The 56,881-nt window shown below is 74.4% G+C and carries 52 protein-coding genes and 1 tRNA gene (1 of these 53 cut by a window edge); 36 read left to right on the top strand and 17 right to left on the bottom strand.

The features are described from left to right. A protein-coding gene (locus OP18_RS05000) for a M48 family metalloprotease (protein WP_052386241.1) crosses the window boundary here: on the top strand, positions 1-783 show its 3' portion. It extends 345 nt beyond the left edge of the window; only the last 783 of its 1,128 coding nucleotides appear in the window; the start codon falls outside the window, past its left edge; its stop codon occupies positions 781-783. A gap of 70 nt (positions 784-853) precedes the next feature. Here OP18_RS05000 and greA read toward each other — a convergent pair whose 3' ends face one another. Continuing rightward, positions 854-1,354 carry a transcription elongation factor GreA gene (gene greA, locus OP18_RS04995; protein WP_033357547.1) on the bottom strand — a complete coding sequence of 167 codons (501 nt, stop codon included), beginning with the start codon at positions 1,352-1,354 and terminating at the stop codon, positions 854-856. Positions 1,355-1,438: 84 nt separating this feature from the next. Next, entirely contained in the window at positions 1,439-1,855 is a 417-nt protein-coding gene (locus tag OP18_RS04990) for a DUF4307 domain-containing protein (protein WP_033357546.1), read from the bottom strand. A 102-nt stretch (positions 1,856-1,957) separates the two neighbouring features. On the opposite strand from OP18_RS04990, the gene mca reads away from it, so the two are divergent. From mca to OP18_RS04975, 3 genes are all read left to right on the top strand, one after another. After that, on the top strand, positions 1,958-2,821 hold the full coding sequence (gene mca, locus OP18_RS04985) for a mycothiol conjugate amidase Mca (protein ID WP_033357545.1): 864 nt from the start codon (positions 1,958-1,960) through the stop codon (positions 2,819-2,821). 4 nt (positions 2,822-2,825) lie between these two features. Then, positions 2,826-3,065, top strand: coding sequence for a hypothetical protein (locus OP18_RS04980; protein WP_033357544.1), 240 nt, complete (start codon positions 2,826-2,828; stop codon positions 3,063-3,065). Positions 3,066-3,251: 186 nt separating this feature from the next. Beyond that, positions 3,252-5,684, top strand: a complete 2,433-nt coding sequence (locus OP18_RS04975) for a putative bifunctional diguanylate cyclase/phosphodiesterase (protein WP_052386240.1) — start codon at positions 3,252-3,254, stop codon at positions 5,682-5,684. A 27-nt stretch (positions 5,685-5,711) separates the two neighbouring features. Here OP18_RS04975 and OP18_RS60320 read toward each other — a convergent pair whose 3' ends face one another. After that, positions 5,712-5,972, bottom strand: coding sequence for a hypothetical protein (locus OP18_RS60320; RefSeq protein WP_245635273.1), 261 nt, complete (start codon positions 5,970-5,972; stop codon positions 5,712-5,714). Between OP18_RS60320 and OP18_RS54800 the strand changes: the two genes are divergently transcribed. The 4 genes from OP18_RS54800 (at position 5,868) to OP18_RS04960 (ending at position 7,727) form a co-directional block, all read left to right on the top strand. Further along, a complete protein-coding gene (locus OP18_RS54800) occupies positions 5,868-6,170 on the top strand; it encodes an ATP-binding cassette domain-containing protein (RefSeq protein WP_245635269.1) in 303 nt (100 codons plus the stop codon). The genes OP18_RS60320 and OP18_RS54800 overlap by 105 nt on opposite strands. Continuing rightward, positions 6,065-6,343: an ABC-2 transporter permease gene (locus OP18_RS58550; protein WP_245635268.1), complete on the top strand. Its 279-nt coding sequence runs from the start codon at positions 6,065-6,067 to the stop codon at positions 6,341-6,343. Before OP18_RS54800 ends, OP18_RS58550 begins: the two co-directional genes overlap by 106 nt. An 85-nt stretch (positions 6,344-6,428) precedes the next feature. Then, positions 6,429-7,007, top strand: coding sequence for a TIGR03086 family metal-binding protein (locus OP18_RS04965; RefSeq protein WP_033357543.1), 579 nt, complete (start codon positions 6,429-6,431; stop codon positions 7,005-7,007). Between the two features lie 57 nt (positions 7,008-7,064). Beyond that, positions 7,065-7,727, top strand: coding sequence for an ABC transporter permease (locus OP18_RS04960; RefSeq protein ID WP_156089304.1), 663 nt, complete (start codon positions 7,065-7,067; stop codon positions 7,725-7,727). A 28-nt stretch (positions 7,728-7,755) separates the two neighbouring features. Here the strand turns inward: OP18_RS04960 and OP18_RS04955 are convergent, their stop codons facing one another. Genes OP18_RS04955 through trpB form a run of 4 tightly spaced genes read right to left on the bottom strand, consistent with a single transcriptional unit; the run spans position 7,756 to position 10,820 of the window. Then, positions 7,756-8,172, bottom strand: coding sequence for a hypothetical protein (locus OP18_RS04955; protein ID WP_033357541.1), 417 nt, complete (start codon positions 8,170-8,172; stop codon positions 7,756-7,758). A 20-nt stretch (positions 8,173-8,192) separates the two neighbouring features. Further along, the gene (locus tag OP18_RS04950) at positions 8,193-8,897 is read right to left on the bottom strand and encodes a GntR family transcriptional regulator (RefSeq protein ID WP_342668870.1); all 705 of its coding nucleotides are present in this window, start codon (positions 8,895-8,897) and stop codon (positions 8,193-8,195) included. Positions 8,898-8,928: 31 nt separating this feature from the next. Next, on the bottom strand, positions 8,929-9,666 hold the full coding sequence (trpA, locus tag OP18_RS04945; protein ID WP_245635260.1) for a tryptophan synthase subunit alpha: 738 nt from the start codon (positions 9,664-9,666) through the stop codon (positions 8,929-8,931). Next, a complete protein-coding gene (gene trpB / locus OP18_RS04940) occupies positions 9,663-10,820 on the bottom strand; it encodes a tryptophan synthase subunit beta (protein WP_245635267.1) in 1,158 nt (385 codons plus the stop codon). Before trpB ends, trpA begins: the two co-directional genes overlap by 4 nt. A 203-nt stretch (positions 10,821-11,023) precedes the next feature. On the opposite strand from trpB, the gene OP18_RS04935 reads away from it, so the two are divergent. From OP18_RS04935 to purE, 6 genes are all read left to right on the top strand, one after another. Continuing rightward, on the top strand, positions 11,024-11,368 hold the full coding sequence (locus OP18_RS04935; protein WP_033357538.1) for a VOC family protein: 345 nt from the start codon (positions 11,024-11,026) through the stop codon (positions 11,366-11,368). A 131-nt stretch (positions 11,369-11,499) separates the two neighbouring features. Continuing rightward, positions 11,500-12,933, top strand: a complete 1,434-nt coding sequence (locus OP18_RS04930; RefSeq protein ID WP_033357537.1) for a hypothetical protein — start codon at positions 11,500-11,502, stop codon at positions 12,931-12,933. 32 nt (positions 12,934-12,965) lie between these two features. Next, positions 12,966-14,933, top strand: a complete 1,968-nt coding sequence (locus tag OP18_RS04925) for a thioredoxin domain-containing protein (protein ID WP_033357536.1) — start codon at positions 12,966-12,968, stop codon at positions 14,931-14,933. A gap of 123 nt (positions 14,934-15,056) precedes the next feature. After that, positions 15,057-15,614: a hypothetical protein gene (locus OP18_RS04920; RefSeq protein ID WP_033357535.1), complete on the top strand. Its 558-nt coding sequence runs from the start codon at positions 15,057-15,059 to the stop codon at positions 15,612-15,614. Between the two features lie 98 nt (positions 15,615-15,712). Further along, the gene (locus OP18_RS04915) at positions 15,713-16,843 is read left to right on the top strand and encodes a 5-(carboxyamino)imidazole ribonucleotide synthase (protein WP_033357534.1); all 1,131 of its coding nucleotides are present in this window, start codon (positions 15,713-15,715) and stop codon (positions 16,841-16,843) included. Beyond that, positions 16,840-17,334 (top strand): 5-(carboxyamino)imidazole ribonucleotide mutase, encoded by a 495-nt coding sequence (purE, locus tag OP18_RS04910; RefSeq protein WP_033357533.1) that lies wholly within the window; start codon positions 16,840-16,842, stop codon positions 17,332-17,334. The genes OP18_RS04915 and purE overlap by 4 nt, the downstream gene beginning before the upstream one ends. Here the strand turns inward: purE and OP18_RS04905 are convergent. From OP18_RS04905 to OP18_RS04890, 4 genes are all read right to left on the bottom strand, one after another. Then, positions 17,328-19,220 (bottom strand): glycoside hydrolase family 2 protein, encoded by a 1,893-nt coding sequence (locus OP18_RS04905; RefSeq protein WP_081970373.1) that lies wholly within the window; start codon positions 19,218-19,220, stop codon positions 17,328-17,330. The two genes, purE and OP18_RS04905, sit on opposite strands and share 7 nt — an antisense overlap. 104 nt (positions 19,221-19,324) lie before the next feature. Further along, positions 19,325-20,173 carry a phosphotransferase gene (locus OP18_RS04900; protein WP_156089303.1) on the bottom strand — a complete coding sequence of 283 codons (849 nt, stop codon included), beginning with the start codon at positions 20,171-20,173 and terminating at the stop codon, positions 19,325-19,327. 2 nt (positions 20,174-20,175) lie between these two features. After that, a complete protein-coding gene (locus OP18_RS04895; protein WP_033357531.1) occupies positions 20,176-21,003 on the bottom strand; it encodes a phosphotransferase in 828 nt (275 codons plus the stop codon). Next, positions 20,987-21,553 (bottom strand): kinase, encoded by a 567-nt coding sequence (locus OP18_RS04890; RefSeq protein ID WP_033357530.1) that lies wholly within the window; start codon positions 21,551-21,553, stop codon positions 20,987-20,989. Before OP18_RS04890 ends, OP18_RS04895 begins: the two co-directional genes overlap by 17 nt. 162 nt (positions 21,554-21,715) lie before the next feature. On the opposite strand from OP18_RS04890, the gene OP18_RS04885 reads away from it, so the two are divergent. From OP18_RS04885 to OP18_RS04875, 3 genes are all read left to right on the top strand, one after another. Then, positions 21,716-22,843, top strand: coding sequence for a glycosyltransferase (locus OP18_RS04885; protein ID WP_052386238.1), 1,128 nt, complete (start codon positions 21,716-21,718; stop codon positions 22,841-22,843). A 190-nt stretch (positions 22,844-23,033) separates the two neighbouring features. Then, positions 23,034-23,107: transfer RNA gene (locus tag OP18_RS04880), tRNA-Met, on the top strand. Between the two features lie 334 nt (positions 23,108-23,441). Continuing rightward, entirely contained in the window at positions 23,442-23,837 is a 396-nt protein-coding gene (locus OP18_RS04875) for an SRPBCC family protein (RefSeq protein ID WP_156089302.1), read from the top strand. A 134-nt stretch (positions 23,838-23,971) separates the two neighbouring features. Here OP18_RS04875 and OP18_RS04870 read toward each other — a convergent pair whose 3' ends face one another. Next, positions 23,972-25,090: a glycoside hydrolase family 53 protein gene (locus OP18_RS04870; protein ID WP_389251411.1), complete on the bottom strand. Its 1,119-nt coding sequence runs from the start codon at positions 25,088-25,090 to the stop codon at positions 23,972-23,974. A gap of 428 nt (positions 25,091-25,518) precedes the next feature. Here OP18_RS04870 and OP18_RS56790 point away from each other — a divergent pair, with 428 nt between their 5' ends. The 3 genes from OP18_RS56790 to OP18_RS04860 are packed head-to-tail and all read left to right on the top strand — an operon-like array spanning position 25,519 to position 26,284. Beyond that, positions 25,519-25,743, top strand: coding sequence for a hypothetical protein (locus OP18_RS56790; protein WP_156089301.1), 225 nt, complete (start codon positions 25,519-25,521; stop codon positions 25,741-25,743). After that, a complete protein-coding gene (locus OP18_RS04865; protein ID WP_033357528.1) occupies positions 25,728-25,964 on the top strand; it encodes a hypothetical protein in 237 nt (78 codons plus the stop codon). Before OP18_RS56790 ends, OP18_RS04865 begins: the two co-directional genes overlap by 16 nt. Beyond that, entirely contained in the window at positions 25,961-26,284 is a 324-nt protein-coding gene (locus OP18_RS04860) for a hypothetical protein (protein WP_033357527.1), read from the top strand. The genes OP18_RS04865 and OP18_RS04860 overlap by 4 nt, the downstream gene beginning before the upstream one ends. Here the strand turns inward: OP18_RS04860 and OP18_RS04855 are convergent. After that, complete coding sequence (locus OP18_RS04855; protein ID WP_033357526.1) at positions 26,256-27,404, bottom strand: acyl-CoA dehydrogenase family protein; 1,149 nt, start codon at positions 27,402-27,404, stop codon at positions 26,256-26,258. The two genes, OP18_RS04860 and OP18_RS04855, sit on opposite strands and share 29 nt — an antisense overlap. 213 nt (positions 27,405-27,617) lie before the next feature. Between OP18_RS04855 and OP18_RS04850 the strand changes: the two genes are divergently transcribed. From OP18_RS04850 to OP18_RS04810, 9 genes are all read left to right on the top strand, one after another. After that, a complete protein-coding gene (locus tag OP18_RS04850) occupies positions 27,618-29,039 on the top strand; it encodes a UDP-glucose dehydrogenase family protein (protein ID WP_033357525.1) in 1,422 nt (473 codons plus the stop codon). A gap of 135 nt (positions 29,040-29,174) precedes the next feature. After that, entirely contained in the window at positions 29,175-34,391 is a 5,217-nt protein-coding gene (locus OP18_RS04845; RefSeq protein WP_052386237.1) for an SCO7613 C-terminal domain-containing membrane protein, read from the top strand. Between the two features lie 23 nt (positions 34,392-34,414). Beyond that, positions 34,415-34,798 carry a hypothetical protein gene (locus tag OP18_RS04840; protein WP_156089300.1) on the top strand — a complete coding sequence of 128 codons (384 nt, stop codon included), beginning with the start codon at positions 34,415-34,417 and terminating at the stop codon, positions 34,796-34,798. 127 nt (positions 34,799-34,925) lie between these two features. After that, a complete protein-coding gene (locus OP18_RS04835) occupies positions 34,926-36,356 on the top strand; it encodes a glycoside hydrolase family 76 protein (protein WP_033357523.1) in 1,431 nt (476 codons plus the stop codon). Between the two features lie 51 nt (positions 36,357-36,407). Continuing rightward, on the top strand, positions 36,408-36,950 hold the full coding sequence (locus OP18_RS04830) for an RNA polymerase sigma factor (protein ID WP_033357522.1): 543 nt from the start codon (positions 36,408-36,410) through the stop codon (positions 36,948-36,950). A 153-nt stretch (positions 36,951-37,103) separates the two neighbouring features. Continuing rightward, positions 37,104-37,940 carry a cupin domain-containing protein gene (locus tag OP18_RS04825; protein WP_033357521.1) on the top strand — a complete coding sequence of 279 codons (837 nt, stop codon included), beginning with the start codon at positions 37,104-37,106 and terminating at the stop codon, positions 37,938-37,940. Beyond that, a complete protein-coding gene (locus OP18_RS04820) occupies positions 37,937-38,842 on the top strand; it encodes an ABC transporter ATP-binding protein (protein WP_052386236.1) in 906 nt (301 codons plus the stop codon). Before OP18_RS04825 ends, OP18_RS04820 begins: the two co-directional genes overlap by 4 nt. Further along, positions 38,839-40,440: a hypothetical protein gene (locus OP18_RS04815; protein ID WP_033357520.1), complete on the top strand. Its 1,602-nt coding sequence runs from the start codon at positions 38,839-38,841 to the stop codon at positions 40,438-40,440. Before OP18_RS04820 ends, OP18_RS04815 begins: the two co-directional genes overlap by 4 nt. A gap of 313 nt (positions 40,441-40,753) precedes the next feature. Further along, entirely contained in the window at positions 40,754-41,461 is a 708-nt protein-coding gene (locus OP18_RS04810) for a hypothetical protein (RefSeq protein ID WP_052386235.1), read from the top strand. Between the two features lie 330 nt (positions 41,462-41,791). Here the strand turns inward: OP18_RS04810 and OP18_RS04805 are convergent, their stop codons facing one another. Then, the gene (locus tag OP18_RS04805; RefSeq protein ID WP_033357519.1) at positions 41,792-43,390 is read right to left on the bottom strand and encodes an ABC-F family ATP-binding cassette domain-containing protein; all 1,599 of its coding nucleotides are present in this window, start codon (positions 43,388-43,390) and stop codon (positions 41,792-41,794) included. 199 nt (positions 43,391-43,589) lie between these two features. Continuing rightward, positions 43,590-46,667: a hypothetical protein gene (locus OP18_RS51085; protein WP_156089299.1), complete on the bottom strand. Its 3,078-nt coding sequence runs from the start codon at positions 46,665-46,667 to the stop codon at positions 43,590-43,592. 24 nt (positions 46,668-46,691) lie between these two features. Here OP18_RS51085 and OP18_RS04795 point away from each other — a divergent pair, with 24 nt between their 5' ends. The 3 genes from OP18_RS04795 to OP18_RS04785 all read left to right on the top strand — a co-directional run bounded on the left by OP18_RS04795 (position 46,692) and on the right by OP18_RS04785 (position 48,953). Beyond that, entirely contained in the window at positions 46,692-47,192 is a 501-nt protein-coding gene (locus OP18_RS04795; protein WP_033357518.1) for an acyl-CoA thioesterase, read from the top strand. Positions 47,193-47,301: 109 nt separating this feature from the next. Next, positions 47,302-47,844, top strand: coding sequence for an RNA polymerase sigma factor (locus OP18_RS04790; protein WP_033357517.1), 543 nt, complete (start codon positions 47,302-47,304; stop codon positions 47,842-47,844). Beyond that, the gene (locus tag OP18_RS04785; RefSeq protein ID WP_033357516.1) at positions 47,841-48,953 is read left to right on the top strand and encodes a hypothetical protein; all 1,113 of its coding nucleotides are present in this window, start codon (positions 47,841-47,843) and stop codon (positions 48,951-48,953) included. Before OP18_RS04790 ends, OP18_RS04785 begins: the two co-directional genes overlap by 4 nt. Here OP18_RS04785 and OP18_RS04780 read toward each other — a convergent pair. Then, the gene (locus OP18_RS04780; RefSeq protein WP_033357515.1) at positions 48,922-49,407 is read right to left on the bottom strand and encodes a TspO/MBR family protein; all 486 of its coding nucleotides are present in this window, start codon (positions 49,405-49,407) and stop codon (positions 48,922-48,924) included. The genes OP18_RS04785 and OP18_RS04780 overlap by 32 nt on opposite strands. 98 nt (positions 49,408-49,505) lie before the next feature. Between OP18_RS04780 and OP18_RS04775 the strand changes: the two genes are divergently transcribed. After that, entirely contained in the window at positions 49,506-51,440 is a 1,935-nt protein-coding gene (locus OP18_RS04775) for an acetoacetate--CoA ligase (RefSeq protein ID WP_033357514.1), read from the top strand. On the opposite strand, the gene OP18_RS04770 is transcribed toward OP18_RS04775, so the two are convergent. Then, positions 51,430-52,191 (bottom strand): TIGR03089 family protein, encoded by a 762-nt coding sequence (locus tag OP18_RS04770; RefSeq protein WP_081970371.1) that lies wholly within the window; start codon positions 52,189-52,191, stop codon positions 51,430-51,432. The genes OP18_RS04775 and OP18_RS04770 overlap by 11 nt on opposite strands. Positions 52,192-52,243: 52 nt before the next feature. On the opposite strand from OP18_RS04770, the gene OP18_RS52045 reads away from it, so the two are divergent. From OP18_RS52045 to OP18_RS04755, 3 genes are all read left to right on the top strand, one after another. Then, complete coding sequence (locus OP18_RS52045; protein WP_052386234.1) at positions 52,244-54,265, top strand: FG-GAP-like repeat-containing protein; 2,022 nt, start codon at positions 52,244-52,246, stop codon at positions 54,263-54,265. 126 nt (positions 54,266-54,391) lie between these two features. Continuing rightward, on the top strand, positions 54,392-55,537 hold the full coding sequence (locus OP18_RS04760) for a glycosyltransferase family 4 protein (RefSeq protein WP_033357513.1): 1,146 nt from the start codon (positions 54,392-54,394) through the stop codon (positions 55,535-55,537). A 101-nt stretch (positions 55,538-55,638) separates the two neighbouring features. Beyond that, positions 55,639-56,736, top strand: coding sequence for a mannose-1-phosphate guanylyltransferase (locus OP18_RS04755; protein ID WP_033357512.1), 1,098 nt, complete (start codon positions 55,639-55,641; stop codon positions 56,734-56,736). Positions 56,737-56,881: the final 145 nt, after the last annotated feature.

Genomic DNA, 56,881 nt, shown 5'->3' with positions numbered 1-56,881 from the left:
CCGGTCCCGCGCGTGTACGTCGAGGGCGACGAGTTCGGCGCGGCGGCCGGTGTGGTGGGCCTGCGCCGCCGTCCGGTGCTGGTGCTGGGGCTGCCGCTGTGGAACGCGTTGCCGCGGCAGTCACGCGCGGCGCTGCTGGGCCACGAGCTCGGTCACTTCGTCAACGGCGACCCGCGCCGGGGGCTGCTGGTCCAGCCGTCGCTGACGACCCTCGCCGAGCTCGACGCCCTGCTGCTGCCCGAGCCCACCCGGGACACCGGCGGCGGGAGCGACGCGTTCCTGGTCAACTGGGTCGCCGTGCCGATCCTCAACGTGGTGAAGGCCGTGCTGCGCGCCCTGCTGTGGGGGCCGCGCACCGCCCTCGCCGTGCTGGCGCTGCGGGAGGGTCAGCGCGCCGAGTACCGCGCCGATCTGGTCGCGGCGCGGCTGGCGGGCCGGGCGGCCACCGTCGACCTGCTCGACGTGATCGTCGTGCGGGACAGCCTGATGATGCTGATCAAGCGGGACGCCCGCGCCGGGCGGCCGGTCGCCGAGTGGCCGGAGACCACCCGGCAGCTGCTCGCGGAGCTCCGGCCGCAGCTGGCCGCGCGGCGGGAGGCGGCGACGGAGCGCGACACCGCGCTGTTCGCCACCCATCCGCCGGCGGGGCTGCGGGCGCGGCTGGTCGAGGCGACCGCGGGCGGGTCGGCGGCCCTGGTGCTCGACGCGGCGCGCAACGAGCGGATCGACGCCGAGCTGGCCAAGCACAGCGCCGGCTCGGCGCGGACCCTCAGGGCGTTGTGAGGCCGCGCCCCGGACGGGGGCGCGGCCGCAAATCCGGTGGCCCTCCGCGGGCGGGGGCCGGCGAAGGGGCTCAGCCCGCGAACGGCTCGAAGGCGATGACCTTCACCTTGATCTCGGCGCCGCTCGGGGCGGTGTACTTCACCTGGTCACCCTTGCCCGCGCCGAGGATGGCCTTGCCGAGCGCGGACTCGGGGCTGTAAACGGTGAGATCCGTCGTCGCCGCGATCTCCCGGGAGCCCAGCAGGAACGTCTCGGTGTCGTCCTCGTCGTCGTCGAACTGGATCGTCACGACGGTGCCGGGCGCGACCTTGTTGCTCGTCGGCGCCTCGCCGACGACCGCCTTGCGCAGGAACTCCTTCAGGTACAGGATGCGGCCCTCGGCCTTGCCCTGCTCCTCGCGGGCGGCGTGGTAGCCGCCGTTCTCGCGCAGGTCGCCCTCTTCGCGGCGTGCGTTGATCTCCGCGGCAAGCGCTGGCCGGTTGGCGATGTGCTCGTCCAGCTCGGCCTGCAGCCGGTCATATGCTTCCTGCGACAGCCAGACTGTCCCCTGGTCGCCGTCGGTGGTCGACACTGAAGATCTCCTCACGGGCACGCTCGGTCAAACCACCAAAGTACCAGTGAGCCGCATCACGACCGCCATGGAAAATGCGGGTGGTCAGCGGGTGCGGCGCGGGCCGCACGCCGGGACCTCCACGGTGACGGGCCGGTCGCTGGTGGCCAGGCGGTAGGTGACCAGCGTCTCCGCGCCCGCCGGCACGTCCACCTCGGCCAGGCCGACCTCCTCGCCACTGGCCGAACGGGCCCGCACCCGGCAGGTCGCCTCCTTCGCGGCGTCCTTGCGGACCACGAAGTCGACCGTGATGCCGTCGTCGCTGATCGCGTAGAACCGCTGCACCTGCGGCTCGTACTCCTGCGGCCCGTACTGCTGGAAGAGCTTCACCGCGACGAGCACCCCGGCGACCGCGGCGAGCGCGGCGACGAGCGCGACCAGCCAGGTGCGGCGGGGCCGGGGCTCCCGGCGGCGGCCGTATCGGCCGGGCGGGTATTTGGCTGTGGCGTGCGTCTCGGTCACGGGAAGACGGTCCTCGTCGTTTCGTCGGAGGTACCGACCACAATAGGGTCGTAACCCGGGGCGCCCCCGCAGCGGGGTTGACGATCACCTTGAGGAGAGCTCGTGAGCGAGCAACTGCGATTGATGGCGGTGCACGCGCATCCCGACGACGAGTCGAGCAAGGGCGCTGCCGCGATGGCGCGCTATGCCGCCGAGGGCGTCGAGGTGCTGGTCGTCACGTGCACCGGCGGCGAGCGGGGCAGCGTGCTCAACCCGAAGCTGGACCGGCCGGAGGTCTGGGAGAACATCGCGACCATCCGCCGCGCCGAGATGGACCGGGCCCGGGAGATCCTGGGCGTCCAGCAGGCATGGCTCGGCTTCGTCGACTCCGGCTTCCCGGAGGGCGACCCGCTGCCGCCGCTGCCCGAGGGCTGCTTCGGCCTGATGGACCCGCAGGAGGCGGCCGCGCCGCTGGTCAAGCTGATCCGCTCGTTCCGCCCGCACGTGATCACCACCTATGACGAGGAGGGTGGCTACCCGCACCCCGACCACGTCATGACGCACAAGGTGAGCATGGTGGCGTTCGACGCGGCCGGCGACCCGGACCGCTACCCCGACCAGGGCGAGCCGTGGCAGCCGCTGAAGCTCTACTACAACATGGGCTGGTCCAAGGCCCGCATGTTCGCCCTGCACGAGGCGATGATCGAGGCGACCGGCGAGTCGCCGTACACGGAGTGGCTGCAGCGGTGGGAGGAGCGCGACGACAAGGGCGACCGGGTCACCACCCGGGTGCCGTGCGGCGAGTTCTTCGAGGCCCGCGACGACGCGCTGCGCGCGCACGCCACCCAGGTCGACCCGGACGGCTTCTGGTTCGCGGTCCCGCTCAACATCCAGCAGAAGATCTGGCCCACCGAGGACTACGAGCTGGTGAAGTCGCACGTCGACACCCGCACGCCGGAAGACGATCTTTTCGCGGGCGTAAGGTAGACAGATGCAAGCCCTGCAGTTCCTCGCCGAGAACAACTTCGGGGACACCCGCTCGGGCGGTTTGGCCGGCCCGATGGGGCTGCTCATCATCGTGCTGCTCGCCATCGCGACGGTGTTGCTGATCCGCAACATGACCGCGCGGATCCGCCGCCTGCCCGCCGAGTTCCCGGATCCCGACAAACCCGCCACCTCGGTCGACGAGGTCGACCACGGCGGCGGGCCGCAGCCAGAATCGCGGCACTGACCACTGTTGTGCCTTTCTTCCGTGCTTTAGCCTTCACGGGGTGCGCGTTCCTTTCCCAGGACGCGTCTCCCTGTGGGGCAGGGAAGGGGGGCAAATGGTGGTCACCCCGTTCGTCCGGATATCCGCTCACGCTCCGCAGGCGGTCAACCGCTTAGCGTCATTGTCGTTCATCGATTCGGCGCATCGATGAGACCCGTTCCGGCGCGGCTCACCGCCGCGGTCGTGTCCGCCGCTGCCGTCAGCGTGGCCGTCGCCGTGGCGCTCGCCGCCGGGATCCCGACCGCCGCGTACACCGCCGGCGCCTCGCCCGGCGTCCTCGCCGCGGTCGCGGCCGGCTTCGGCGTCGTGGTCCTCGCCCAGCTCGCCCGCCTGCGGGTGCGCGCCGGCGCCGGGCACGCCACCCTCGCCTGGGGCGAGGCGGCGATGGTCGTGCTGTGCGTCAACCTGCCGGCCGCGACGATCCCGCTCGTGGTCGCCGCCGGCGTCGGCGTGTCGCACAGCGTCCTGCGCCTCGTGGACGCCCGCGCCGGGCGCCTCCGCAGCCACCGTGACCTGCTCTACAGCGTCTCCGCCCTCACCGTCGCCGGCAGCCTGGCCACCGCGACCACCGTGCTCGTCCAGCCGGTCCACGGCGCGCCGCTCACCGAGCGCGGCGTGGTCGCGCTGTGCGCCGGCGCGCTGGTGTACTGCGTGGTCGCGATCGGCCTGGTCGCCGCGCACGTCGCCACCTCCCGCGGCGGGAGGCCGGCCACCGTCGCCGTCGAGCTGCTGCGCGGCAAGCTCCTCATGGTCATCGGCAACATCGCGGTCGGCCTGGTCGTCGTCTGGGCCTGCCTCACCGACGCGCTGCTGCTGCTGGTCCTGCCGCCCGTGCTGTGGCTGCTGCAACAGGTGTACGCCAGCCGCCTCGGCGACCGGGAGGACCGCCGCACCTGGCACGAGTTCGCCGAGGCGACCCGCGACCTCAACCGGCTCGACGTGCGCGGCACCGCCGAGGCCGGCGTGGAGGGCGCCCGGCGCCTCTTCGGCGTCACCGGCGCCCGGGTCGTCCTCGCCGACGGCACCGCCTTCGGCGCCGCGGACCCCGGCACCCCGCTCACGCACACCCTCGCCGTCGGCCCGGTGGCCGTCGGCGAGCTGCAGCTGACGGGCCTCGGCCGGCTGCGCGCCCGCAACCAGCGGATGCTCGACGCCTTCGGCGACGCCCTCGCCGCCGCGCTGCACGACGCGGTCACCCAGGACGAGCTGCGCACGATGAGCGAGCGCACCACGTACGACGCGATCCACGACCCGCTGACCGGGCTGTTCAACCGCGCGGCGCTGCTGTCGCGGGGCAACGTCATGCTGCGCCGCCGGGGCCCCGACGACCCCGTCGCCCTGCTGCTGCTGGACGTCAACGACTTCAAAGAGGTCAACAACGCCCTCGGCCACGCCGCCGGCGACGAGGTGCTGCGCGTCATCGCCGGCCGGGTCGCCGAGGCCGGCAACACCGGTGACCTGCTCGCCCGCCTCGGCGGCGACGAGTTCGCGCTGCTCATCACCGACCTCGACACCGGCGGCGCCGACCTGGCCCTCGCCGCCGCCGTCGAGCGTGCCCGCAAGCTCGGCGCGCAGGTCGGCGTGCCGATGTGCGTCGACGGGGTGCTGCTGTCCAAGGAGCCGTCCATCGGCGTGGTGGTCGCCGCCGCCGGCGAGGTCGACCTCACCGAGCTGCTGCGCCGCGCCGACATCGCCATGTACCAGGCCAAGCACGCCATCCAGCCGGTCGCCTGGTACGACGCGGCCCGCGACGACGCGAGCACCGACCGCCTCGCCCTGCTCGCCGAGCTGCGCGAGGCGCTGCAGGCCGAGGAGCAGCTCACCGTCGAGCTGCAGCCCGCCGTGTCCCTCGCGCCCGGCGCCCAGCAGATCACCGGCGTCGAGGCCCTCGTGCGCTGGAAGCACCCGCGGCGCGGGCTGCTCGCCCCCGGCCAGTTCCTGCCGGTCGTGGAGGCCAGCGAGCTGATGGGCCCGCTGACGAAGTGGGTGCTGGACCGCGCCATCGGCCTGGCCTCCGGCTGGCGCCGGGCCGGGCTGGCCGTGCCCGTGTCGGTGAACATCTCCGCCCGCAGCCTGCTGGAGCGGCAGCTGCCCGAGGCGATCGGCGACCTGCTCGCCCGGCACCGCCTGCCCGCCGAGCTGCTCGTACTGGAGATCACCGAGACCGTCATGCTGTCCAAGTCGCCGGTCATCGACGACGTCCTCGCCAGGATCCGCCGCCTCGGCGTCCAGCTCGCCGTCGACGACTTCGGCACCGGGTTCTCGTCGTTCACGGTGCTCACGCGGCTGCCCGTACAAGAGGTGAAGATCGATCGGGAGTTCGTCGCGCAGATGATCGACTCGCCCAAGGCCGAGGCGATCGTGCGGGCCACCGTGGAGCTCGGGCTCCGGCTCAAGCTGCGCGTCGTCGCGGAGGGCGTGGAGAACCCCGACCAGCGCGCCGCCCTGGCCGCCCTGGGCTGCACGGCCGCGCAGGGCTTCCTGTTCCACCCGCCGCTCGCCGCGGACCGGCTCGCCGCCGTCCTGCGCGAACGCCGTCAGGTCCAGCGCCGCCACCTGCGCGCCGAGGGCGCCGGGTAACGGACAGCGCCGCCCGCCGCGGCGGTGCTAGGGTCGCCGCAGCATTCTGGACCGGGGGCGGGGATGAGCGTCATCGATGTGTCCGACCTGCGGCGGGTCTTCCGCACCCGCAGCGGGCTGTGCCGCACCGAGAAGGTCGTCGACGCCGTGCGCGGCATCTCCTTCCAGGTCGAGCGCGGCGAGCTGTTCGGCCTGCTCGGGCCCAACGGCGCCGGCAAGACCACGACGATCAAGATGCTCATCACGCTGCTGCTGCCGACCAGCGGCCGGATCGAGGTCCTCGGCCACGACGTCGAAGCCCGCCCCCGCGAGGTGCGCCGCCGCGTCGGCTCGGTCTCGCCAACGCGGCCCTGTCGCTACGGGTGCGCGAGGTCGCGGTCCTGTCCAACCTGGTCGTCGGCGTCCTGCTGGTCTTCGCCGGCGTCAACGTCCCGCTGTCCGACCTGCCCGGCTGGATGGCCGCGGTCGCGCGGTGGCTGCCGCTGACCCATGGCATCGCCGCGGCCCGCGAGGTCGCGGCCGGCGCCGGCCTGGCCTCGGTCCGCGACGACGTGCTCGCCGAGGCGGCCCTCGGCACCCTGTACGTGGTGATCGGCCTGGGCCTGCTCGCCTGGTTCGAGCGCGAGAGCCGCCGCAAGGCCACGCTCGATGTCGCCTGACGGGGCGTTTTTCGCTGCCCTGATAGTGGAATGGAACATTCCGTTCTGGTATGCTGATCGTAGTCACCGAGTTGAGGAGTACGCGATGAGCTCGAACACCTGGACCGTCCTGGACGAGTCGCACGCGGCGCTGCGGGCGGTGCTCGCCGACCTGCGCCCGGCCGACCTGCTGCTGCCCACGCCGTGCGAGCGGTGGAACGTCACCCAGGTCCTGCAGCACGCCGCCGGCGACCAGCTCGGGTTCGCCGCGACGATCACCGGCGAGGGCTGGCCGTCGTTCGACCCGTTCGCGCCGTCGGGCGAGCTGGACGGCGACCTCGACGCGTTCGTGGCGTTCGTCGAGGGCACCATGCGGGCGTCCGCCGCGGCCTGGGCGACCATCCCCGCCGACGCCACCGAGGCGCCGACGCCGCTGCCGCAGGGCAAGCTGGCCGGCTGGATCGGCGCAGGGGCGTGCGGGCTCGACGCGGCCGTGCACGCCTGGGACGTCGCCGTCGCCACGGGCCGGCCGTCGCCGCTGTCCGACGACCTCGCCGCGCGGCTGCTGCCCGTCGCCCGGGAGATCGTCGAGCCGCTGCGGGCGTACGGTGCCTACGCCGCCGCGCTGCCGGCCGCCGGTGGCCCGGCCGTGACCCTGCTGCGTTACCTGGGCCGCGCCGCCTGACCCCTCGGCCTGCGTGGCGCGCCGACCGTGGGTGACGGTTCCGGTACCGTCGGCGGCATGCGCGGGGAGCGGACGGCCGTCGCCGTCGTCGTGGTCGCTGCGGCCGCGGTCGCGGCGTTCGTGGTCCTCGACCGGTACGAGGGCTCGGCCCGGTTCGCGGACCTGCCCGGCGACGCCGACGTCCGGCTCGTCGGCAGGTTCACCCCGCGCCAGGTCGACCGGATCGCCGCCCTGCCGCAGGCCGCCGCCGTCGAGTGCGGCACCACCCTGTACGGCGTCACCGCCGTCACCTCCCGCGGGGTGCTCAGCGGCGCCACGGTCCTGACCGCCGCCGCCCGGCCGGGACTGCGCTGGTCGCAGGTGCGGTCGGGGACGTACCCGGCGACGGACGCCCAGCTGCTGATCGACGAGCGGACCGCGGCCGCCCACGACGTCCGCCCCGGCGAACGGGTCACCCTGCTGCTCGGCCCGGCCGTGGTCAACGCCACGGTCGTCGGCATCGCCGCCCGCCCCTCCGACCACGCCATCGGCACCCGCGACGCGGTGTTCCTCCTGCCCTCGGGCGCGGTGGCGGCGCTGTCCGGGGGCGCGTCGTGCGACTCGGTGACCGTGGAGCTGCGCCGCCGCCGCGACGCGAGCACCTTCAGCCGGGCCGCCGAGGACCTGCTGGACCCGCCACCCGCGGTGATCTACGACGAGTCCCTGAAAGGCCACGTCTGAGCTGGACCGGCTCGTCGACGGCCGCTGCTCAGCCGTCCTGGCCGGCGGTGGTCGGCAGGAACCGGGCCGCCCAGGTCGCTCGGGCTCGGACGGCGGGGTCCGGGTCCGCGGTCAGTTCCATGATGATGTGCCGGGCGCGTGCCGGGTCCTCCGCCATGACGTCCCAGATCTCGGCGGCCAGCCCGTCCTGGTCGTCGCCGAGGTCGCGGGCCGCCGCGTGGAGCAGGACCGGCAGCGCCTCGACCCCGGCGATCCCGGCCACCGCGACGGCGATGATGTCGCGGCCGAAGAAGTCGCCGGCGTCGAGGTACCGGTCGAGGTGGGCGCGCAGCGCCGGCAGCGCCGCCCGGTCCTGGCTGTCGCCGAGGGCGAGCGCGATCTCGTACGCCTCGGTGCCGTCGCTGTCCTCGTCCGGATCATCGATCGACCGGACGAGATTCTCCACCTCGCGGGGCGCATCCGGCGTCACAGGGCGCCGGTCCAGGTCAGGGACAGCCCGGTGGCGGCACGGGTGGCCCGGATCTCCATCATGTCGCCCAGGATGACGGCGCGGTCGGTGACGACCGGGGTGTCGTCGAGGGAGTACGTGACCCGGTCGCTGACGAACACCGGGGTGCCGGGCGGGGTACGCAGGTGGGCGGCGACGGTCTCGTCGAGCACGTCGGGGCGGATCGTCTCGGTGGCCCGGGCGACCGAGACGCCCGCGTCGGCGAGCGCCGCGTACAGCGACTCGGCGGCGAAGTCGACCGTGCGCAGCCGGCTGCCGAAGGGCTTGCGCACCCACGACACCTGGTGCACGGCGGGGCGGCCGGCGAACTCGCGGACCCGCTCCAGGCGCAGCGCCGGCGTGCCCAGCTGGGCCGCGACCGCGGACGGCGGGCGGCGCAGCGTCCGGTCCAGGACCGTGGTGCGCACCTCGTGGCCCTGCTCGCGCAGGTCGTCGGCGAGGCTGCGCAGGGACCCGAGCCGGTACGCCAGGTGCGGCGGCGACACGTACGTGCCCTTGCCGGCCTGCTGCACGATCAGCCCCTCGTCGCTGAGGTGCCGCAGGGCCTGCCGGAGCGTCATCAGGGTCACGCCGTAGCTGTGGCTGAGGTCCCGTTGCGCGGGCAGGGCGTCGCCGGGCGCGTAGTGGCCGGTGCGGATCTTCTCGGCCAGGTCGGCGGCGATGCTGCGGTACCGCGGCTCGGGGTTGATCGGCTCACCCTTCGTCTATGGCCTGCCGGATCGACCGGAGGTAGCCCCCGAGCTCGGCCGGCGAGGCGCCGTCGAGCACCCGGCGCATGATCGCGGCGCCGATGACGACACCGTCGGCGAGCTGGGCGGCCTGCGCGGCCTGCGCCGGGGTGGAGATGCCGAATCCTAGCAAGACCGGCAGGTCGCAGCGGTCGGTGAGCCGCCGCGCCAGGTCGGCGGCGGACGCGGCGAGGGTCTCGCGTTCGCCGGTGGTGCCCATGACGGTGACCGCGTAGACGAAGCCGCGGCTGCGCCGGGCGATCTCGTCGAGGCGCTCGTCGGGGGTGGCGGGGGAGGCCAGCAGCACCAGGTCGATGTCCTGCTGCTCGGCCTCGGCGCACTCCTCGAGCGGCAGGTCGGGCACGATCAGCCCGTCGAAGCCGGCGTCGCGCAGGGTCGCGCAGAACGCGGCGGCGCCGTCGCGGACGACGAGGTTGGCATACGTACTGGCGACGAGCGGCACGGTGCCGGCGACCTCCGACACGCGGGTCAGGATGCCGCGCAGGGTGGCGCCCCGGCTCAGCGCCGCGTGCGTGGCCTCCTGGATGGTGGCGCCGTCGAGCGTCGGGTCGGAGAACGGCAGGCCGATCTCGATCGCGTCGGCGCCCGCGTCGATGAGGGCCCGCAGGTGCTCGGTCCAGTCGCCGACGGCGCCGCCGGTGAGGTACGGCATGACGACCTTGTGGTCGGTGGGCAGCTTCACAGCAGCTCCTTCAGGGCCGAGATGTCCTTGTCGCCGCGGCCGGAGAGGGTCAGCAGCACGGTCGAGCCGGCGGGCAGGGTGCCGTCGCCGGCGGCGCGGATCACCCATGCGACGGCGTGCGCGGACTCGAGCGCGGCGACGATGCCCTCGGTGCGGGCGAGCCGCACGACCGCGTCGAGCACCTCGGCGTCGTCGACCGTCACGTACCGGGCCCGGCCCAGGTCGCGCAGGTGGACGTGCTCGGGGCCGATGCCGGGATAGTCGAGGCCGGCCGCGATCGAGTGGGCCTCCAGGACCTGCCCGTCGTCGTCCTGCAGGAACATCGAGCGCACCCCGTGCAGCACCCCGAGGGTGCCGCGGGTGGCGCCGGCCCCGCCTTCGGCCTCGACGCCGACCAGCTTGGCGGTGGTGTCGACGAACCCGGCGAACGTGCCGGCCGCGTTGGACCCGCCGCCGACGCACGCGACGACGTAGTCGGGGACCGCGGCCGGCAGGGCGGTGGCGCACTGGCGGCGGGCCTCGTCACCGATGACCCGCTGGAACTCGCGCACCATCCACGGGTAGGGCATCGGGCCGAGCACGGAGCCCATGCAGTAGTAGCTGTCCTCGGTGGCGCCGACCCAGTGCCGCATCGCCTCGCTGGTGGCGTCCTTCAACGTGCGGGCGCCGGTGCGCACCGGCACGACCTCGGCGCCGAGCATCCGCATCCGGAACACGTTGAGCGCCTGCCGCTCGATGTCCCGCTCGCCCATGAACACGGTCGCCGCCAGCCCGAACATCGCCGCCGCGGTCGCGGTCGCCACCCCGTGCTGCCCGGCGCCGGTCTCCGCGATCAGCCGCCGGTGCCCCATCCTCGTGGCGAGCAGTGCCTGGCCGATCACGTTGTTGATCTTGTGGGAACCGGTGTGCGTCAGGTCCTCGCGCTTGAGCAGCACCGTCACGCCCAGCTCGGCGGAGAGCCGCACCGCCGGCGTCAGGGGCGTCGGCCGGCCGACGTGCGTGGCGAGCAGGCCGGCCAGCTGGTTGCGGAACGCGGGGTCGGCCCACGCTGCCCGGAACGCCTCCTCGACCCGCCGGCAGGCGCCGATCAGCGACTCGGGCACGTAGCGCCCGCCGTACTCCCCGAACCTGCCCAGCGGCCCCGGATCGTCCATCAGCCGCACCCGCGCCGGCGAGCGGTGCGGGCGGATCAGCAGATCACCCATGGTGTCCTCGCCTCCAGAGTTCTAGAACTGTCGTGACTGTTCTAGAACAGTGGCAGACTCGGGCGGGGATGTAAAGCCGGTTCGGTCACATCGCCGGAAGGGCGCTCGTCAGTACCGGTGAAGGACGCGAACGCATGAAGGAGACAACTTCCATGAGCGACGGTTTCGGTCAGATCGTCTACCCGGTCAAGGACATCGCCCAGGCCAAGACGCTGTTCACCACGCTGCTCGGGGTCGAGCCCTACATGGACTCGCCCTACTACGTGGGCTTCCGCGTCGGTGGCCAGGAGATCGGGCTCGACCCCAACGGCGAGCGCAAGGGCATGACGGGACCGGTCGCGTACACCGCCGTGAAGGACATCAAGGCCGGCCTGCAGGCCCTCGTCGACGCGGGCGCCACCGCGCACACCGACCCGCAGGACGTCGGCGGCGGCCGCCTCATCGCCACCGTGAAGGACGAGTCGGGCAACATCCTCGGCCTGCTCCAGGACGCCTGAGGCCGGGCGGGACCGCGCCGGTCGCCGCCCGGGCCGTCCACCGTGGACGGTCCGGGCGGACGGGGCGGCGGGCGCCCGCCACATGGCGTACTGTCCTGCGTCGATCGGACACGACCGACGCGGGGGAGACCATGGACGCATCGACGGTGCACGTGCCGCCCAAGGTGGCGGCGCTCGCCGCGCGGCAGCAGCTCGGCATGCCTGTCGCCGGGCACAAGGGCACGCACCCGGTGGTGGAGTGCCTCACCGGCCTGGTCATCGCCGGAGTGATCTTCGGCGTCGCCGCCGGCGTCTACTGGGTCGGCCAGTACATCATGGTGAAGCCGCTCGCCATGCTGTTCCTGATCCTCGTGCTGGCCGGTCTGGCCGCCACCGGGTACGCGTTCTACCTGCTGTTCCGGCCGTACGTCGTGGTGTACCACTTCGAGCACGGCCTGGTGTGGACCCGCAACCGCCGCACCGAGGCCGCCCAGTTCTCGTGGGTCGACGAGATGTACGTCACCCGCAAGGACGCGAAGGCCACCGCCGCGGGCCTGGTCACGCTCGACGGCCGGGAGCTGGACATCACCGGGGCCGACAAGGCGGACTACACGGCGTTCGTCGACCGCCTCGAAGCGGTGCTGGTCGCCCGCCGGCGGCTCGTGCGGACCGAGCGCCGCAGGCCCACCGGCCGCGGCGCCGCGGGCATCGGCCTCAGCGACCGCGCCCTCGCGGTCATGGCGGTGATCGGCGGCGGCGCCCTCGTCGCGGCCATCGCCGTGCCGCTGTCGAAGGTGGGCCTGCCCGGCCCGGTGGCGGCCATCATCGGCTTCCTCGTCATCGGCATCGGCATCGGCCTGATCGGCGCCCGCGTCGACGGCCGGATCGCCGTGATCGGCGGGATCTTCGCGGCCGTCGCCGGCATCGTCGCGATGGTCACCGTCGCCCGCGCGGTGCCCTCCGTGAACAAGTACGTCACCGCGACCGTGGTCCTCGCCGTCGAGATGGGCATCGTGTCGGTCGTCGTCGGGCTGTACCAGCGCCTGCCCGCCCTGCCGCCCACCCGCGCCCGCAAGAAGCTGGCCGCCCGGCACGGCTGGGAGTTCCTGCCCGCGCTCGCCGTGGCGGTCCCGGGTCCGGTGAGCGCCCAGCGGCTCATCGGCGTCCAGGAGGGCGCGCCGTCGATGCAGCTGCACGACGTGCTCAGGGGCACCGTCAACGGCGTGCCGGTGCTCGTCGGCGACCGCCAGCGGCGCAGACCCCGGCGCAGCGACCCGGTGCAGACCGTGTGGATGGTGCCGCTGCCCGCCCCGGTGCCGTACTTCCCCCACACCGCCCTCACCCCGCCCGGCCAGGGCCAGGGCGACGCCCTCGCCGATGACCTGCTGCGGGCGTTCGCCGACCAGGCGGCGGGCCGCCCCTTCGGCATCACCCCGCCGTGGTGGATGGAGGGCTCCTTCCTGCTGTGCGAGGGGCCGGGCGACCCGGAGACGATCGCCTCCTGGGTGAACGCCCTCACCAGGATCGTCGCGCAGATGCCGTGGGACACCGTCCGCGCGAGGATCGCCGGCAGCCCGTCCGCCTGAGGCCGCCCGCCGCCGCGTGAGAGGGTGGAGGTATGGCCAACCGTCTTGCCGGCGCCACCTCGCCGTACCTGCAGCAGCACAAGGACAACCCGGTCGACTGGTGGCAGTGGTCGCCGGAGGCGTTCGAGGAGGCGCGGCGGCGGGACGTGCCGGTGCTCATCTCGGTCGGTTACGCGGCGTGCCACTGGTGCCATGTCATGGCGCACGAGTCCTTCGAGCACGAGGGCGTCGCCGCGCTCGTCAACGAGCTGACGGTGCCGGTGAAGGTGGACCGGGAGGAGCGGCCCGACGTCGACGCGGTGTACATGACCGCGACGCAGACCATGACGGGGCAGGGCGGCTGGCCGATGACGGTGTTCGCCACGCCGGACGGCGAGCCGTTCTTCTGCGGCACGTACTTCCCGCGCGACGCCTTCCAGCGGCTGGTCACGGCGGTGTCGGACGCGTGGCGCAACCAGCGCGACGCGGTGCTCAAGCAGAGCGCCGCGGTGGTGGGCGCGATCCGGCAGGTGGCCGAGAAGCCGCCGGCCAACCCGATGCACGAGGGTGTCCTCGACGCCGCCGCGCGGAGCCTGGTGAAGGTGTTCGACAAGGAGCACGGCGGGTTCGGCGGGGCGCCCAAGTTCCCGCCGCACATGAACCTGCTGTTCCTGCTGCGGCACTACCAGCGCACCCATGACGACGAGGTGCTCGACATCGTGCGGCTCACCTGCGAGCGGATGGCCCGCGGCGGCATGTACGACCAGCTCGCCGGCGGGTTCGCGCGGTACGCGGTGGACGGCACGTGGACGGTGCCGCACTTCGAGAAGATGCTCTACGACAACGCGTTGCTGCTGCGGGTGTACGTGCACCTCGACCGCATCGCGGGTGGCGGCACCGCGCGGCGGGTCGCCGGGGAGGTCGCCGACTTCCTGCGGCGGGAGATGCACGACGGGCACGGGTTCATCTCGGCGCTGGACGCGGACACCGACGGGGTCGAGGGCCTGACCTACGTGTGGACGCCGGCGCAGGTCGACGAGGTCCTCGGCGAGATCGACGGCGCCTGGGCCCGCTACCTGCTGGAGGTGACCGCGCAGGGCACGTTCGAGCACGGCGCCTCGGTGCTGCAGCTGCCCGAGGACCCGCTGAACGTGCAGCGGTGGCTGGACATCCGGCGGCGGCTGAAGGAGGCGCGCGACCGGCGCCCCCAGCCCGGTCGCGACGGCAAGATCGTCGCGGCGTGGAACGGGCTGGCGATCACCGCCCTCATCGAGTTCGGCCAGGTGTACGGCGACCCGCAGGCCGTCCGGCTCGCCGTCGACACGGCCCGCTACCTGGCCGGCACGCACATCGTCGACGGCCGGCTGCGGCGGGTGTCCCGCGACGGTGTCGCCGGCGCGCCCGCCGGTGTGCTGGAGGACTACGGCGCCGTCGCCGAGGCGTTCTGCGCGGTGCACCAGGCGACCGGTGACGGGGAGTGGCTGACCCTCGCGGGGCAGCTGCTGGACGTCGCGCTGGCCCGGTTCGCCGACCCGGCCGGCGGGTTCTTCGACACCGCCGACGACGCGGAGCGGCTGGTCAGCCGGCCCGCCGACGTGACCGACAACGCCACCCCGTCGGGGCTGTCGGCGATCGCCGCGGCGCTGGTCGCGTACTCGGCGCTGACCGCGGACACCGCCCGGCGCGAGGCGGCGGAGCAGGCCCTCGCCACGGTCGCCATGGTCGCGGCGACGCACGGCCGGTTCACCGGCTACGCGTGCGCCGTCGGCGAGGCGCTGCTGTCCGGCCCGTACGAGATCGCCATCGCCACCGAGGACCCGGCCGACCCGCTCGTCACCGCCGCCTGGTGGCACGCCCCGCCGGGGGCCGTCGTCGTCGCCGGCCCGCCCGGCGCGCCGGGGGTGCCGCTGCTGGAGGGCCGGGTCTACCGCGACGGGCGGCCCACCGCGTACATCTGCCGGAACTTCGTGTGCGACGCGCCGGTGACCGCGCTCGAGGACCTCGTCGCCGGCCTCGGCTGACCGGCCCGCCTTCTCCTCAGGTCTCTGCCGGGTTTCTCCCCAGGGCGAACACGCCCGCCCTTGGCATGCCCTTGTAACGGTGTAATCGTGTAATCAGAGTTGCACGAGCAAGGGAGTAAGCGAATGCGACGAGGAGAATGGGGGCGCGGCGGCGGCCCACGCAGCGAGCCGCCGCCCGCCACCGACGCGCCCGCCTGGATCGGCGGGGCGCTGCCCGAGGCGTGGTTCACCGGACCCGCCGAGATCACCATCGACCGTGACGAGATCACCATCGTCGGCCGGCTCAGCGAGCCGGCGCTGCCCGAGGACGCGACCGACGCCGACCGCGCCGCCGCCGAGCAGGGCCGCATCGCCGGGTTCCGGGAGACCACCCGCGACCAGCGCATCGGCATCGCCCAGCAGCTGGAGCGGCGCTACCTGCGCAAGGTGGCGTGGGGCGTCCAGGTCGGCGAGACCCGGAAGCTGTTCACCACGTTCTCCGCGCCGGTGATGACCCGCCTGCGGCAGCGCGAGCGGCAGGTCCTGGACACTCTCGTCGACTCCGGCGTGGCCCGGTCCCGCTCGGAGGCCCTGGCCTGGTGCGTCGCCCTGGTCGGGCAGCACGCCGAGTCGTGGCTGGCCGAGCTGCGCCAGGCCATGACCCAGGTCGACGAACTGCGCAAACAGGGCCCCACGGGATGAACCGCGGCGGCCCCGGCCGCCCGGCGGTGTGATCCGCGCCCGGCCGCGGCGCCCCGGACCAGGGGTGCCGCGGCCGGAAAAGCTAGGCTCACCAGCCTATGGACTCGCGAACCGGACTCCCCGTCGTGGGCATGGTGGGCGGCGGCCAGCTGGCCCGCATGACCCACCAGGCCGCCATCGCCCTCGGCCAGTCGCTGCGGGTGCTCGCCGTCTCCCCCGACGACGGGGCCGCGCTCGTCGCGGCCGACGTGGTGATCGGCCGGCACGACGACATCGACGCGGTCCGGGAGTTCGCCAAGGGCTGCGACGTGGTCACCTTCGACCACGAGCACGTGCCCGGCGACCTCATCCGCGCCCTGGCCGCCGAGGGTGTCACCCTGCTGCCCGGTGCCGACGCGCTGCGGTACGCGCAGAACAAGCGCGAGATGCGCACCCACCTGGCGGGGCTGGGCTTCCCCGTGCCCCGGTGGACCGCCGGCGACCTGCGGTCCTTCGGCGACGAGGTCGGCTGGCCGATCATCGTGAAGACCGCGACCGGCGGCTATGACGGCCGCGGCGTCTTCGTCGCCCACTCCGTCGCCGACGTGCCGCCGGGCGTCGAGGTCATCGGCGAGGAGCTGGTCGCGCTGAAGCGGGAGCTCGCCGCCGTGGTGGCCAGGTCACCGCTGGGGCAGGTCGCCGCGTACCCGGTGGTGGAGACCGTGCAGAAGGACGGTATCTGCGTCGAGGTCCTCGCGCCCGCGCCCGGCCTCGACGAGGACCTCGCCGTGCAGGCGCAGCGCCTCGCCATCGACGTCGCCACCCGCCTCGGCGTGGTCGGCGTGCTCGCCGTGGAGCTGTTCGAGACCACCGACGGCCGGCTCCTGGTCAACGAGCTGGCGATGCGCCCGCACAACTCCGCGCACTGGACCATCGAAGGGGCCAGGACGTCGCAGTTCGAGCAGCACCTGCGGGCCGTGCTCGACTACCCGATGGGCGACACCCGGCTCACCGCCCCCGCCGTCGTGATGGCCAACGTGCTCGGCGGCGCCCCCGGCGGCATGTCGATCGACGAGCGGCTGCACCACCTCTTCGCCGAGGAGCCCGGCGCCAAGGTCCACCTGTACGGCAAGCAGGTCCGCCCCGGCCGCAAGATCGGCCACGTGACAGTCCTCGGCGATGACCTGGAAGACTGCCGCCGGCGCGCCGCCCGGGCCGCCCGCATCCTCGAAGAAGGGTATGAGCATTGACCGACGTCGGCATCATCATGGGCAGCGACTCGGACTGGCCGGTCATGCGCCTGGCCGCCGAGGCGCTCGGCGAGTTCGGCATCGCGCATGAGGTGCGCGTCGTGTCCGCGCACCGCACGCCGCAGCTGATGCTCGACTACGCCGGCGGGGCCGCGGCCCGCGGGCTGAAGGTCATCATCGCCGGCGCGGGCGGTGCGGCGCACCTGCCGGGCATGGTCGCCTCCGCCACGGTGCTGCCGGTCATCGGGGTGCCGGTGCCGCTGAAGTACCTCGACGGCATGGACTCGCTCATGTCGATCGTGCAGATGCCGGCCGGCATCCCGGTGGCCACCATGGCGATCGGCGGCGCCCGCAACGCCGGCCTGATGGCCGCCCGCATCCTCGCCGTCGCCGACCCGGCGCTGCAGGCGAAGATCAGCGACTTCCAGGAGTCGCTGCGCACGATGGTGGCGGAGAAGGACGCCGCCCTCTCCGCCACGGTCGGTCAGTAGGCCGGCACCGGCGGGTTGAGGCGCTTCGACGCGTCGACGAGGTCCGTGTTCGCGGCGCGGACCCGGGCGGTGTCGACCTTCTGCACCCGCCGGTCGTAGGTGAGCAGCCCGTTGCACTCGCCCTCGACGTCGGTGAGCTCGGTGTACACGGACGCCGACATGCCCCTGGTCGTCATGAGCCGCCGCGCGTCGCGGAGCATGCCGGTGAGCCGGTCGTTGAGCTGCGCGGCGCTGGACAGCTGCTCGTAGGCGAAGTACTGCCCGTTCGGGCTGTGCTCGTGCCCGGGCGTGCGCAGGCCGGTCCCGCCGAACTCGCCGAGCACCGACACGCGGGTCGCCGACGGCGGCGGCGCGTCCGGACCGGGGTAGACGTGCCAGTCGATGATGTCGCCGGTGCCGGGGTCGCCCTTGGAGGCGCAGCAGTTGTAGCCGCTGTGCGGGTCGATCAGGCGGGTCGGGTCGTAGCCCTTGAGGTCCGTGGTGATCCGCCGGGTGCCGGCGAGGCTCCACTCGCCCCAGCCCTCGTTGAACGGCACGTACGTGACGACCGCCGGGGAGAACCGGTGCTCGTCGATGATCTCGCGGGCCTCCGTCTCCAGCTGCGCGATCTGCGCGGGCGTGCGGTTCGCGTCGAACGCCTGGGTCGACGGGATGTCCTGCCACACCAGCAGGCCGAGCCGGTCGGCGTGGTAGTACCAGCGCGCGGGCTCGACCTTGAGGTGCTTGCGGACCATGTTGAACCCGAGGTCCTTCTGCCTGCGCAGGTCCGAGGCGAGCGCGGCGTCGGTGGGCGCGGTGTAGAGCCCGTCGGGCCAGTAGCCCTGGTCGAGCGTCCCGGTCTGGAACACGAACTCGCCGTTGAGGGTCGGGCGCAGCACGCCGTCGACGAGCTTCTTGCCGATCTCCCGCATGCCGAAGTAGCTGACGACCCGGTCCACGGTGGCGCCGGCGGCGTCGCGCAGCGAGACCCGCAGGTCGTACAGGAACGGGTCGTCGGGCGACCAGCGCCGCGCGCCGGGCACCGGCACGGTGAACTCGCTGAACCCGCCGGTGGCGCGGCCGACCACGGTCGAGCCGTCGAGCGCCTCGGCGAGCACGGTGTGCCCGGTGACGTCGCCCCGGGTGAAGACCCGCACCCGGGCGGTGTCGCCGGCGAGGTCGGCGGAGATGTCGACGGAGTAGATCGACGACACCGGGGTCGGCTCCAGCCAGACCGTCTGCCAGATCCCTGACGTCGGGGTGTAGAAGATGCCGCCGGGGTGGTTGGTCTGCTTGCCGATCGGCTGCTGCTCGCCCCGGCCGTCGGTCGGGTCGTAGACGCGAACCACGATCTCGTTGACCCCGCCGTCGAGCTGCGGGGTGACGTCGACCTCGAACCGGTCGTAGCCGCCCCGGTGGGTGGTGACCCGCACGCCGTTCACCCAGACGGTGGCCTCGTAGTCGACCGCGCCGAAGTGCAGCTGGACCCGGCGGCCGCTCCAGCCGGCCGGCACGGTGAACGTGCGCCGGTAGAACATCAGGTCGCGGTCGTCGTCGCGCATGATGCCCGACAGCGCCGACTCGACGGGGAACGGCACCAGGATCCGCTCGGGCAGTGTCCGGCCCAGCGGCGGCGCGGCGGTGCGGTCGACGTTGCCGGCGGCGTCGGTGGCGGGGTTGAGGAACTCCCACTCGCCGTTGAGCGACTGCCACTCCGGCCGGGTCATCTGCGGCCGGGGGTACTCCGGCAACGGGTTCGTGGTGGGCACCTGGCCGGTCCACGGGGTCGTCAGCGGCGGGGTCTTCGGCACGACGGCGGCCGGTGCGGCGGCGGGCGTGGCGGCCGCGACCAGGGCGCCGCCGGCGAGCGTGAGCACGGCGAGGGTACGGGCGAGGAGGTGGCGCATCGGCCTCCTTCCAGCGGGCGGAGTGCCGTCTACGCTAATCCGACAAAGTACCCATTGTGTTCGAAACAGTGGAAGCGGCCAGGATCCGGCCGCCGCCGGCACAGTCACCCGGCGTGCACCGCGTCGAAGTACGCCGCCGCGGCGGTGACCTGGGTGGCCGGGTCGAGGTCCAAAGTGTGCTCGCTGCGGAAGCCGACCCGGCACGCCACCTCGTGGGCGACCGCGTACCGCCAGCCGGCGTCACCCTGGCACGACCGTCCATAGTGGACGAAGTCGGCCAGGCCGGGCGCGCCGTGGGTGTGCCACTCGTAGGCCAAGCGGGCCGCGTCGACGGCGCGGCTGCCGACGCCGAGGTTCTCCAGGTCGACCAGGCCGGTGATCCTGCCGCCGTCGGTGAGCACGTTGCCGAGGTTGAGGTCGAGGTGGACGTAGTCGTGCGCGGGCGGCGGCGGTGCCTGCGCCGCCGCCCAGGCGCGCACCCGTGCGCACAGCGCCCTGGCGGCCGGGCCGACGGCGGCGGCGTTGGCCCAGTAGCCGGCCAGGTCGTCGCGGACCACGGCGGTGACCCAGACGTTGTGGTCGCTGCGGTGTGCGCCGGGCGGGGCGTCGCGCATCCGGTCGAGCAATGTGAGCAGTTCGGCGAGCAGGGCAGGGCCGGGCGTGGCGGGCCGTCCGGGCAGCCGCGGCTGCAGCCAGGCGTAGCCGCCGCCGGGCATCGGCGCGTGCGCGAGGACCGGCGCTGCGGGGATGCCACGGCCGCGCAGCACCGGGACCTGCGCGGCCACGTACGGCAGCTTCTCGGGCAGGTCCTCGTCCAGCCCCCACTTCGCCACGACGGGCTCGCCGTCCCGGCGCGCGAAGAAGGCGCGGCGCTGCCCGTGCCGGGCCGGCACCGGCCGGGCGTCGTCCAGCCGCACGCCCAGCGCCGCCGCGATGTCGTGGACACCGGCCATCGTCAGCTCCCGCCGGCGGTGAGCCGGCGGCGCCACAGGGCGCGGAGGCGGTCGAGGCCGGCGGGTGCCGGAAGGTCGCGGTGGATGCGGATCTCGCGGCACAGCAGCAGGCCGAGGTTGACGGTGAACGCGTCCCGCAGCTCCGCCCGGTCGGTCTCGGCCAGCACCGCGGCGGCGAGGGCCGGGCTGGCCGCGGCGCCGGTGACGAACAGGACGGCCCAGTCGTAGCCGGGCAGGCGCGGGCCGGACAGCTCCCAGTCGACGAGGACGGCGGCGCCGTCGTGCAGCAGGATGTTGGTCGGGATCGGGTCGCCGTGCGCGAACGCGCGGGCCGGGCCGAGCCGGTCGGCGAGCCGGTGCAGCGCGTCGCGCTCCCCGTCGCTGAGCAGCCCGTTGGCGTGCTCGGCCGCGATCGTCGCGGACGGATCCGGTGCCGGGTCCCCGTCCAGCGCGGACCAGGCGGTGCCGCCGGGCGGGGACCAGGCGGCCACGGCGCGCACAGCGGCGCGGACGGCGGCGACCGTGGCCGGTGGGAGGTCCGCGTCCAGGTGCCGCCGGTCGTGCAGGCGCACGCCGGGCAGCCGGGCATAGACGGTGGTGCGCTCGTCAGCGTACCGCACCCGCGGCGCCACGAACCCGGGCGGGCGTTCGGCGAACGCGGCGCAGGTGGCCAGCTCCCGCGCCCGGCAACGCACCCAGTAGGGCTCGTCGGTGGTGATCGTCTTGACGACGACGGGCTCACCGGCGTCCGTGGTCCCGGCGTGCACCACCGACTTGCCCGTGCGGTGCAGCAGCTCGCCGAGGCGCACGCCGTCAGGGACGCCGGACATGGACGTCCTCGTCGCACCCGTCCTGCGGCAGGCCGGTCACCGCCGCGATCAGGGCGACCGTCTCGTCCACGGTGGACTCCTGGGCGACGACCCGCTCACCGGCGAAGCCGAGCAGGTCGAGGCGCCGGTACCAGCCGCGCATGTCCTCGGCCGTGAACTCGTCGCGCTGCGGGCGGCCCCCGTGCCGGCGCACGGTCTCGTCGAAGTCGACGTCGAGGTAGAAGCACCAGCTGCCGCCGCGGTGCGCCCGCCACAGGCCGGCCAGCATCGGGGCGTAGTGGCCCGTGAACAGGATGCCTTCCAGGATCACGTGGTACCGGTGATCGAGGGCGAACCTGACGACCTGCGCGATCAGGTCGGGGGCGAGCCCGCCGGGCAGGTCCCGCTCGCGCAGCACGACCCGGCGCAGGTGGTCCTGCTCGACGAGCGCGCAGCCGCGGCCGTGCCCGAGCCGCAGCCGCCGGGCCACGGTGCTCTTGCCGGAGCCGGAGTTGCCCCGCACGACGATCAGCCTGGTGTCCGGATGCCCCGTCGGCGCGTCGTTCGGCATGCCCGTCATCGTCCCAGCACCGGCGGGCGGCCCGGAGCACCCGCCGGCCCTTCGGCGCAGCGTCGGACCGGACACGGATCGGGCGGGGTGTAGCGTGGCCACGGAAGGTCCGGCCGCAGCCCCACCCCCTGGCGCCGAGCCCACCGACGAAAGGTGGGTGCGGTGACGACGTCCCTCGGCCTGTTGAGCACCTATCCGCCGACCCAGTGCGGCGTCGGTGCCTTCGCCGCCGCGCTCAGCGCCGCCCTGTCCGCCGCGGCGGGCGTCGACGCGGTCGGCGTCGTGCGGGTCGTCGACTCGCCCACCTTCACCGACCGGCCCGAGGTCGTCGCGCACCTGCGGGCCGGCGCCGCGGGCTCCGCCGAGGTCGCGGCGAGCGCGCTGGACCGCCACGGCGTCGTGATCGTCAACCATGAGTTCGGCATCTTCGACGGTACCGACGGCGACGGCGTCCTCGACGTGCTGCACCGGCTCCGGTCGCCCATGATCACCGTCCTGCACGCCGTGCCGCGCACGCCCGCCCCGCACCGCCGGTGGATCCTCGAGACCGTGGCGTCGCTGGCCGCGGCCGTGGTCGTCACCACCGAGCCGGCCCGGACGCGGCTGCTCGGCACGTACGCGGTCGACCCGGCGAAGGTCCACGTCATCCCGCGCGGCGCCCTGGCCCAGCCGGCGATCCGCACCGTCAGCGCCTCCGGCGATCCCATGGTCCTCACCTGGGGCCTGCTGCGCCCCGGCATGGGCGTGGAGTGGGCGATCGCCGGCATGCGCGAGGTCAGGAACCTCTCCCCGCGCCCCCGGTACGTGATCTCCGGCCAGACCCACCCAAAGGTCCTCGCCGAGGAGGGCGAGACGTACCGGCTCGGCCTGTACCAGAAGGTCCGCGCGTTCGGCGTGGCGGACCTGGTCAGGTTCGAGCGCTCCTACGCCGAGCCGGCGGCCCTGGCCCGCCTGGTCGGCCGCGCCGACGTGGTGCTGCTGCCCTACGACACCACCGACCAGGTCGCCTCGGGCGTGCTGCACGAGGCGGTGGCCGCCGGCAAGCCGGTCATCGCCACCCCGTTCCCGCACGCCGCGGACCTGCTCGGCACCGGTGCCGGCCTGCTCGTGCCGCACCGCGCCGCCGCCGCCGTCGGCGCCGCCCTCAAGCGCCTGCTCACCGACGCCGACCTGGTCGCCGGCATGCGCGCCGAGGCCCTGCGCCGCACCGCCGGCACCACCTGGGACGCGGTCGCCGCACGGTACGTCGCCCTCGCCGCGTCGCTGCAGGACGCCAGCTCCAGAGCCTGATCCGTGAGCAGTCCCGCCGTGGCGAGCAACGCCCCGCCCCGCTCGGCGACGAGGGTGTCCAGCCCGTCGGAGCCGCGTCTCCAGAACACCGGCTCTCCGTTCGTCGCGGTCATGACGACACCGGGCCGCGGAAGGTTGAGCGCCCCGACGAAAAACCTGTCGCACCCGTCGGGTAAGGTGAATCCACCGACGCGGGGTGGAGCAGCTCGGTAGCTCGCTGGGCTCATAACCCAGAGGTCGCAGGTTCAAATCCTGTCCCCGCTACGACCTTGGCGGCCCCTGCTTCGCGGCGGGGGCCGCTTGCCGTTGAGGTCTCCGCCGCCTTCGCGCTCGCTTCGCTCGCTCCCCGGTGGGGGAGCTTCGCTCCACCCACACCCCCTCAACCGCGTCGGTGGTTCCTGTGGTCGTCAGAGTGCTGGTGGAGGGTTGGCCTGGGTGCCGTCGAGCTGCGCTCATCCGGGGCTGGTCCATCGGAGCCTCCGGGCGTGGCTCGTTTCGGCACCTGGCTCGTCTCGGCCCTGGCCCGTCTCGGCGGTGATCGCCTCGGTCGCGGCTGGCGGGTGCCTGGGGTGGGGGCGGGTGCGGGAGGATGAGCGGCATGGCTGAGTCGCGGCATGTCAGCGTGTACGTCGGGCGGTCCGTTGCGGAGGTCTACGCGTACGCGGCGGATCCGCGGAACCTGCCGGCGTGGGCGCCAGGGTTGCTGAAGTCGGTGGAGAACGTCGACGGGCAGTGGGTCGCCGAGTCGGACATGGGGCGGATCCTGCTGGAGTGGGCGCCCGAGAATCCGTACGGGGTGCTCGACCATCACGTGACGGTGCCGTCGGGGGAGAGGTTCTACAACCCGATGCGGGTCACGGCGCTCGGGGACGGCAGTGAGGTGGTGTTCAGCGTGCGGCGGCAGGTGGGGATGACCGACGCGGAGTTCGACCGGGACTGCGCCGCGGTGCAGGCGGACCTGGACGCGCTGCGGGACATCCTCGAGCGGCGCTAGGCCCTCAGTCGACCCTGGACCGGCTCGACCTCGGCCTCGCGGTCGTGGACCTGCCCGACCCGGCTCGGTGACGCGCTCGCGGCCCGGACCGACCTGGCTCGTCCTGCGCGCCACCGCCGCCTACCCGCGCCCGGCTACGGGGTCCACACCACGTTCGGGTTGACCTGCCCGGTCCAGTTGAAGATCGCCATGTTGTCCCACTGGTTGCCGGTGCCGTTGATGTTCGCCGGGTCCCAGCCGTTGCCGGGCACCGCGTACCACGTCGGCTCCCAGTAGAAGACGCCGATCGCCCCGGCGTTGCGGGCGGTGTTCTGCACGTGGGTGAAGTTGGTCGCCTGCCCGGACCAGGTCGCCGGGTAGCCGGAGCAGGGCGCCGAGCCGTTCACCGAGTTCGGTTCGCTGTCGGCGTTGGCGGCGGTGAACGGGTACGCGGTCTCCGCCAGCACGACCGGCTTGCCGTAGCGGGACCTGGTGTCGCCGATCACGTAGTACAGGTTGGCCAGGTCCCCGTGCCACATGCAGTAGTAGGACAGCCCGGTGATGTCCCAGGTGACACCCTTGGCCCTGATGCCGTCGTAGAACCAGCGGGCGTGCTCGACGTTGTCGGCGTTCGCCGTGTGGATGATGACCTTCGTGCCGCTGTTGCAGGCCTTCACCGCGTTGTAGCCGGCCTTGAGCAGCAGGCTCAGATTGGTGAAGTCGTTGTTGACGACCTTGCCGTCGTTCCACAGCATGCCGACGTTGATCTCGTTGCCGATCTGCACGCTGTCCGGCGTGGTGCCCTGGTTCCTGAGCGCGGTGCACACCTGGTACGTGTAGTTGTAGACGTCGGACTGCAGCGTGCCGATGGTGTGGCCGGCCCAGGCGGCCGGCTTGTACTGCTTGCCGGGGTCGGCCCAGGTGTCGGAGTAGTGGAAGTCGACCATCAGGGCGAGCCCCTTGGACTTCACCTTCTGCGCGTCGAGCAGCACCTTCGCCAGGTTGTTGTAGCCGCTGGCGGGGTTGTTCCAGATGCGCAGCCGCGCGTAGTTGACACCGGCCGACTTGAGGATGTCGAGCGGGTCGGCCTGGGCGCCGGCCGCGTTGTAGTACCGGGCGCCCAGGTCGACGCTGCGCCGCAGGGACGAGACGTCCGCGCCGCGCATGGTGAGAGTGGTGGCCGCGCCGGCGGGCGCGGCCGGGATCAGCGCTGGGGCGGCGGCGCCCAGCAGGAGCACGCCCAGCAGGGCGGCAAGGCGGGGACTTCGGCGCACAGGAACTCCTTCGGGGTGTGGTTCCAGGGGGCGACATCGAGCCTGATGCGACGACCGGCGATGCACAAGGAGTCGGTATTGTTGCCACTCATTCCTATGTACAGAAATGACCGGCAACACGCTGGAAATCCTGTGATGTGAGCGCTCATCAGAACCTTGACCTCATAAATCGTGGCTGATGGCGTCCGTCGTCGCCGGTCACCGGCATGCGATACTCCGGGTGACTTGACGCCGGTGTTCTTTCCTTCCACGAGATGCGCGTTTACTATCAGACGGGCATCGATGGACATTGCCCCTGCGGACCTACGTTTCGCGCCTGCCGGCCACGTGCTCGTCGACGGCCATGACTTTGTGCTCGACCTGCACTCCAGCGGTGCGGTGCGGCTGCACGACGCCGTTTCCGGCCGCCGTTTCCTGGACGTGTTCACATGCTTCTCCTGGGCGGCGCTGGGGGGAATCCGCGGGCCCTTACCGGTGACCCGCAGTTCATGGCGCGGCTGGTCACGGGCGCGGTCACCAAGCCCTCCAACCCCGATGTCTGCACCGCCGAATACGCGCGTTTCGTGCTCACCTTCGCCCGGGTCTTCGGCGATCCGGCGCTGCCGCACCCGTTCTTCGTGACGGCGGTGCGCGCGCGGTGGAGAATGCGCTGAAGGCGGCCTTCGACTGGAAGTTTCAACGGCTGCGGGCGGCCGGGGCGGACCGTCCCGCCGCCGAGCCGATCCAGGGCGAGGGTGGCGACGACCACCTCGACGCGCTGTCCTGCATCAACCTGCTGGACGTCGAGTGGGACAGTTTCGAGGCGTACCTGGCCGGCATGTCCAGCGGCAAGCGGCACAACATCCTGTCCGGCGCAGCGAGCGCGCCGGCGTGACGGTCGAGGTCCGCCGCGGCGGCGCCGACGTGGCGCCGTGGTGCATCGGCTTCGACTACGCGGCGATGGCCGCGCCGCCGGCGCTGGGCGGGGCGGTCCGGCACTGGCTCGGCGAGATCGACCGGCACGCCGGCGCGGAGCCGGCCGGGGCCCGCCTGCCGCAGCCGCCACCGGTCCAGCCGCCGGCGCGTCCGCCGGCCGGCGACGTCCGCGCGGGCACCGGCGTCGACCGGGCCGCCGCCGAACGCTTCACGGCGACGGCTGCTGCCGGCCCCGGTGCGAGGCAGGCGGTCAGCCGGCGAGGAGCTGGCGGGCCATGACGATGCGCTGGACCTGGTTGGTGCCCTCGTAGATCTGGGTGATCTTCGCGTCGCGCATCATGCGCTCCAGGGGGAAGTCCTTCGTGTAGCCGTAGCCGCCCAGCAGCTGGACCGCGTCGGTGGTGATCTGCATGGCGGCGTCGGAGGCGAAGCACTTCGCGGCCGCGCCGAAGTACGTGAGGTCCTTGTCGCCGCGCTCGGACCGGCCGGCGGCGGCGTAGGTGAGCTGGCGGGCGGCCTCGAGCTTCATGCCCATGTCGGCGAGCATGAACTGGATGCCCTGGAAGTCGGCGATCGCCTTGCCGAACTGCTTGCGTTCCTGCACGTAGCCGAGGGCGAAGTCCAGCGCGCCCTGGGCGATGCCGACGGCCTGCGCGGCGATCGTGACCCGGGTGTGGTCCAGGGTCTGCATGGCGGTGGCGAAGCCGGTGCCCGGCTCGCCGATCATGCGGTCCGCGGGGATTCGGACGTTGTCGAGGTACACCTCGCGGGTCGGGGAGCCCTTGATGCCGAGCTTCTTCTCCGGCGCGCCGAAGCTGACCCCGGGGTCGGACTTCTCGACCACGAAGGCGGAGATGCCGCGGGAGCGGGCGGCGGGGTCGGTGACGGCGAAGACGGTGTAGTACTCGCTGACGCCCGCGTTGGTGATCCACCGCTTGACGCCGTTGAGGACGTAGGCGTCGCCGTCGAGCACCGCCCTGGTCTTCATGCCGGCGGCGTCGCTGCCGGCGTCGGGCTCGGACAGGCAGTAGGAGAACATGGCCTCGCCGGAGGCGACCTGGGGCAGGTAGCGCCGCTTCAGCGCGTCGGAGCCGGCCAGCAGCAGCGGCATGGTGCCGAGCTTGTTGACGGCGGGGATCAGCGACGAGGCGGCGCAGGCGCGGGCGACCTCCTCGATGACGATCGCGGTCGCGAGGGCGTCGGCGCCGGCGCCGCCGTACTCCGCCGGGATGTGCGGGGCGTGGAAGTCGGCGGCACGCAGCGCGTCGTAGGAGGCCTGGGGGAACTCGCCGAGCTCGTCGGCCGCGGCGGCGTTCGGCGCCACCTTGCCGTCACAGACCGCACGCACCGCCTCACGGATCGCGGTGTGCTCCTCCGGCAGCTCGTACACATCGAACACGGCACGCCCCTCGTCCGAAAAAATCTCACCCTGAACTGCCGTTCAGGCGCCTCCGAGTGTGAGCATACCGACGAGTAACCCAGGAGCCGAAGGCGCGGTCGCCGACGAGGGACTACTCTCGCCGGAGCAACGTCGGCAAGACACAGCCCTATACGCCACAAATGTCCGCGATGCGGGTATTTGAGGAAACGGGAACAGAGCGGAGACACAGGCGTGACCATCGCGTACCCGAGCACCCCACCCGTAGCGGTCGCGCCCTCCGGCGCCCCGCGTCCACGGCTCACCTTCCTCGGCACCGGCTATCTTGGCGCGACCTACGCCATCTGCTTCGCCGAGCTGGGCTATGAGGTGCTCGGCTTCGACGTCGACGAGGCGAAGATCGCCAAGCTGGCCGGCGGCGACGTGCCGATCCACGAGCCCGGCCTCGACGAGCTGCTCCGCAAGAACCTGTCGGCCGGCCGGCTGCGCTTCACCACCTCCTGGGAGGAGGTCGCCGAGTTCGGCGACGTCCACTTCATCTGCGTCGGCACCCCGCAGCGCGCCGACGGGATGGCCGCCGATCTCTCCCACGTGGAGAGCGCCGTCACCAACCTCGCGCCGCTGCTCAAGCGCAAGGCGCTGATCGCCGGCAAGTCGACCGTCCCGGTCGGCACCGCCGAGTGGATCGAGCAGCTCGTGCGCCGCCACACCCCCGCCGAGCTGGGTGTCGAGGTCGCGTGGAGCCCCGAGTTCCTGCAGGAGGGCGTCGCCGTCGAGGACGTGCTGCGCCCCAACCGGATCATCTTCGGCGTGAAGAGCGAGTGGGCCACCGCCATGCTCTACGCCGCCCACAAGGGCGTGTTCGACCTGGCGCTCACCGAGGACCGCGAGGTCCCCGTCGTGGTCACCGACTTCGCCACCGCCGAGCTGGTCAAGGTCGCCGCCAACGCGTTCCTCGCCACCAAGATCTCGTTCATCAACGCGATGGCCGAGGTCTGCGAGGCGGCCGGCGCCGATGTGACGCAGCTCGCCCGCTCGATCGGCTACGACGCCCGCATCGGCAACAAGTTCCTGCGCGCCGGCGTCGGCTTCGGCGGCGGCTGCCTGCCCAAGGACATCCGCGCGTTCCAGGCCCGGGCCCAGGAGCTGGGCGTCGGCGAGGCGCTGCGCTTCCTGCACGAGGTCGACCTGATCAACCAGCGCCGCCGGCAGAAGATCGTGCAGCTGTCCGCGGAGCTGCTCGGCCGCGGCTACGGCCCGGCCGGCCCGGACCTGGCCGGCACCCGGATCACCGTGCTCGGCGCCACGTTCAAGCCCAACTCCGACGACGTGCGCGACTCGCCGGCCCTGTCGGTGGTGCGCAAGCTGGCCCGCTCCGGCGCCGACGTCACCGTGTACGACCCGGAGGGCATGGACAACGCCCGCAACGACGTCGCCGACGTGACCTACGCCAAGACCCTCACCGACGCCGTCTCCGGCGCCGACCTGGTCTGCGTGCTGACGGAGTGGGAGGAGTTCCGCAACGCGGATCCCAACACGCTCAGCGACCTCGTCGCCGGCAAGCGGGTCATCGACGGGCGGAACTGTCTGGACCAGGCCGTGTGGGTCGCGGCGGGCTGGGAGTACCGCGGCATGGGCAAGCCGGCCGTCGCTTAAGCGACGGAATCTCCCGAACGGGCGCTTCGCTTTCGCGACACGTCGAAACAAGGCATTCTTCCCAGTAGGGCGTGAACAGCCGGGGGTGGCCGCGAGCGCGGTCACCCCCGGCTGCGGCCCGTGGGGAGGAGTCGCGTGGAGACGTATCCGTGCCCGGCGTGTGGTGGTCCGGCCAGTGAGGCCACCGGCTGCCGTGACTGCGGCCGCCCGCACGACCCCGACGCCGCCGCGCTCGCCCTGTTCCAGCGCACCGTCGCGGCGCTGGAGCAGAAGAAGCGCGACCTGACGGACAACAGCCAGAAGCTGCGCCGCCAGCTCGCGCACGCCTCCGCGCAGCGCGACTCCCTGCGGCGCAAGGTCCGCCAGTCCCTCGACCAGGAGCAGGCCGGCCGCGGCCGGCGACCGAGGCTCGGCCGCGCCGCGAAGATCGAGAGCACCCCGCCGGCGGCGCGGCAGGCGCCGCAGCGCCGCACCCCCGAGCCGCAGGTGTACTCGCCCCGGGCGCCCCAGCAGCCGGACGCGGCGCTGGCCGAGCCCGCGCGCGACCGCCGGCCGGTGATCGCGCCGCTGCGGGCAAGGACCGCGGCGCTGCCGCAGATGCGCCGCCCGCCCGGCGGCGGGCCGCACCCCCCGGTCGACGAGCCCGAGGCGACCACCTCCAGCATGCAGGCGTCGGTCCTCGCGCTCGGCGGCCTGCTCCTCGCCGGCGCCGCGATCGTGCTCACCACCGACGCGTTCGGCACGATCGGCACCGTCGGGCGGGTGGTGCTGCTCGCCCTGATCACGGCCGGCGCCCTGGCGCTGCCGCTGATGCTGGTCCGCCGCGGCCTCACCGCCACCGCCGAGACCGTCGCCTCGGTCGCGCTGCTGCTCGTCCTGCTCGACGGCTACGTCCTGCGCTCCGAGGGGCTGCTCGGCGTCGACCGGCTCGAGACCACGACCTACATGGGCGTGGTGTGCGCCGCCACCGCCGGCATCGCGGCCGTGTACAGCATGCAGAGCCACCTCATCGCCTCGCGGTACGCGACGCTGCTGGCCCTGCAGCCGGTCCTGCCGCTGCTCGCCTACGACATCATCCGCGGCCCCGCCGGCTGGTCGCTCGCCCTGTCCGGCGTCGCCCTCATCGACCTCGGCTTCGGCGTCGCCCTCGGCCAGTCCGTCCGCCGCCGCCTGGAGCAGCGGGAGCCGGAGCGGGACCAGGCCACCGCCGACGGGCCGCCGTCCGCCGAGCACGCGCACACCGTGCAGACCGACCGGTTCGCCGACACCCTCATGCGCGACGCGGCCTGGGTGCTGTTCGCGCTCACGTTCGGCGCGGCCCTGCTGTGCGCCACCGCCGCCCTCGCCACCACCGAGGCCCTCGGCGAGACCGTCCGCGCCGCCGGCGTCACCCTCGTCGCCGCCGCGATCGGCGTCGCCGGCTCGCTGTCGTGGCGGCGCGGCGCCGTGCCCGACATCGCCGCCGGCATCGCCACGGCCGCCGTCATCGCCGCGTTCGCCAGGGTCGGCGCCGTCGCGTTCCCCGGCTCCACGCTGCTGTTCCTGGCCCTCGCCGTGGCGCTCGCCGCGGCCGGGGTGCCGCTGCTGCCCGGCGACGCCCGCCGCGGCCCCCGCTACGCGGTCTCCGTCGCGACCGCGGCCACCACCCTGCTGCTGCTGGTCACCGCCCTGCCCGCGCTCGCCGCCCCGCTCGACGCGGCATGGCCGGTGTGGCGGGCCGACCTTTCCGCGTACCGCACGGACGTCGACGCGGCCGTCGGGCCCGACGGCTGGCAGTCCGTCCTCGCGGTGCTGCTGCTGACCGCCGCGGGTGTCCTCATGCTCAGCGGGCGCACCGAGCCGGTCGACGTGCCGCTCGGCGCCGGCGCCCGCCTCGGTGCCGCGTTCGGCCGGCGGTCCACGGTGCAGCACCGGCCGCCCACCCCGCCGCCCGGCCTGTGGCCCGGGCCGCTGGGCGGCGCGGAGAGCGGTCCGCGGACCGGCGTCTGGGACGAGCCGCGGCCCGAGTCGCCGCCGCCCGCCGCCCGGCCGGCCGCGGTCGGCACCGGCGTCCGGCGCGACGGCAGCTTCGTCACCGTCCCGCCGCCGGAGCGCTTCCGCCTCGACGTCGTCGTCATCGGCGCCGCCCTGCTGCTGCTCGTCGCGCCCGTCGCGTTCGGCCTGAGCTGGCTGATGATCCCCGCCCTCGCGGTCTCCGGCGCGGTCGCCGCCGGCGCCCTGGCCATGCGGGTCCCCGAGGCGCACACCGCCTGGGTCTGCCTGGGCGCCGCCCTCGTCCTCGGCCTGTACGCGGCCGCCGCCAGCCTCGCCCGGCCGTCCGCGACCGCGCTGACCCTGCTCGTGATCGCCGTGGCCGGCGCCGCCATCGCGCTGCTGCCCCGGCCGCACCGCGCCGACGCGGAGGGCGACTTCGTCACCCGCAGGGTGGCCGACGCGGCGGCCGGCGGCGCCCTGTTCGCGCTGCCCGGCGCCGCCGCGGCCGGCGCCGCGATCCTCTTCGGCGACCTGCCCGGCGGTGCCACCGTCGTGCTCGTGATGAGCTTCCTCGCGCTCGCGGTGACCCTCGGCTACGCCGCCATCACCCAGGTCGCCCGGGGTGCGCAGAGCCCGCCGCTGCTGATCGGCGCGACCGCCGGCACCGTCGCGGTCGCCGTCGCCGTGCTGCGCGCGGACGGCGCCACCACCATCGACCTGGTGATCGGCCTGCTGATGCTGATCGCCGCGCTGATGCTGTGGGCCGCGCCGCGGATGGACGACCGGCAGACGTTCGGCGCCGACTTCACCGGCGCCGACGCCGCGGCCGCCGCCGTGACGATCGCCGGGATCGGCGCCGTGGCCCGGGCCGTGTCGCTGGCGTCCGACGGCATCGAGGTGGTGACCCTCGCCCTGCTCGTCTTCGCCGTCGCGGTCGCCGCCCGCAGCCTCCCCGACGAGTGGCGCCGCGGGCCGGTCGCCGGCGCCACCACCGTGGGCGTCTGCACCGGCCTGTACGCGGGCACCATGTCCGTCATCGGCGCCGTCGGCGTCATCCGGGCCGCCGACCCGCCGTGGCGGGCCGCCCTGGACGACCGCTGGCTCGCCAACGCGCAGCAGCTCGCCACGTACGGCTGGCAGGTGCCGATCGCGCTGCTGCTGCTCGCCGGGGCGGCCGCGATCGCGCTGCCCCAGCCGTACGGCGACGACACCGCCTCCGCCGCGGCCGCCCTCGCCGCCGTCGGCGCGCCCGTCGGCCTCGGCCTCGGCTGGCAGTCCCCGATGGTCGTCGGGTGGATCGCCGCGACCGGCATCGGCATGTGGGCCGCCACCGCGAAGAGCTGGCGGGCCGCGTACACCAGGCTCGGCGCGGGCCTCGTCGCCGGCACGTTCGCCGCCGGGGCCGGCCTCGTGCGGCCCGGCGCGACCGCCGGCACCCTGGTCGCGCTCGCGGTCAGCGGCGTGTGCGTCGCCGGGTTCGCCCGGGCCACCGCGATCCGCCGGGGCAACCCGTTCGACGGCCCGCTCACGTTCGTCGGCGGGACCGGGGTCGCCGCCGCCCTGTTCGCGTTCGCCGGTGCCGCCGCCGCGGCCGCCGGCGGCCTGCACCCGGGGCAGGTCAGCACCGTGCTCATCGCCGCGCTGGCGACCAGCGCGGTCGGCCTGGCCGCCGCCGCGACCGGCGCGCAGCAGGCACCGGGATACCTGCCGTACGTGACGGTCGGCGTCGCCGGCGGCGCCACCACCACGGCCGTCGTCGCGCTGTTCGTCCACCGTGACGGCGCGGCCGTGTACGCGGCCGCCGCGGCGCTGCTCGGGGTCCTCGCCGAGCTGCTGCGGGTCACCTGGCAGCCGAGCGTCGAGTGGGTCCCGGCGGCCAGGTTCCGCCCCGACAACGCGGGCCCGCCCACGGGCCGGTGGCGGCAGGTCCGGGCGCCCCGCGGCTACACCCTCGGGGTCGCCGCCGCGGCCGGGCTGCCCGCCCTCATCGTCGTGATCTTCGTGGCGCCGTCGGTGTACGCGGCGCTCGTCGGCCCGTACAAGTGGATCCAGCAGCCGTGGACGGGCACCGCGGCGACCGCGTCCGACCTCGGCGCCCTCGGCCGCTACGCGGGTGACGGCACGCAGGTGCTGGCCGCCGCGCTGCTCACCATCGCCGGTGCGCTCATGGCGGTCGGTCTCGGCGGCTCCGCACAGGCGGTGGCCGGCCGCGCCGTCGCGATCGTCGTGCCCAGCGCCGCGCTGACCATGCTCATCGCCCCGGCGGCGCTGCACGCCCCGTGGCCGTGGCAGCCGACGGCGGCGCTGCTGGTCGCCACGATCGCCGGGCTCGGCCTGGCCCTCACCGTCCCACCGGAGGCCGACAGCTCCGACGGGCGGATGCTCATCAACGCCCGCCGGCTCGTCTTCGCCATCGCGGTGCTGGCCGCCGGCGCCGGCGGGGCGGGCAGCCTCGCCACGAAGCAGCAGACCCTGACCTGGCTCGCCGGCTCGGTCGTCGTCGGCGCCGTCGCCGGCATCTGGGGGCGCACCCCCAACGGCCGCATGCTCGGCTGGCACGTCGCCGCGTCGACCGCGCAGGGCTTCGCCCTCGCCGCCGGTCTCGCCGCCGGCCTGCAGCTGCGGCAGTGCGCGTTCCCGCTGCTGATCGTCGCGACGATGCTGCTGGTGCTCGGCGCCGCGCTGCCGCGCCTGCGGCCCAGCAACAGCATCAACCGCGAGGCGATGACGGTCGAGGCGGCCGGATACGCCGGCGCGGTCGTCGCCGTGCTGCTCACCCTCGGCTCGGCCGCGCACACCGCGGCCGCCCTCACCGCCCTCGGCGCGGTCCTCGGCCTGTCCGCCGCCCGCAAGGGCCGCAGCGGCCAGCAGCGGGTCATCCTCATCATCGCCGCGTCCGTCGCCGAGCTGATCGCGATCTGGCTGCTGCTCATCACGGTCAAGGTCGCCGTGATCGAGGCGTACACGCTGCCCTTCGCGGTGCTCGCGCTCATCACCGGCCTGCTGGAGATCCGCCGCCGCCCGGAGCTGGGCAGCTGGCTCGCCTACGGCCCGGCGCTGGTGGCCGGCTTCGCGCCGAGCCTCGCCCTCGCGGTCGCCAGCGAGAACTCCCCGGAGCTGCGCCGCGTGCTGCTGATCCTCGCCGGGGTGGTGACCGTGGCGATCGGCGCCGTGCGCCAGCAGAAGGCCCCGGTCGCGGTCGGCTCCGCCGTCACGATCATCGCGACGGTCAACGAGCTGCTGCGCATCGGCCTGCCGGTCTGGATGCTCCTGCTGCTCTTCGGCGGCACCGGTCTGCTGCTCATCGCCCTCGGCGCCACCTACGAGCAGCGCCAGCGCCTCGACCGCCTGCGCGGCGTGTACCGGGGCATGCGCTGACACTCCGCGTAACATCGATAGACGTGGTTGCGGAGTTGGTGCACGACGAGGACGGCTTCACCTACACGGTGCACGTGGCGGGCTGCGGCGAGATGCGCCGCACCGGCCGGCTGCGGGCCTGGCGCGAGGAGGACGAGGGCCTGCTCGCGCTGCTGACGGTGGCCGGCTCGGACCTCGACGACCAGGCCGGGGTCGTCGCCGACCAGGTGCGGTTGCGGTTCGTCGGCGAGCGGGTCGACGTCGTCGCGTACGAGCCGGGCTGGTGGGGCGCCGGGTTCAGCTACCTGCGCGCGGTCGGCGGGACCCGGTGGGAGCCGATGGATCCGCAGGTGCTGCGCGACCGGATCGGTCCCGGCTTCGTCATCGACGACGAGGAGGACACCGCGCCCGGCTGGGGCGGGCCGTGAGCGCGCGGGTCGGGGCGCCGCCGCTCGGCGGTTGTGTCAACAGTTGACAGAACCCTGGACGTGGAGGATCGTCGATGGAACCGGATGGCGGTCCGGGCCACACTTCCCCGTCCCTCGGGAGGGCATCGTGTCCCCGCGCCTGCTCGCCGTGCCCGCGCTCGTCCTGGCCGCCGTGGTGTTCCTCCCCGCGCCCGCCGGCGCCGCCACCACGATCTGCAACCGCTACTGCGACGGCCGCGACGCCGCGCTCGCCCCGTCGGACCGGCAGCCCGTCTCCAGCACCCTGTACGGGCGGCGCTTCACCGTGCACGTCAACGACACCGACGCCATGGCCTGGGCGAGCCTCGACAACGGCAAGGCGGGCGACGAGGTGTGGCTGGACCGCTCCTTCGACGGCGGCCGCACCTGGCCCGACAGCCGCATCGGCGCGGCCACCGTCGTCGCCGGCGCCGCGAGCCGGCGCACCGCCCAGTTCAACGTCGACCACTGGGCCGCCAACGGCGTCGGGGCGCTGCGCGCCTGCGGCAAGGCCGGCGACCGGCCCGAGATCACCTGCACCGCGTGGACCCGCACCACCTGGAACGCGTGGGACCGGCGCACCGCGGCGGCCACCGCCCTGATGATGCAGTACAACCTCGGCACCGGCCTGTTCGGCAACAACGACTGGTGGACCAGCGCCAACGCGCTCACCGCGATCATCGACAACAGCCGCCGCTCCGGGATGGGCAGCTACCGCTACGCCATCGCCAACACGTACGACAAGCAGGTCAACGCCAGGCTCGGCGAGTTCCGCAACGAGTACCTCGACGACACCGGCTGGTGGGCTCTGGCCTGGGTGGCCGCCTACGACGCCACCGGCGACGGCCGCTACCTGGCCACGGCCCGGGCCGGCGCCGAGCACATGTACGCCTACTGGGACACCACCCGCTGCGGCGGCGGCGTGTGGTGGCGGACCGACCGGCAGCAGAAGAACGCCATCGAGAACAGCCTCTACATCCAGCTCAACGCGGCGCTGTCGCTGCGCCTCCCGGGCGACACCGTCTACCGCGGGCGGGCCCGGGCGGCGTGGACCTGGTTCCAGGGCACCGGCATGCTCAACGGGTCCGACCTCGTCAACGACGGCATCAGCCTCAGTACCTGCCGCAACAACGGCGCGGTCACCTGGACGTACAACCAGGGCGCGCTGATCAACGCGCTGGTCCAGCTCAACCGGCTCACCGGCGACGCGGCCGCCCTCGCGACCGCGCGGCGCATCGGTGACGCGCTCGTCGGCAGCGCCTACCTGTCGCCCGGCGGCATCCTGCGCGAACCCAACGAGAGCGGCACCTGCGCCGGCGACGGCGTGTCGTTCAAGGGCGCCGCGGTGCGCGGACTCGGCGTGCTCGACACGGCGACCGGCGGCGCGTACTCCGGCTACCTGCAGCGCAACGCCGACAGCGCGTACCTGAACGACCGCGACACGATCGACGCCTACGGCAGCCACTGGGCCGGGCCACGGACCGCCACGAACCACAGCTGCCAGCACAGCGCACTGGATCTGCTCAACGCCGCTCCGTAGTTGTCCGCTCCGGCGGTGAACCGATCGGCGGGCCGGATCCGATGATGAGGTGTGAGACCACCACCTGAGGACGCCGACCTGCTCGCCCTGGCCGCCGCCGGCGACCGGGCCGCGTTCGAGGCGTTCTACCGCCGGCACGCCGTCTGGCTGACGTTGCGGCTGCGACACCGGTGTGCCGACGAGTCCCTGGTCGACGACGTCGTCCAGGAGACGTTCCTGGAGCTGTGGCACGGCGGCGCCGCGCGCTACCGCGCCGAGGGCGACGTCGCCGGCTGGCTGTGGCGCATCGGCTCCCGCCGGCTCATCGACGCGCTGCGCCGGCACGGCGCCCGCCACCGGCTCGGCCGGCTCCTCGCCCGGCTGCGCGGGCGCGACGAGCCCTCCGCCGAGGAGCAGGTGCTGCACGGCGTCGAGCACGGCGACCTCGCCGGCGCGCTGGCCCGCCTCTCCCCGGAGCTGCGGGCCGTCGTGCAGGCCACGGTCCTGGACGGGCTCACCACCGCCGAGGCCGCGGTGCTGCTCGGCATCCCGCCCGGCACGGTCAAGACGCGGGCGATGCGGGCCCGCCGGCAGCTACGGCAGGAGCTGGCATGAGCGGCCTGGAGCGCAGTTCAGGGTGGATCTCGGGCGGGCGCCGGGGCGTAGCGGAGGTGACGGCATGAGCGGCCTGGAGCGGAGCGGAGGGCTGCGAATCATGGGTTCAGGGTGGATCTCAGGCCGGCGCCGGAGCGCAGCGGAGGTGACGGCATGAGACAGCGACGCACCGGCACCTGGCACCTCCAGGACGACGACCTGCGCGCCTACGCCGGCGGTGACCTCACCGGGCCGCTGCTGTGGTCGGCGGAGGCGCACCTCGACGCCTGCGCCGGCTGCCGCGACCGGCTCACCGCCACCGCCGACCCGGCGCTGGCCGAGTCCGGCTGGGCACGCCTCGACGCGGCCCTCGACGCGCCCGTCCCCGGCCCGGTCGAGCGGCTCCTGCTGCTGCTCGGCGTGCCCGACCACACCGCCCGGCTGCTCGCCGCGACCCACGCGCTGCGCCTGTCGTGGCTCGCCGCGATCACTCTCACGCTCGCCATGACCGCGACGATCGCCCGGCTGGCCGACCCGATGGTGTTCCTCGCGGCGGCGCCACTGCTGCCGCTGCTCGGCGTCGCGGTGTCGTTCGGGCCCGGCCTCGACCCCACCTACGAGATGGCCCTCGTCGCGCCGATCCAGTCCTTCCGGCTGCTTCTGCTGCGCTGCGTCGCGGTCGTCGCCACCACCACCGCGCTGTGCGCGGTGGCCAGCCTGGCCCTGCCCGACGTCGGGTTCCGGGCCGCCGGCTGGTTCCTGCCGTCGCTCGCGCTGACCGTGCTCACGCTGCTGCTCGCCCCGAGGTTCGGCACCGTCGCCGCGGCCTGCGCCGTCGGCGCCGGTTGGGCCGGCCTCGTCGCCGCCCTCGCCGGCGCCCTGTTCACCGCCGCCGGCCAGGCCGGCGTCGCCGTCGCCGTGCTCGTCACCGCCGCGGTCCTCGCCCGGCGGGCGGCCGCGTTCGACACGACCCGGCTGTTCCCGCGCACCACCCCCAGGAGGTTCCGATGAGCATCGACGCCGCCGCGCCGCGCCGGCCGCACGGCACCGACGTCGCCGTGCGCGCCGACGGCCTGACCCTGCGCTACGGGCGCAAGACCGCCCTCGACGGCGTCACCCTCGCCCTCGGCACCGGCGTCACCGGGCTGCTCGGCCCCAACGGCGCCGGCAAGACCACGCTGCTGCGGATCCTCGCCACGGCCCTCGCGCCCGACGCCGGCTCGCTGCGCGTCCTCGGCCACGACCCGCTGACCGGGCCCGGCCGGCTCGCCGTCCGCCGGCGCCTCGGGTACCTGCCCCAGGACCCCGGCTTCCACCCGGGCTTCACCGCGTTCGAGTTCGTCGACTACGTCGCGATCCTGAAGGAGCTCACCCACCGCGGCGACCGCCACGCCGAGGTCCGCCGGGTCCTGTCCGCCGTCGGCCTCGACGACCAGCGCCGCACCCGCATCCGGGCGCTGTCCGGCGGCATGCGGCAGCGGGTCGCGCTCGCCGCCGCCCTCATCGGCGACCCCGACCTGCTCGTCCTCGACGAGCCGACCGTCGGCCTCGACCCGCAGCAGCGGATGCGCTTCCGCGAGCTGTTCGCCGACCTCGGCGAGGACCGGGCCGTGCTGCTGTCCACCCACCAGACCGAGGACGTCATGTCGCTGTGCCGCCAGGTCGTCGTCATCGACCGCGGCGCGGTGCGCTTCAGCGGCACCCCGGCCGAGCTCGCCGGCCTCGCCGACGGCCGGGTCTGGACCAGCGACGCCCGCGAGCCCGGCGCCCTCGCCTCCTGGCGCACCGGCACCGGCCTGCACCGCCACGTCGGCGACCCACCGCCCGGCGCCCAGCTGCTGCCACCCAGCATCGAGGACGGTTACCTCATGCTCGTCGACCTCTCCGCCTCCGCCGTGGACGGTTCCTCGTGACGGCCGCCGTCGCCGCCGCCCCCGCCACGCCGGCGGCCGGCCATGTGTCGCGCCGCCGGGCGATGCTGGCCCTCGCCCGGGTCGAGGCGGTGCGGTTCCTGCGCCACCCGCTGACGATCGCGGCGCTGCTGCTGTTCGTCGCCCCGTGGGTGTATGACCTGGCCACCGGCACCACCGACCGCTACCCGGTGCTGCACGACAAGGCCGTCGGCATGCAGATCGCCGGCATCTTCGTGCTCGGCGGCGGCGCCCTGGTCGTGGCCAACCTCAACGCGCTGCGCGCCCACCGCCACCACACCGACGCGCTCTACTCGGTCCTCGTCCTGCCCGGCCCGTGGCGCACCGGGGCGTTCCTGCTCGCGCCCCTGCCGTACGCGGCCGTCGTCACCGCCATCGTCACCGCCCGCATCGGCGCCCTCGCGCTGCTCCCCGGCGCCGCCGGCCGCCCCGACCCGGCCGAGCTGGTCACGATCCCCGCGCTCGTGCTGCTCTTCGCCGCCGCCGGGGTCCTGCTCGCCGGGCTGGTGCGCTCCGCCGTCGTCGCGCCGCTGGCGATGTTCACGTTCGCCGTCGCCGCGTTCGTCGCCCTCGTCGCCGCCGCCAGGGGCAACACGGTCCTGCGGCTGCTGCTGCCGGTGATGTTCGCCGACCTGCCGTTCGCGCTGCCCGCCGAGGTCGTCGCCCGCCCGTCGCTGCGGCACCTCGCGTACCTGGCCGGCCTCACCGCCCTGGTCGCAGTCGCCGCCGTCGCCCGCTCGGGGGCCCGCGGCCGCCGCGTGGTCACCGCCGCGGTCCTCGCCGCGCTGCTCACCGCCGGCGCCGGCGCCGCCCAGTTCCGCACCGATCCCGCCCTGCGCCGCGCCGCCGTCACCGCCACCGACAACCCCGCCGCCCTGCAGACCTGCCACCGCCGCGGCGACGTCACCTACTGCCCGTTCGACGACTTCACCGCCTGGGTCACCGGCTGGGACACCGTGGTGCGGGGCGTCCGCCGCGCCTTCCCCGCCGCGGCCGTCACCGGCCCGCCGCTCACCGTCCGCCAGCGCGTCTGGGCCCACGACTACCCGATCGGCAGCGCCGTCACCAGCGACGCCGCCGACGAGGCCGCCCGCGACGAGGCCTGGGCGCGCGCCGCGGCCGCCGCCGGCACCCCCGCCGCCGTCCCCGTCGGCACCACCTGGGGCGACAACGACGCCGAGGCCACCTTCGCCGCCGCCGTCGCCCTGCGCCTCATGACCGGCAGCCCGTTCGTCCCCGGCGGCACCGTCTGCGGCGCCCGCGGCGCCCTGCTCGTCTGGCTGGTCGGCCAGGCCACCCCGGCCACCGCCAAGGGCCTGCGCCACCTCGACGAGGCGAGCTCCGGCGCCCTCGTCTTCGCCGACCCCATGACCTTCCTGGGCCTGGCGGTCCCGGACCGCGACGCCGCCCCGGCCCTCGCCGCACTGCGCCGCCCGGCCGCGGAGATCGCCGCCCTGGTCGCGGCCGACTGGTCGCAGCTGACCGACCCGGCGACCCCGGCGGACCGCTTCGCCACCCTGCTCGGCGTGCCCATCGCCTCCGAACCCCCACTCGAGGAGCGCCACACATGCGCCACCTGACCCGCTCACCCGGTGCCTGGGCGCCACCGGCCGCCGGTGAACCACCCGCCGCCTGGGCGCCGCCGGGTGCTCGTGGCGCGTCCAGCGCTTCCGCGGCGGCGCCCGGCGCACTCGTGGCCTGCGCACGGGCGTCCGGCGTGTTGGGTGCGTTCGATGTGTTCGGGTCGGCGCTGGGTACGTCCCGGGCGTTCGTGTCGGCGTCCGGGGCGTCCGGGGCGTCCGGGGCGTCCGGGGCGTCCGGGTCATCCGGGGCATCCCGGGCCTCCGGGGTGTCCGGGGCATTCGTGTCGGCGTCCGGCCGGACGGGGACCGCATGACCCGGCTCGCGTTCGGGGCGCCGTCGACCCGGCGGACCCCGCTGCTCGGCGCCCTGGCGTTCGTGGTGCCGACGCTGCGGTCGACCCGCACGACCCCGCTGCTCGGCGCGCTGGCGGTGGGCCTCGCGATCGTCGCGGTGCCGGCCGCGACGACGGTGACCCTCAGCCCCGACAACCTGGCCGTCCTGCTCCGCCTCGGCGCGGCGTGCGCCGCCGTCGGCCTGGTGTTCCTGTTCGACGACCCCGCGAAGCCGACCACCGCGACCGCCCCGGCTCCTGCCTGGCGCGGCCTGGCGCTGCGTGCCCTCGCCGCCACCGCGGCCGCCGCCCTCTGGTGGACCGCGGCCGTCATCGTCACCGTGACGGGCGCCGAGGCGGGCAACGCCGACAACCTCCCGCTGCGGGGGCTGGCCCTGGAGGCCGCGACGTTCGCCGCCCTCGCCGTCACCGCCGCCGTCGTCGCGTGGCGGTTCACTCCCCGCGGCGTCGTCAGCCCTGCCGCGGCCCCGGCCGTGCTGGCCGCCGTCGCCGCCCTGGCCTTCGTCCCGCGCGCCGCGGCCGTGTTCGTCCCGGTGGCCAGCCCGGGGTGGGACGCCGCTCACCTCCGCCTGGGGTTCCTGCTCGCAGCCTGCCTGGCCGCCGCCATCATCGCCGCGACCCTGCCCCCAACCGTGCGCCGCCCGCCCCCGCGCCGCTCGCGTTGACGCCGCCGGCCCTCGCGCCGCTGACGCCGCCGGCTCCCCGCGCCGCTGACGCCGCCGGCTCCCCGCGCCGCTGACGCCGCCGGCTCCCCGCGCCGCTAGCGTTGGCATCGCTGGCCCCGCGCCGCTCGCGTTGACGCCGTTCGGCTCTGCGGCCCGGGGCGTCAGCGTCGCCAGGTCCCACGCCACCCGACCGGTGACCTCGCCGACAGCATTGGTCTCGACCGTCCCAGGAACCTGATCGGCGTTGCCTGTCCCGCCGACTCGAATACAGACGCCGAGGGCGCCAACTCCACGGCGCAACCGTCAACCAGCGTCGAACCTCCGTCACCCTCACACCGGCGTGACGTGGCCGGCACCCACCTCCCAGCGCTGGTCGAAGCCGACATTCCGCGCGAAGTACCCGTCGTGCGTGATCATCACCAGGGTGCCGTGGTACGCCCGCAGCGCCTCCTCGACCACGTCGATCGCTTCGAAGTCGAGGTAGTTGGTGGGTTCGTCGAGGAAGAGGATCCCGGCGCCGGTGTTGACGATGACGGCGAGCAACAGGCGGCGCAGCTCGCCGGCGCTGAGGTCGCGCAGGCGGCGGTCCCACTCGTCCGGGCCGAACAGGTGGGCGGTGAGCAGGGCCTCGGCGTCGTCGACGTACACCGGAACCCTCGAACGGAAGTACGCCAGCACCGTGCGGTCATCGCCGCGCAGGTCGTCGTGGGTCTGGGGGAGGACCGCGACGTCGTGGGTGGTGGTGACCGTCCCCGCGTCGGGCGGGAGCTGGCCGGACAGGACCCGCAGCAGCGTGGTCTTGCCCGCGCCGTTGGGGCCGGTGACCAGGATGCGGCCGTGGACGTCCAGGTCGACGTCGTCGAGGAGGCGGCGGGCGCCGAGCTTCACGGTGAGGCCGCGGGCGGTCATGACCGAGGCGTCGCCGGCCGGCGGGAACGCCAGGGTCAGCGGGGGACGGGTCTCGGGCTCGGCGATCCAGCGGGCCGACGTCAGCTGCCGGGTCAGCCGCCGCTCGCGGGCCTTCGCCTTCTTGGCGACCTTCTTCGCGTACCGGCGCAGGCGGTCGGAGCCGAGGCCCGAGCGTACCGACTCCTCGACGCCACGGGCCTGGTCCTTCGTGGTGGCGATGTCGGCCTCCAGCCGCCGCCGGAACTTCTCCTGCGCCTCGTGGTCGAGCAGGAGCTTCTGCCAGCGGCGGGTCTTCTCGGTGCGGTAGTCGGTGTAGCCGCCCTCGTACCACTGCGGCCGCGTGTGGATGCCGTCGAGCTCGACGATGCGCGTCACGGTCCGGTCCAGGAACGCCCGGTCGTGCGTGACGACGAGGACCGCGCCGCGGAACGCCGCGAGGAACTCCCCGAGCCACGCGGTGCCGGCGGCGTCGAGGTGGTTCGTCGGCTCGTCGAGGATGAGCACGTCAGGGGTCGACAGCAGGACCCGCGCGAGCATCAGCCGGGCCTGCTCGCCGCCGCTCACGTCGCCGAGCGGCAGGTCGTCGGGCAGGTGCGCGATGTCGAGCCGGTCACGGACCTCGGCCCGGCGCTGCGGCGCCGTCCAGCCTTCCAGGGCCGTCCAGCGGTCCTGGATCCGCCCGTACTCGTCGAGCACCGTGAGATCGTCGGCGAGCCGGGCCTCCAGCTCGCGCATCCGCCGGGCCAGGCGTTCGACCTCGCCGTCGGCCAGGAACTCCAGCACCGTGTGCCGCGGATCCGGCACCTGCTGCGCGAAGTACCCGATCCGGCGCCCCGGCGCGAGGCGGACGTGCCCGCTCGTCGGCCGCTCGGCGCCGGTCAGCACCCGCAGCAGCGTGGTCTTGCCGGCGCCGTTGGGCCCGACGAGCCCCAGCCGGTCACCGGCGTTCAGGATGAGATCGACGCCTTCGAACAGCAGCTCGGCGTCGTAATGCTTGGACAGGGAGACAGCGCGTAGCACGGAAGCCTCGCAGCGGGTGTGAGCGCGGACGGGAACAAGGCCCGGCCGGTTGTCCGGTCAGGCGGGTTCGACACGTCCCTCGAATCACACGCCGACCATCATCCCGTGTCACCGCGGTGCGCTTCCACCGATTTTTGCGCCTGTACGACCAAAGGGCCGCCACCAGCGAGGTGACGGCCCTTCATGTGCGCTGGTCGGGTCAGCCGCGGTCGCGCGGCGGCGCGGCCCAGGGCGATGTCGGCGGCTCGTCGTCGCCACCGCGCCCGTCGCCGGCGCCCCGTTCGGCGTCTCGGGCACCGGTCGGTTCGCCGGTGTGCTCGGTGGTGTGGCCGGTGGTGTGGCCGGCGGTGTGGCCGGCGGTGTGGCCGGCGGCGCGTTCGGCGGCCAGCCGGTCGAGCTCCGCCTGGGCGGTGGCCCGCCGCTCCGCCTCGCCGCGGGCGAACGCCGCCCGGCGCTCCGCCTGCTCGGCGGCGCTGGGCGCGCCGAGCCTGGTCGTCGCGTCCGGGTCGATGGGCCCGATCCGGGTCGTCGCCTGCTGGTCGGCCGGCTCCTCGATGGGGTCGGTGGCCCGCATCGGCATGAACCGGGTCGCCGGAACTTCCGCGTCGCCGCCGACGGCCGGGTGCTCGCCGGTCTCGCTCGGCGCCGCGTGGCGGGGCCGCGACGGCACCGGAGCCTGCCGCCCGGGGTGGAAGGCCTCGGTCTCCTCCTCCCGCACCCCGCGCCGCCCGGTGTTGAACCCGTCGAACGACGGCCCGGCCAGGATCGACGTCTCCCGCACCACCTCGGACCGCGCCGCGCGCGACGGCAACGGCCCACCGGCCCCGGCCGCCGGCTCGGCGATCGGCTCCGTGGCAGCCTCGCTCATGGCGGGCCGCCCGTACCTGGTCTGCGGCACGTCCGACGCGGGCGCCGCGGAACCGGGGTGTAGCGGGCCGCTGGTGCCCCCACCGTACGGCGCGGGCGGCGACGTCGGCTGTGTCAGCGGCCGGGTCGGCAGCTCCCCGCCACCCTGCTCGGAGCCCGCCCCGGCCAGCCCGGCCGGCGCCCCGGACCACGGCGTGACCGCCGGCGGCGCCGAGTGCGGCGCAGGCGGGGCGGACTGTGGCGAAGGCGGGGCGGACTGTGGCGAAGGCGGCGCGGGCGGCGCCGAGTGTGGCGCGGGTGGCTCGGGTGGCGCGGAGTGTGGCGCGGGCGGGGCGGAGTGTGGCGCGGGCGGGGCAGAGCGTGCCGCGGGCGGGGCGGAGTGTGCCGCGGGCGGCGCCGAGTGCGGGGCCGGTGGCGCGGACTGTGGTGCCGGCGGCGCCGACTGCGGCGCGAACGGCGGTGCGGACGCGGGACCGGACGCGGGACCGCCGGCCTGCGGTGCCGGCGGCGCGGAGGCGGGCCCGGCGAACTGCGGCGCGGCCGCGGGCGGCGTGAACGGCGACGCCGGCGGTGCGGACGCGGGACCGGACGCGGGCCCGGTGAACTGCGGTGCCGCCGGCGGGAACGGCGACGCGGGCGGTGCCGGCGGCGCCGACGCGGGACCGGACCCGGGCGCCGCGAACTGCGGTGCTGCCGGCGCCGGCGTGGGCTGGCCGGGCTGCGGTGCCGGCGGTGCGGATGCGGGACGGGCCGCCCCGGGCGGAGCGAACGGCGGCGCCTGCCCACCCCCGGCCGGCCGGAACTGCGAACCCGGCGCCCCACCGGGCGGGAACGGCCCGGGCGGCGTAGCGGGAGCCTGCGGCGCGGCGGCAGGGGGCGGCGGACCACCCCGCCCACCGAGTGACGGCGGGAACGGCCCAGGCGGCGACGCCGGCGCGGCCGGAGCGGCGGCGGCACCGGAAGCGCCCGGGGCCGGCTGCCCGGCCGGCGACTGCGCGGCGGGCGCCTGCGCGGCGGGCACCTGCCCGAACGAGGCGGCGGAGGACTGTGCGGCAGGCGACTGCCCAAACGGCTGCCCGGCCTGCGACTGCCCAAACGGCTGCCCGGCCTGCGGCTGCCCACTCGGCGACTGCCCGAACGGCTGCGCGGCCGGCGGCTGGGCGGCCGGCGGGTGCGTGGCGGGCCGGTGCGCGGCGGGCGGCTGCCCGTACGGCGCGGCCGAGGGCTGCCCCGCGGGCGGCTGCGCGGCCGGCGGCTGGGTGACCGGCGGCTGGGCGGCGGTCGAGTCGGGCGTCAGCCACGCCGGCGAGCCGGAGGCGCTGGCGGGTGCCGACACCGGAGCCGGGCCACCCTGCCGACCAGGACCAGCACCAGGACCGGCACCAGGACGACCGGCCGCGGGTGGCTGCACGCCGAACCCGGCACCGGGCGCCGACCCGGGCCCGGCCGGCGGCGCGGAAGACACCGGCGGCGGGGCGGAGACCGGCGCCGCATACGACGGCGGCCCCGAAGCGACGGGCGGCGCGGAGGACACCGGCGCCGCATACGACGGCGGCCCGGACGCGACCGGAGGAGCCGACGAGACCGGCGGCGGAGCCGACACCGGCTTCGCGAACGACGGCGGCGCAGAGGACACCGGCGGGGCGGAGGACATCGGCGGGGCGGAGGACACCGGCGGGGCGGAGACCGGCGGGTGGCCGGCGGCTGACCGGGACTGCGGCGACATCGACACCGGCTGCGTGGCGTCGGTCGGCAGGCCCTGGCCGTACCCGGCGCCGGAGCCGTACGGCGGCAGCACCGACGTGGAGCCGGCACCGCCGTACGGCGGAAGGACCGACGTCGCGCCCGCCGGTGCGGGGAACTCGGTGGTCGGCGGGGCGTGGCCGGGGCGGGGTGCGACCTGCGGCGGCGCCGTCGGGCCCTGGCCCAGCGGGAACTCGTGCGGGTCGAGCGGCTCGCCGCCGGCGACGACCACCGGGGCGGCGGCGGGCCAGGCGCGCCAGCGCTTGACGCTCGCGGCGGCGACCAGCAGGGCCAGGCCGAGCACGGCGGTGGTGCCGTTCACGATGGGCAGCTGCAGGTTGATGGTGAGGCCGGCCAGCTTGTAGTCGGCGGGCAGGCCGTCGAGGGCGCCGAGCGGGTCGATGAAGAGGCTCACGTAGAGGCCCAGCAGCGCCAGGCCGGCCACGATCGGGCCGACCGGGGAGATGCGCAGGGTGGCGATGAGGCCGATGATGAGGCCGGCGCCCAGGAGGTAGGCGGCGGGCGCGATGAGGTCGACGCTGTCGAAGGCGCCCCGCTGGACCCATTTGGCCACCGTTTCGGTGGACTTCTGCTGGCCGAGGGCGATCAGCAGCCACGCGATCGGGGCGATCAGCATCCCCGCGATCAGGCTTCCCACGTGTCGCATGGTTCGCACCGTACCGTCTGTGTCATGCAGGAGCACACTGGCCGACCGACCGCGTATTCGCGGGTCACGCTGAGCCGGATCATGACCGCGGTGGACGTCAACCTGTACGGCACGGTCCACGGCGGCGTGATCATGAAGTTCATCGATGACGTGGCGGGTGCGGCCGCGGCGCGGCACACCGGTGGCACCGCGGTCACGGCGGCGATCGACGAGATCCTGTTCCTGGAGCCGCTGCGGGTCGGCGATCTGGTGCACGCGTACGCGCAGGTGAACTGGACCGGTTCGACGTCCATGGAGGTCGGGGTCCGGCTGGTCGCGCAGCGCTGGGACGAGGTCGCGGACCCGGTCGTCGTGGCGACCGCGTATCTGGTGTTCGTCGCGGTCGACGCCGACGGCAAGCCCCGGCGGGTGCCGCCGGTCGTGCCCGACTCGCCGGAGAACGAGGGCCGCTGGCGGGAGGCCGAGATCCGCCGCGAGCACCGCCTGTCCCGCCGCGACGCGATCCAGCGCCACCGCCAGCGGTAACCGCCGCGAGCACCGCCTGTCCCGCCGCGACGCGATCCAGCGCCACCGCCAGCGGTAACCGCCGCGAGGACATCGGGAACACGGCACGGACGTCCGGACAAGAAGAGGTGTGGACCCGGAAGGCAACCTCTTGATCGCGGACGGCTTCACGGCCCTCTACGACCGGCACGCGCGGACGCTGTACCGCTACTGCGCCCGCCGCGTCGGACCGGACCTGGCCGAGGACGTCGTCGCGCAGACGTTCCTCGTCGCGTACGAGCGCCGCCACACCTTCGCGCAGGACCAGCCGCCGCTGCCGTGGCTGTTCGGCATCGCCACGAACGTGCTCAACCGGCACCGCCGCGACGAGGTGCGCGGCTACCGCGCCCTGGCCAGGACGGGCACCGACCCGCTGCTGGCGCCGGCGACGCAGGAGAGCCACGCGACTCGCGCCGAGGAGCGCACCGACGCGCACCGCCGTTCGCGCACGGTCGCCGGGGTGCTGGCGGACCTGCCGCGGCGGCAGCGGGACGTGCTGCTGCTGTTCGCGGTCGCCGAGCTGTCGTACGCGGAGATCGCCGAGGCCCTGGACCTGCCGGTCGGCACGGTCCAGTCGGCGCTGCACCGGGCCCGCACCAAGATGCGCAAGGCACTGGAGGACGAGGACCGATGAGCGACGATGATCTCACCGCGGTGCGCGAGTTCCGCGCCGCACTGGACGAGCCCCGCGACGGCGCCCTCGCCGGGGGCCGCTGGCGGCTCGCCCGCACGGAGGCGCCGCACCGGCCCCGGCCGCGCAGGACGTGGCTGCTGGCCGGTGCGGGCGCGGCCCTGTCGGTCGCCGTCGTGATCGCCGGTGCGGCGGCGGTACACCCGACGGCCGCACCGAAGCGGCCGGACGCGATGGTGCCGGGGCAGAGCGCGGCACCGGCCAGCACGCCGGCCGCCGGCGACCTGCCGGTCACCCATGGCACGAAGGCGCCGATGCACCCGCAGGTCACCGGGCAGGCCGGCGGCACCCACGCGGCCGCGGTCGAGGCGCTGACCCGGCTGGCCGCGCTGCAGACCGGCGGCCCGGCGCAGGTCGGCGCGGGTGAGGCGCTGTACGTGAAGACGTACAACCTGCGCGACGGCGACGACGGGTCGGTCCACGAGGTCTGGCTCGACCCGCAGACCGGCGTGGCGCTGCGCATCCGGCGCTCCGACGGCACGCTGCGGACCGTCGACCACAGCCTGACGGCGCAGGAGGTCGCCGAGGAGACGGCGCGGGCCGCGGGTACGCCGCCCGGGCTGGACAACATGAACGGCGCCTACGTGGCCGCGTTCCCCGCCGGTGCCGGCCGGGCGCACGAGCTGTCGGCGTCGTGGCGGGAGTGGTCGCGGCAGGCGTACCCGGGCCGGGACACCGAAGGCATGGTGTGGAAGCAGCTGCACGAGGTGCTGCACTACGTCGAGCCGCGCCTCGACGCGCGGCAGCGGGCCGCGCTGCTCCTCGCGATGGCGGACCTGCCGGCGGTCACGGCCACCACCGCGTCGATCGCCGGCCGGCAGTACGACGTGGTGTGCCTGGCCAGGACCGGGCAGTCCACCGACTGCTCGCTCTTCGACCCGGCGACGGGCCGGTTCGTCGGGGACGCCTACCCCGCCGCCGACATGGTGGTGAAGGCGGACACCTTCTCCTTCGTCGACACCGGTGTGCAGCCGCGCCCGGCGCCCGGCACCGAGCCGGGGATCCTGGAGACGAAGGGCGCTACCGGTTCAGCCACCACACCGAAGCGTTGAGCGCGGTCGCGAAGGTCACCCACGCCCAATAGGGCAGCAGCAGTACCGCCGCCGGACGGGACTGCCGCCAGAACAGCGCGACGGTCACGCCGATCAGTGCCCACAGGGCGACGATGTCGGCCAGCGCCAGGCCGCGCAGGCCCGCCCCGAAGAACAGCGGCGTCCATATGGCGTTGAGCACCAGTTGGACGGCGTAGACGGTGAGGGCGGTGTTCCATCCGGAGCGCCGCCACACCAGCCAGCCGGAGACGGCGATGCAGCAGTACAGGACGGTCCAGACCGGCCCGAACAGCCACGACGGCGGCGCCCACGACGGCTGGGCCAGGGCGTTGTACTCGCTGGCGGTCCCGGCGACGCCGAGCCCGCCGATCAGGGCCGCGGCAGCGGCGGCGGCACCGAACCCGGCCAGTCCGATCCACTGCGGGCGGTGGTGGTGCGGCAACGACAGCGTCATACCCGCATCGATTACCCGCGACGGCCACACGGAAACCCGCCGCCGGATGTCGCCGGCCCACACTGAGCGATCGTTCGGGCGTACAGGAAGATGGTCGGATGGCGAAGGAGCTGTGGCGACCCCCGGCAGACGTCCGCGACCGCACCCGTATCGGTGCCTTCCTGCGGTGGCTGTCCAGCGAGCGGGGGCTGGAGTTCGACGGGTACCAGGACCTGTGGCAGTGGTCGGTCGACCAGCCGGCCGTGTTCTGGCAGGCGATCTGGGACCACTTCGAGGTCGTCGCGCACGAGCCGCCGGCCGCGGCGCTGCCCGACGCGCGGATGCCCGGCGCCGAGTGGTTCCCCGGTGCCCGCCTCAACTACGCCGAGCACGTGCTGCGGATGCCCGGCGTCGCCGACGGCGAGCCGGTCGTGCTGGCGTACTCGCAGACCCGCGAGCCGGTCACGCTCACCGCCGCCGAGCTGCGCGAGCAGGTCCGCCGGGCGCAGGCGACGCTGCGGCGACTCGGGGTCACGCGGGGTGACCGGGTCGCGGCGTACGCGCCCAACATTCCCGAGACGTTCGTGCTCATGCTCGCCACCGCCGCCCTCGGCGCGGTCTTCTCCAGCTGCGCGCCCGAGTTCGGCACCCGCTCGGTGGTCGACCGGTGGCAGCAGATCGAGCCGAAGGTGCTGGTGGCCGTCGACGGGTACCGCTACGGCGACAAGGCCGTCGACCGGCGCCCCGAGGTCGCGGCGATCCGGGCGGCGCTGCCGTCGCTGGAGGCGTTCGTCGAGATCCCGTACCTGCACGGGGCCGGCGAGGTGTGGGACCGGACCGACGAGCCGCTGACGTTCGCGCCGGTACCGTTCGACCACCCGCTGTACGTGCTGTACTCGTCCGGCACGACGGGCCTGCCGAAGCCGATCGTGCACGGGCACGGCGGCATCCTGCTCGAGCACCTGAAGATGCTGGCGCTGCACCACGACCTCGGCCCCGGCGACCGGTTCTTCTGGTTCACCACCACCGGCTGGATGATGTGGAACTACCTGGTGTCCGGCCCGGCGGTCGGCGCCGCGGTCGTCCTCGTCGACGGCAACCCGGCGCACCCGGACCTGGGCTGGCTGTGGCGGGTCGCGGCGGAGTCCGGGACCACCTACTTCGGCACGTCGGCGCCGTTCCTGCTGTCCTGCCGCAAGGCCGGTGTCGTGCCGAAGGACCTCGCCGACCTGTCGGCGCTGCGCGGGGTGGGCTCCACCGGCGCGCCGCTGCCGCCGGAGGGTTTCGAGTGGGTGTACGAGGCGGTCTCCGACCGGGTGCTGCTGGCCTCCGCGTCGGGCGGGACCGACGTGTGCACGGCGTTCGTCGGCGGGGTGCCGCTGCTGCCGGTCCGCGCCGGGGAGATCGCCTGCCGGGCCCTGGGCGCGCGGGTCGAGGCGTACGCGGCCGACGGCACCCCGGTCGTCGGTGAGCTCGGCGAGCTGGTCATCACCGCGCCGATGCCGAGCATGCCGGTCGGCTTCTGGGGCGACACCGACGGCTCCCGGTACGCCGACGCGTACTTCGGCACGTATCCGGGCGTGTGGCGGCACGGCGACTGGATCACCATCGACGAGACCGGCGCCTGCGTGATCACCGGCCGCTCCGACGCGACCCTCAACCGGGGCGGCGTGCGGCTCGGGACCAGCGAGTTCTACTCCGTCGTGGAGGCCCTCGACGAGGTGGTCGACTCGGTGGTCGTCCACCTCGAGGACCCGGCGGGCGGCGCGGGCGAGCTGCTGCTCTTCGTGGTGCTGCGGCCGGAGCTGACGCTCGACGACGCGCTGCGCGCCCGGATCGCGCGGGAGCTGCGCACGGCGCTGTCCCCGCGGCACGTGCCCGACCAGGTGTTCCAGGTCGACGCGGTGCCGCGGACGCTGTCGGGCAAGAAGCTGGAGGTGCCGGTGAAGCGGATCCTCACCGGCACGCCCGTGGACCGGGCCGCTGCGAAGGGCGCCCTGGCCAACCCGGAGTCGTTGCGGTACTTCGAGGCGGTCCGGCTGGCTAGACAGTAGGGCCGACGGTGAGCCCGACCTGCTCGGAGCCGGCCCGTGCGGGCAGCTTCGACAGGTCGGTGTGCACGCTGAGCACCACGCTGGCGCCGGCCGACAGCGGCGCGAGCAGCCAGTCCAGCGGGTACGGGTACACGTCGGCGTCGATGAGCACCCGGCCGCCGGTGATGCCGAGGTCGGCGGCGCGGGCCCGGGCGCGGGCCAGCAGGGCGGCGTGGTCGTCGAGCGAGCCGTCGGTCGCCACCAGCGCGCCGGTGTCCGCGGTCACCGGGGCGCCGGGGAAATGGTCGCCGTGCTGGCGGGCCGAGACGACGTAGTCGGCCCAGCCGGCCGGGACCTCGCGCAGCGGCATGCCCATCGGCGTCAGCCCGAGCACGAACCGGTCCGCGGGCCCGACCGGCACGCCCGCCTCGACCGCCGGCAGCGACGCGAACTCGACGTCGGTGCCGGCCGCGCTCGGCTCGCCGTACGCGACGGTGACCCCCGCCGACCAGGCGCCGAGCAGCACGGCCGCGGTCTGCCAGTGCGGCGGCAGCCAGACGCCGGCGGTGTCGCCGGGGCCCAGCCCGCAGCCGTCGACGAGCAGGTTGGCCGTCTTGGCGACCCAGTTGCCGAGCGTCGCGCCGGACAGCTCGGTCCGCTCGCCGGTGGCGTCGTCGTAGAAGGTCAGCAGCGGAAGTGACGGGTCGCCGCCGACAATTCCCGCAAAGAGTGAAGGAACTGTATTTCCCCTATGTCCGGAAAATCCTCCCATAGCATCTCCAATCGGGCGTAGCGCTGTGGTGTGTGCGATGGGGGTATGGGCAATGCGACGATACCGTCGGCTCAAACTGGTCGTCGTCGGTGGCGTCGCCGTCGCGCTGCTCAGCACCGGCGGTGCCACGGCCGACCCGCGGATCCCGTTCCTGCCGCCGCCGGAGAACCTCACCGAGCCGATCCAGTGGGCCAACCCCGCGGCGAAGGTGCCCGGCGGCACCGGCGTCACGCCGCAGGTGACCCGGATCGCGCTGGGCAGCTTCGACCGGCCCGCCGACGGCGTGGCCGCCCAGCGGGGCGTCCCGTCCGGCGTCGGCCCCGCCGAGCGTTACCGGCGCGCCCCGAAGGCCCGCACCCTCACGATCACCCGCCAGCCCACCGCGCCGTTCAGCGCCGTCGGCGTCACGTGGCGGGAGACCGGCCGGATCGGCACCGTCACGGTCGCCGTGCGCCACCACGTGCCCGGCGGCGACTGGAGCGCCTGGCGCACGGCCGACACCGGCGAAGCCGACCGCGACCTCGCACCCGGCGGCGGGCAGCGGCGCGGCGGCGCCGACCTCGTCTGGACCGGCCGGGCCGACGGCGTGCAGCTGGCCGTCACCACCACCGGCGGGCCCGCGCCGCACGACATCGCCGCCGACCTCATCGACCCCACCGACGCCCCCGGCGACACCGCACCGACCCCGCCGGCCACCGTCACGGAGAGCCAGCCCGTCGGGCTGCGGCCCTTCATGCCGGCCATCCTGCGCCGTGCCGCCTGGGGAGCCAACGAGCAGCAGATGAACTGGCGGCCGCAGTACGCCCAGTACGTGAAGGCCGTCGCGCTGCACCACACCGCCACCGGCAACGACTACCGCCCGGAGGACGTGCCGAAGATCCTCCGCTCGATCTACCAGTACCAGACGGTCAGCCGCGGCTGGGGCGACATCGGCTACAACGTGCTCGTCGACCGCTTCGGCCGGCTCTGGGAGGGCCGCTCCGGAGGGCTGTCCCGGCCCGTCGTCGGCGCCCAGGCGGGCGGGTTCAACACCGGCACCGCGGGCGTGGCGATGATCGGCGACTTCCGCACCGTGAACGTGCCGCAGGTCGTCCAGGAGGCCACCGCGCAGTACACCGCGTGGAAACTTTCACTGCAGCAGGCGATCGACCCGCGCGGCACCGTCAGCCTCACCGGGGGCGGGTCGACGTCGCGGTACCCGGCCGGCACCACCGTCACGGTGCCCCGCGTCTTCCCGCACCAGCAGACCAACCCGACCGAGTGCCCCGGCGCCAAGGGCCTCGCCGCGCTGCCCTGGGTCCGCGAGCGGGCCGCCGCGCTGCTCGGCGACCTGGTGAAACCCGAGGTCGTGCGCACCCTGCTGGCCGTGTACCGGCCGACCGACGGCACCGTGCGCCTGCAGGGCGTGCCCGAACCGGTCTTCACCAGCGGCCCGAACGAGATCCCGGTCGCCGCCGACTACAACGGCGACGGCAAGGCCGACGTGGCGACCTGGTCACCGACGACCGGCAACTGGAGCATGCTGCTGACCGGCGAGGGCCGCCGCACCGTCCAGTGGGGCCTGCCCGGCGACGTGCCCGCCCCCGCCGACTTCACCGGCGACGGCACCGCTGAGCTGGCCGTCTTCCGGCCGGCGACCGGGGTCTGGTACATCAAGGGCGTCGGCGAGGTGCAGCTCGGCGTGCCCGGCGACGTGCCCGTCCCCGCCGACTACACCGGCGACGGCCGGGCCGAGGCCGCCATCTGGCGCCCGTCGACCGGCCTGTGGGCGATCTACGCGCTGCGCGAGTTCAAGGTCGGCGCGCCCGGCCAGCTCGCCGCCCCCGCCGACTATGACGGCAACGGCACCGTCGACGCGGCGACCTGGTCCCCGGCCACCCAGCAGTTCACCATCGACGGCCAGCCCGCGATCCGGTTCGGCGCCGGCGGTTCCACGGCACGTCCCGTCGTCGCCCAGTACGACGGCGACGGCCGGGCCGACCCGGCGGTGTTCCGCGACGGCCGGTACGACATCCGGGGCGCGGGCGGTTACGACGTCGGCGCACAGGGCGACATCCCGATGCCGCTGAGCTGAATCCTCGGTTTCCTCGATCGCGAGTCGCGTCGTGGACATCGATCACCCGGGGATCGGGCGTAGGCTTTGCCTGACGTATCGAGTCCGTGAGTGATCGAGTCCGCGAGTGTTCGAAGGAGACGCCAAGTGACCCCCGGCCGTCCGCCCCGCGTGCTAGTCGACGCCACGAGTGTCCCAGCCGACCGAGGCGGTGTTGGGCGTTATGTCGACGGGCTGCTCGGCGCCTTGGCCGCGCTCGACGCGGACCTCGCCGTGGTCTGTCAGCGCACCGACGCCGAGCGTTACGGACGGTTACTGTCCGGAGCCCGGATCATGGCCGCGCCGGCCGCCGCCGCGCACCGCCCGGCCCGCCTCGCCTGGGAGCAGACCGGCCTGCCGATGCTCGCCCAGCAGGTGGGTGCCCAGGTGCTGCACTCGCCGTTCTACACGTGCCCGCTGCGCGCCGGCTGCCCGGTGACCGTCACCGTCCACGACGCCACCTTCTTCACCGAGCCGGAGCACTACGACAAGTCCCGCCGCACCTTCTTCCGCTCGGCGATCAAGACGTCGCTGCGCCGCGCCAGCCGGGTGATCGTGCCCAGCAAGGCGACCCGTGACGAGCTGATCCGCCTGCTGGACGCCGACCCGACCCGCATCGACGTCGCCTACCACGGCGTCGACTCCGACGCCTTCCACGCCCCGAGCGAGGACGAGAAGGCCCGCGTGCGGGCCCGGCTGGGGCTCGGCACGACCGAGTACATCGCCTTCCTCGGCGCCAAGGAGCCCCGCAAGAACGTGCCCAGCCTCATCCGCGGCTGGATCTCCGCCGTCCGCGACCGGCCGGACCCGCCGGCGCTCGTCATCGCCGGCGGCCAGGGCCACGACGACGAGATCGACGGCGCGCTCAGCGAGGTCCCCAGCCACCTGCGGCTGCTGCGCCCCGGCTACCTGCGCTACGCGGACCTGCCCGGGTTCCTCGGCGGTGCCGTCGTCGCGGCGTACCCGTCCTTCGGCGAGGGCTTCGGCCTGCCCATCCTGGAGGCCATGGCCTGCGGCGCGCCCGTGCTCACCACGCCGCGCCTGTCGCTGCCCGAGGTCGGCGGCGACGCCGTCGCCTACACCGGCCCCGGCACCGACGAGATCGCCCGCGACCTGGCCGCGCTGCTCGACGACAACGAGCGCCGCACCGCCCTGGCCAAGGCCGGCGCCGCCCGCGCCAAGGAGTTCACCTGGGAGTCCAGCGCGGAGGTGCACCTCGCCGCCTGGGCCAGAGCGGCCGGCCCGCGCATGTGATCGCCCGGTGTCACCTTCTGAAATCCCATCAGGCGATTTTGGTAATGGACATGACACCACCGAGTTGCTGGAATGCGTCCTCGCCTGGGCATGATGAAGCTGTGTTCTACGCGGTCATCCCAGCAGGAGGCAGTGGCACGCGGCTCTGGCCGTTGTCGCGAGCCGGTCATCCGAAGTTTCTCCACGCGCTCACCGGCACGCCGTTGTCGCTGCTCCAGGCGACGTACGGGCGCCTGAGCGACCTCGCGACGCCGGAGTCGACGTTCGTGGTCACCGGCGTGGCGCACGCGGCGGCAGTGGCCCGGCAGCTCCCCGGCCTCCCCGAGGGCAACATCCTCGTCGAGCCGACCCCGCGCGACTCGTGCGCCGCCATCGGCCTCGCCGCGGCGATCATCGCTCGGCGCGACCCGCACGCCGTCATGGGCGCCTTCGCCGCCGACCAGCTGGTCCGCGACGTGCCGGCGTTCACCGAGGTGCTGCGCGAGGCCATCCGCGGCGCCGAGGACGGCCTGCTCATGACCATCGGCATCACCCCGACCCACCCCGAGACCGGCTACGGCTACCTCCACGTGGGCGAGCCGACCGGCTCCGGCGAGATCTGCAAGGTCGCGTCGTTCGAGGAGAAGCCCGCGCTGCCCCTCGCCCAGGCGTATGTCGAGTCCGGCGAGTACCTGTGGAACGCCGGCATGTTCGTCTGGCGGGTCGACGTCTTCCTCGACGAGCTCGCCCGCCAGCAGCCGTCCCTGCACGACGGCCTCATCCGCATCGCCGAGTCCTGGGACACCCCCGACCGCGAAGAGGTCCTCGCCGAGATCTGGCCCGACCTGACCAAGATCTCCGTCGACTTCGGCGTCATGGAGGGCGCCGGCGTCGCCGGCCTCGTCGGCACCGTCCCCGGCCAGTTCGGCTGGAACGACGTCGGCGACTTCCACACCCTCGGCGAGCTCCTCGAGACCGACACCGCGGGCAACGTGGTCGTCAACCTCGACCCGACCGCCCAGACCGGCGTGCTCATGCAGGACGCCGAACGCGTCGTGGTCGTCCCGCAGACCGGCCGGCTCGTCGCCGTGGTCGGTGTCAGCGACCTGATCGTCGTCGACACCCCCGACGCGCTGCTGGTCTGCCCCCGCTCCCGCGCCCAGGACGTGAAGAAGCTCGTGGACAGCCTGAAGGAGCGCGGCTCGGTCGAGCTCCTCTGACCGTCGCGGAGAGGGACACCACGCGACCCGGTCGGTCGCTGGGGCGATGGAGCCTGTTGCGTTTTCGGTGGTGGGGTTGGGTTGCTGAATGAGGGGGCGGCGCGAAGCGCCGTCCCCTCATTCAGGTGCTGGTGGTGAGGGTGTG

Source organism: Dactylosporangium aurantiacum (genome assembly GCF_000716715.1).
Taxonomy (GTDB): Bacteria; Actinomycetota; Actinomycetes; order Mycobacteriales; family Micromonosporaceae; genus Dactylosporangium; species Dactylosporangium aurantiacum.
Note: the sequence above shows the minus strand (reverse complement) of the source record. Positions and strands in the feature narration are given on the sequence as shown.

Excerpts from the sequence above, each read along its gene's own strand:
- OP18_RS04770 (WP_081970371.1), bottom strand. The coding sequence starts at position 52,191 with ATGGGAGGATTTTCCGGACATAGGGGAAATACAGTTCCTTCACTCTTT.
- OP18_RS52045 (WP_052386234.1), top strand. The coding sequence starts at position 52,244 with ATGCGACGATACCGTCGGCTCAAACTGGTCGTCGTCGGTGGCGTCGCC.
- OP18_RS04930 (WP_033357537.1), top strand. The coding sequence starts at position 11,500 with ATGGACGCATCGACGGTGCACGTGCCGCCCAAGGTGGCGGCGCTCGCC.
- OP18_RS04935 (WP_033357538.1), top strand. The coding sequence starts at position 11,024 with ATGAGCGACGGTTTCGGTCAGATCGTCTACCCGGTCAAGGACATCGCC.
- trpB (WP_245635267.1), bottom strand. The coding sequence starts at position 10,820 with ATGGACGATCCGGGGCCGCTGGGCAGGTTCGGGGAGTACGGCGGGCGC.
- OP18_RS04890 (WP_033357530.1), bottom strand. The coding sequence starts at position 21,553 with ATGCCGAACGACGCGCCGACGGGGCATCCGGACACCAGGCTGATCGTC.
- OP18_RS04825 (WP_033357521.1), top strand. The coding sequence starts at position 37,104 with ATGAGACAGCGACGCACCGGCACCTGGCACCTCCAGGACGACGACCTG.
- OP18_RS04915 (WP_033357534.1), top strand. The coding sequence starts at position 15,713 with ATGGACTCGCGAACCGGACTCCCCGTCGTGGGCATGGTGGGCGGCGGC.
- OP18_RS04980 (WP_033357544.1), top strand. The coding sequence starts at position 2,826 with ATGCAAGCCCTGCAGTTCCTCGCCGAGAACAACTTCGGGGACACCCGC.
- OP18_RS04900 (WP_156089303.1), bottom strand. The coding sequence starts at position 20,173 with ATGGCCGGTGTCCACGACATCGCGGCGGCGCTGGGCGTGCGGCTGGAC.
- OP18_RS04820 (WP_052386236.1), top strand. The coding sequence starts at position 37,937 with ATGAGCATCGACGCCGCCGCGCCGCGCCGGCCGCACGGCACCGACGTC.
- OP18_RS04965 (WP_033357543.1), top strand. The coding sequence starts at position 6,429 with ATGAGCTCGAACACCTGGACCGTCCTGGACGAGTCGCACGCGGCGCTG.
- OP18_RS04810 (WP_052386235.1), top strand. The coding sequence starts at position 40,754 with ATGACCCGGCTCGCGTTCGGGGCGCCGTCGACCCGGCGGACCCCGCTG.
- OP18_RS04795 (WP_033357518.1), top strand. The coding sequence starts at position 46,692 with ATGCAGGAGCACACTGGCCGACCGACCGCGTATTCGCGGGTCACGCTG.
- OP18_RS56790 (WP_156089301.1), top strand. The coding sequence starts at position 25,519 with ATGCTTCTCCTGGGCGGCGCTGGGGGGAATCCGCGGGCCCTTACCGGT.
- OP18_RS04775 (WP_033357514.1), top strand. The coding sequence starts at position 49,506 with ATGGCGAAGGAGCTGTGGCGACCCCCGGCAGACGTCCGCGACCGCACC.
- OP18_RS04920 (WP_033357535.1), top strand. The coding sequence starts at position 15,057 with ATGCGACGAGGAGAATGGGGGCGCGGCGGCGGCCCACGCAGCGAGCCG.
- OP18_RS04925 (WP_033357536.1), top strand. The coding sequence starts at position 12,966 with ATGGCCAACCGTCTTGCCGGCGCCACCTCGCCGTACCTGCAGCAGCAC.
- OP18_RS04905 (WP_081970373.1), bottom strand. The coding sequence starts at position 19,220 with ATGCGCCACCTCCTCGCCCGTACCCTCGCCGTGCTCACGCTCGCCGGC.
- OP18_RS04975 (WP_052386240.1), top strand. The coding sequence starts at position 3,252 with ATGAGACCCGTTCCGGCGCGGCTCACCGCCGCGGTCGTGTCCGCCGCT.
- OP18_RS04960 (WP_156089304.1), top strand. The coding sequence starts at position 7,065 with ATGCGCGGGGAGCGGACGGCCGTCGCCGTCGTCGTGGTCGCTGCGGCC.
- OP18_RS51085 (WP_156089299.1), bottom strand. The coding sequence starts at position 46,667 with ATGCGACACGTGGGAAGCCTGATCGCGGGGATGCTGATCGCCCCGATC.
- OP18_RS04895 (WP_033357531.1), bottom strand. The coding sequence starts at position 21,003 with ATGTCCGGCGTCCCTGACGGCGTGCGCCTCGGCGAGCTGCTGCACCGC.
- OP18_RS04785 (WP_033357516.1), top strand. The coding sequence starts at position 47,841 with ATGAGCGACGATGATCTCACCGCGGTGCGCGAGTTCCGCGCCGCACTG.
- OP18_RS04875 (WP_156089302.1), top strand. The coding sequence starts at position 23,442 with ATGGCTGAGTCGCGGCATGTCAGCGTGTACGTCGGGCGGTCCGTTGCG.
- OP18_RS04780 (WP_033357515.1), bottom strand. The coding sequence starts at position 49,407 with ATGACGCTGTCGTTGCCGCACCACCACCGCCCGCAGTGGATCGGACTG.